A 54,581-nucleotide genomic window follows, 5' to 3' on the forward strand; every position below is an offset into this window, starting at 1 on the left:
TGCGCGGCGATGTCGCCAACGTGCTCATCGATCTCCTCACCTACCGGATGCCCGAGCCGCCGAACCGCCTCACGCATGCGTGCCACGCCGACATCGTGCGGCGCGTGCACGACTACGTGATCGAGCACCCGGAGGCGCCCGTCGACATCCTGAGCCTGTGCACGCAGCTGCGCGTGAGCCGGCGCACGATGCAGAACAGCTTCCAGTCGGTCGCGCAGACCGGTCCGCTGAACTACACACGCTCGCTGCGCCTCGCGCAGGTGCGACGCCTCCTGCTCGACACGCGGCAGTCCGACCTGCCGATCAGCGAGGCGGCCGCGCGCTGGGGCTTCATCCATCTCGGGCATTTCGCGAACGCGTACAAGGCCCAGTTCGGCGAACTGCCTTCGACGACGGCGCGCCGGACGGTGCGCGGCGCAAAAACGCGCTGAGCGCCGGCAAAACCCGCCATAATCCGTTGTTGAACGTTCGGCTCCCGCGAGCCGGACGCGGTGTGCGCGTGCCGGCCCGCTCGCCGCGCCGCGTCGCTCAGTACGTGACGACCACCCGATTCCACCTCACGCCCCGATGCCAGAGGATTTCCACTTCCTGTTGCTGCCCGGCTTCTCCGCACTCGGCTTCATGTCGGCGGTCGAACCGTTGCGCGTCGCGAACCGCTTTCGCACCGAGCTGTACCGCTGGCACGTGATCAGCGCGGACGGCGCGCCCGTCGCCGCGAGCAACGGCATCCCGGTCGCGGCCGAAGCCGCGTGCGCGGACGTCGCGCAGGTCGAGACCGTGTTCGTCGTCGCCGGCTTCGACCCGCTCGTGTGCTACGACCGCGCGCTCGGCGACTGGCTTCGCCGCCAGAACCGGCACGGCGCGACGCTCGGCGGCATCGACACAGGCAGCTTCGTGCTCGCGGAAGCCGGGCTGTTCGACGCGTCGCAAACGCTCACGTTGCACTGGGAAGCGCTCGCCGCGTTCCGCGAACGCTACCCGGGCCTGAACGCGACGCAGGAACTGTTCGAGATCGATGACCGGCGCATCACCTGCGCGGGCGGCACCGCATCGATCGACATGATGCTCGACCTGATCGGCCGGCGGCACGGCGCCGATCTCGCGGCGGCGATCTCCGAGCAGTTCGTCGTCAGCCGCATCCGGCAGCGTTCGGACAGCCAGCGGCTCGAGATCGCCGCGCGCTACGGCGTGCACAACCGCAAGCTGATCCAGGTGATCGGCACGATGCAGCGGCACATGGAGACCCCGCTCGGCTCCGACGCACTCGCGCAGGAGGTATCGATCACGCGGCGTCAGCTCGAACGTCTGTTCAGCGCGACGCTGAACGACACGCCGACGCGCTTCTACCTGAACCTGCGTCTCGATCGCGCACGCGAGCTGCTGCAGCAGACCGACATGAGCATCACGGCAGTGTGCGTCGCGTGCGGCTTCGAATCGCCGTCGCATTTCTCGCGCACGTATCGCTCGCGTTTCGGCGTGAGCCCGCGCAGCGACCGCCGCGCGACGCACTGAACGGCGCCGCTTTTGCGTACAATCCGGCGCGCTATTGCGCGCTCCGGCAGCGTTTCCCGCCATTCGTTCAACAATGACGACCATTGATCGACGGACCGAAGCGGCCGTCGAAAATAAATTGCAAAGTTTCCGAAAATGTTCTGTAACATACCTCGCAATTAGATAGGCAGCCCTAAGGAGATGAGAGCCCGGGCCCGACGCACGTCGCGCCACGCAGGCTGCCAACCGATATCAATGCCGATCCGAGGGGTATGACATGACGATGCTCGCTTCGCCGTCGCCGCACCTGCCTGCCGTTCGCTTCCCCGCCGCCTTTCCTTTCCGATTCGTTTCGACCTGACGCTTAGTCGTCCTCAGTCAGTCGAATCTCCCAGCACCGCTTCGCCGCACCGGTTCCATCGAGCCGGCGCGCGGGCCGTGTCGTGCCTGCTCGCCACAAGCGCGCGGGCGTGTCCAACCGTTGAGATGAGGATCACGTATGCAGACATCACGCAAAGCATTGCCGCTCGCCCTGGGTCTCGCGCTCGGTTTCGGCATCGTCGGCGGCAGCGCGGCCGATACCAAGGTCGCGAACCCGCAGGCGTCGAGCCTGCGCGAAAGCCTGACGCGCGGTGTGGCACCGGCCGCGGCCAAGGCCGATACCGCCGCGGGTCAATTCCGCGCCGACGGCGTCGCCGTCACGCTGTACAACCCTGCGTATCGCGCGAAGAAGGCGGCCGCCACACCCGCCGCCACCGCGCGCGATTTCGTCGCGTCGCAGGCCACGCAGCTCGGGCTCGACCCGGCCGCGCTGGCGAGCCTCGCGGTGACGTCGGAGCGCAACGACGCCGACTTCACCGTCGTGCGCTTCCAGCAGCAGGCGGCCGGGCTGCCCGTGTACGGCAGCGACATCGCGGTGACGGTCGCGAAGGACGGTCGCATCCTGTACGTCGCGAGCAACACGATCAACGGCGTGGTCGCCACCACGCGCAAGTCGCAGGCCGTCGACCAGCAACAGGCACTCGATCGCGCGCGCGCGTATCTCGGCGTCAGCGGCTTCACGAACCTCGGCGCACAGCTCGTCGCGTTCGTCGACAAGGCCGGCACGCATACCGCCTGGAAGGTGCGCGGCCGCCCGCAGGACGGCCCGAAGGGCGACTGGGAACTGCTGATCGACACGGGCAGCGGCGAAGTGCTGCGCGCCGAGGACAAGGCGTTCTATGCGACCGACGGCACCGGCTTCGTGTTCCGTCCGGATCCGCTGTCGCCGACGAAAAGCAGCTACGGCAGCACGGGCTACAAGGACAACAACGACGCCGATTCCACGCAGCTCTCGGCCGCGCGCGTGCGCGTGACGCTGAAGGAGCTCGCGCAGTCGGGTTCGCGCTACGTGCTGTCGGGACCGTATGCGTCGTGCGTCGATTTCGATGCGCCGCGCGACAACGCATGCCCGTTGCAGGCGACGCCGGCGTTCGAGTTCGCGCGCGGCAATCTGTACTTCGAGGCGGTGAACGTGTACTACCACATCGACACGTTCCTCCGTTACGTGAACCAGACGCTCGGCATCAAGGCGCTGCCGTACCAGTACACGGGCGGCGTGCAGTACGACCCGCACGGCGAATCGGGCGACGACAACTCGTCGTACTCGTCGAGCAGCGGCCGGCTGACCTTCGGTCAGGGCGGCGTCGACGATGCGGAAGATGCCGACGTCGTGATCCACGAACTCGGTCACGGCATCCACGACTGGGTCACCAACGGCGGCCTGTCGCAACAGGAAGGCCTGTCGGAAGGCACGGGCGATTATCTCGCCGCCGCGTACAGCCGCGACTTCAACCAGTGGAGCCCGTCGGACGCGCAGTATCACTGGGTCTACAACTGGGACGGCCACAACGAATACTGGGGCGGCCGCGTGACGAACTGGAACGTCGGGCGCACGTATGCGCAGGCACGCGGCGCGGAGATCCACACCGCCGGCCAGTACTGGGCGTCGTGCAACCTCGTCGCACGCGACGCGATCGGCGCGCAGGCTATGGACAAGGCATTCCTGAAGGGGCTGTCGATGACCAACGGCTCGACGAACCAGAAGGCCGCCGCGCAAGCGGTGCTGACGGCCGCCGCCGCGCTCGGCTACAGCAGCGCGCAGCTCACGGCGATCGGCGATGCGTACAACAAGAGCTGCACCTACGGCGTGACCGTGCCACAGAAGTCCTGATTCCGCAGCAGGCGAAGGGGCGTCGCACGACCTGCGGCGCGCCCGCTTCCTCGACATCGCTACCCTCACGAGATCGAACATGCCTACTCTGACATTGACCCGCCTGAGCGCCGCGCTGGGCGGCATGCTGCTGACCGCCGCCGCGCAGGCAACACCCGTGTGGATCACGCTCGGCGATACCGCGTTCAAGCAGCTTCAACGCATCGATGCAAGCACAACCGCGCAATACAGCACGACAGTCGACGCCGGCAAGACGGCCGACGGCGCCGTGCGCCGCGAGACCGTGCATGTCGTCGAGATCGACGATTCCCGGCTCGGCGAGCTGGCCCGCGCGGTGCACCATGCGCGCGGTCACGGGCCCGGCTACATCGTGCACGAGTCGTTCGACGACGCGCGCCAGGCGTTGCAGCCCGTACCCGCGACGGTCGCGAAACAGGCGGCCGCGCCGGTCTACACGGTGTCGAACGCGCCGCGGATCAAGACCTGGATCCAGCAACTTCAGGCCAGCAACATCGTCGGCACGATCACGTCGCTGTCCGGCTTCACGAACCGCTACTACACGACGTCGCACGGCGTCGCCGCGTCGGACTGGCTTGCCCTGCAATGGAAGCAGCTCGCCGGCTCGCGCACCGACATCGCGGTCGAGCAGTTCACGCATACGGGCTTTCCGCAGAAATCCGTGATCCTGACGATCCGCGGCGGCGATCCGACCGCGGGCACGGTCGTGCTCGGCGGCCACCTCGATTCGACGGTCGGCCGCACGACGGAAAACACGCGCTCGCCCGGCGCCGACGACGATGCGTCCGGCATCGCGAGCCTGACCGAAGCGCTGCGCGTGCTGCTCGCGAACGACTATCGACCGAAGCGGACGATCAAGTTCGTCGGCTACGCAGCCGAGGAAGCCGGCTTGCTCGGCTCGAAGGCGATCGCGAAGCAGTTCCGCGCGCAGAATGCGAACGTGGTCGGCGTGCTGCAGCTCGACATGACGAACTACAAGGGCGATCCGAAAGACATCTACCTGATCACCGACTACACGAACGCCGCGCAGAACACCTATCTGACGAACCTGGCGACGACCTACCTGCCGGAACTCGCGATCGGCACGTCGCAGTGCGGGTATGCGTGCTCGGATCACGCGTCGTGGAATGCGCAGGGTTATCCGGCATCGTTCCCGTTCGAGGCCGATCAGAACGACAGTCCGACTATCCATACCGTGAACGACACGCTGGAGAATTCGGATCGGCAGGCGAACCACGCGCTGAAGTTCGGCAAACTGGCGCTCGCCTATGCGGTCGATCTCGGCGGCGACGGCAGCGCGACCGTCAAGCACTGACCCGGCCTCGGCCGGTTCGAGCCGCACCGGGCGCGCGCGTCATGCGCGCCCGATACCGTTCGAGCGCGTTTCCGGTTCCGGATAGAATCGTCGCTCGATCACTTCCGCACCCCGGTGCACCGCCATGACCGAACTCTCCCGCTCAATCAGCGATCTCACGCCCGAGCGTGTCACGACCGCCTTCGACCTGGCCGGCCATACGACGGTCCGCTCGCTCGGCGTCGCACAGGGCATCATCGTGCGTTCGCGCTCGATCGTCGGCTCGTTCGGCGCGGCGCTGCAGACCCTCTTCGGCGGCAACATCACGCTCTATACGTCGCTGTGCGAAAAGGCACGCCAGCAGGCGTTCGACAAGATGCTCGCCGATGCGCGCAAGCTCGGCGCAAATGCGATCGTCGCGATGCACTACGACTCGACCGAGATCGGGTCGGGCGTCACGGAAGTCATCTGCTACGGCACGGCCGTGCGCGTGACGCAGGATGCCTGACGCGCATCACACGTCGCGTTCGAGCGACTTCATGCTGGTCAGCTGAGGAAACAGCTTCATCCACGTGAGCGCAACGGCGATCGTCGCCGCGCCGCCGACCACGATCGCCGCCGGCGCGCCCCACCATGCGGCCGTCACGCCCGATTCGAATTCGCCGAGCTGGTTCGACGTGCCGATGAACAGCGAATTGACCGCGCTCACGCGCCCGAGCATCTCGTCGGGCGTGCGCAGCTGTACGAGCGACAGGCGCACGACGACGCTCACCACGTCCGACGCACCTAACGCCGCCAGCGCGACGAGCGACAGCGCAAAATTCCTCGACAGCCCGAACACGATGGTCGCGATGCCGAACGCGATCACGCCGCCGAACATCGCGCGGCCCGGCCGCCCCTTCAACGGAAAACGCGTGAGCCACAGCGTGCCCGCGAGCGCGCCGACCGCCGGCGCCGCGCGCAATGCGCCGAGCCCCCACGGCCCGACCTGCAGGATGTCGCGTGCGTAGATCGGCAGCAGCGCGGTCGCGCCGCCGAACAGCACCGCGAACAGGTCGAGCGACAACGCACCGAGGATCGACGGTTCGCGCCGGATGAACGCGATGCCCGAGAACACCGAACGCAGCGTGACCGGCTCGCGTGCCGGCGGCGCGCTGCGCAGCGGAATCGTGCCGCTCAGCACCGCCGCGATCGCGAACGCGACCACGCTCGTGCCGAACGCAGCGGGCGCACCGATGCCATACAGCAGTCCGCCGAATGCGGGCCCGAGAATCTGCGCGGCCTGGTTCGCGGACGTCGACAGCGCGGTCGCGCGCGGCAGGTCGCTGCGCGGCACGACGGCCGGCAGCAGCGACGACACCGACGGCGATTCGAACGCGCGCGCGGTCCCGACGATCGCCGCGAGCGCATACACGCCCGGTGCGGTGAGCCCGCCTTTCGCCGCGCCGAACAGGAATACGCCGGCGGCCAACGCCTCGACGCCCTGGCAGATCGTCGCGATGCGCCGGCGGTCGTAGCGGTCGGCCACCTGCCCGACGACGAGCGTCAGCGCGAACATCGGCACGAACTGCGCGAGCCCGACGAGACCGAGCGCGAACGCGCTGTGCGTGAGCGCATAGACATACCAGCCGATCGCGACCGACAGGATCTGGAACGCGAGCGACGACATCACGCGCGTGCCCCAGAAGCGCTGGAACGGTGCGTGGCGAAACAGGTTGGCGGGTAACGGCGACGGCGAACTGGATTCGGGTAACGGGGTAGTCATCGGCGGGAAGGCGTCGGGGGCGGCCGATCGGCGGAGTGCGGGGCGCGCCAGATCGCGATGATATCGTCAACCGCCGGCACCCGGCACGGCGCGCAACGCTCATTCGGCCAGCCCCGAATCCCGAATCGTGCACGACAGCACTACGCGGATGCCACCGGCAACGTGGCGTCAGCAGCCGGTTTCATGTTGACGCGTATGCGCGTTCGTACGCTGCCGCGGCACGCAGCGATTCACAGCGGCAGGCTCGTCGAACGCTTGATTTCCTTCAGCGAAAACCCCGTATACATTTCCTTGATGTTGCCGAGCGTCCGAATTCGGTGCATCGCGAGCGAATGGAATGCCTCCATGTCGCGAACGACTACCTGAAGCAGGTAATCGTATTTGCCGGATACGTTGTGGCACGCCACCACATTCGGCAGCGCCATCACGCCCGCCTCGAATGCGTGCATGGCCTTCTCGGAGTGGCTGTCGAGCATGATGTTGATGAAGGCGAAGAGTCCCAGCCCCAGTTCCTGCTGATTCAAGGCCGCGTGATAGCCCTGAATGACCTGTTTCTCCAGCCGCTTCACTCGCTTCCAGCAAGCGGGGGCCGACAAGCCGATCCTCTCCGCGATTTCAGCGTTGGTCAGCCGCCCATCGACCTGCAGCAACTCCAGGATCTTTCGGTCGGTATCGTCCAGTTCCGTCATGTCCACTCTCCCCGTTGTTCTGCTTCGTCGAAGCATTCGCTCGTTCGCGCACCGAAGCGACGCGACACGCGTCACCCTGCGACTGATTCGCAGCCATCGCGCCTTGGTTAATTATATTCGTCACATACATCACAACTGTTATCAGGAAGAAATCTTCTTAACCGAATCATCGACGATCATTAACCAAACAATGACGGGCGGATCGGCATCGAGTTGCCGGCCGAGGCGGTCGATCCGCGCCTGCGATGTCTGAAAGGCGGCGTTCACGAAAGGCGCCGCCAGCCCATATACAAGAAATGGAGGAGCTGGATGAGTCTGTTCAGAACAAAGGACCTGTCGGCGATGCTTGCCGCCAGTCACGCGCCGCACGGCTTGAAGAAGGTGCTTGGGCCCTTCGATCTCATCCTGATGGGGATCAGGGCGATCGTCGGCACCGGCATTTTCGTGCTGACCGGTACCGGTGCGCTGACTGCCGGACCGGCGCTGACCGTATCGTTCGTCATTGCCGCGCTGGCGTGCGGATTGGCAGCGCTGTGCTATGCGGAATTCGCTTCGTCGGTGCCGGTCGCCGGCTCGATCTATACGTACAGCTATGCCACGCTGGGCGAGTTGGTCGCATGGATGATCGGATGGGACCTGATGCTCGAGTACGGTCTGGCAAGCTCCGCCGTATCGGTGGGCTGGTCGGGCTACTTCCAGTCGCTGATCGGCGGATTCGGCCTGCACCTGCCAGCCGTGCTGTCGGCCGCGCCGGGCGCGATTCCGGGCGTGCATACGTGGTTCAACCTCCCGGCATTCCTCGTCATGCTGGTGCTGACCGCCCTGTTGTCTCTCGGCGTGCGCGAATCGGCGCGACTCAACAACGTGATGGTCGGACTGAAGATCTGCGTCGTGCTGCTGTTCATCCTGGTCGGCGCGCGCCACGTTCAACCGGAGAACTGGCATCCGTTCACGCCCTTCGGCTACTCCGGCGTGTTCAGCGCGGCCGCGCTCGTGTTCTTCGCGTTCATCGGCTTCGATGCGGTCACGTCCGCCGCCGAGGAGGTGAAACGGCCGGCGCGCGACCTGCCGATCGGCATCATCGGATCGCTGGCCGTCTGTGCGGTGTTGTACGTCGCGGTGTCGGCCATCATGACCGGCATCGTCCCGTACCGGAAGTTCCTCGGCATCGACCACCCGGTATCCCTCGCACTGCAATACGCGGGCGAGAACTGGGTCGCCGGCTTCGTCGATCTCGGCGCGATTCTCGGCATGACCACCGTCATTCTCGTGATGACCTACGGGCAAACACGCATCGTCTTCGCGATGTCGCGCGACGGACTTTTGCCGAAGAAGCTGTCGAGCGTTCATGCGCGTCTCGGTACGCCGTTCTTCGCGACCTGGATCGTCGGGATCCTGTTCGGTCTGGTCGCGGCCGTGGTTCCGCTCGACGTGCTGACCGAACTGATCAACATCGGAACGCTGGCGGCATTCAGCCTGATTTCGGTCGCCGTCATCATCCTGCGGAAAACCCGTCCCGATCTTCCGCGTGCGTTCCGATGCCCAGCCGTGCCGCTGCTGCCACTGCTCGCGATCGCGTTCTGCATCACGCTCACCGTGTTCCTTCAAGCCACGACCTGGATCGCGTTTCTGGTCTGGCTCGCGATCGGGCTCGTCGTGTACTTCACGTACGCGCGCCGGCGCTCGCTCCTCAACTGATTCCCGGACATCGCGCCGGAGATCGGTCAGACCGACTTTTCAATGAATGACGGACCACACATGGGTTACGACTTTGATCGCCTGATTTCCCGCCGCGGCACCAATGCGCTCGCGGAGGACGGCTTCGAAAACTATCTGTTCGGCGCCGACGCGGCTGCACCCGCGCTCGATGTACCGAGAGAGGAATTGATTTCGATGTGGGTGGCGGACATGCAGTTCGCTGCGCCCGATGCGGCCATCGACGCGATCTCCGAGCGCCTGAAGCATCCGGTCCTCGGCTATACGATGAACTTCGACGATCAACTCTACGATGCTTTCCATGCGTGGTGCGCCGAGCGATACGACTGGCGCTTCGCGCGCGAGGAGATGCAGGTCTCGCTTGGCGTCATCCCGGCGCTCTTCGGGCTGGTCGAATACATCTGCGGCGCCGGCGACAAGGTGCTTACGCTGTCGCCGGCCTATGGCTACTTCAAGCATGCGGCGACCTTGCGCGATCGCGAACTGGTGACGTCGCGCCTGCTTGCCTGCGACGACGGCAGCTACACGATCGACTTCGACGACTTCGAGGCGAAGGTCAGCGATCCGGCGGTGAAGCTCTTTTTCCTCTGCCATCCACACAACCCGACCGGCCGGGTATGGACGGACGACGAACTCCGCCGCATGGGCGAGCTCTGCTTCGCAAACGGCGTCAGGATCGTCTCCGACGAGATCCACTGCGATCTGCTCAGAACCGGCGGCCGGCATACGCCGCTGGCCAGACTGTTCCCGGGCAGCCGGAACATCGTCACCTGCATGGCCGTCAGCAAGACCTTCAACCTGGCGGGGATGATGATCGCGACCGTGATCATTCCCGACCCGGCACTGCGCGCGGAATGGAAGCGACGGCACTACCCATTCGTGAATCCCCTCAGCCTCGCCGCCGCCACGGGTGCATATCGGAACGGCGCGCCGTGGCTGGATGCGTTGCGCGCCTATCTGGACGGCAACTTCGCATGGACCGGCCAGTTTCTGAACGAACACTTGCCCAAGGCCGTATTCCGAATTCCGGATGCAACCTATCTGGCATGGATCGACCTCCATGCCTATTTCGACGAGCCGGTCAACCTCACCCGGCTCTTCCTCGAAAAGGCGGGCGTGATCCTCGAGGGCGGGGAAATGTTCGTCGAAAACGGCGGTTGCCGCGTGCGGCTCAATCTCGCGTGCCCGCGCACGCAGGTACGGCGGTCGCTGGAAAGGATCCGCGACGTGATCGTCGGCTACCGCGATAGCCATCAGCCGGCGTGACCGTCATACAACCCTGCAACAAAGGAAAACCATGAACGACTGGAACGAATATCGCGAGCAGCTCACATTGCGATTCCGTGAAATGGGCAAGCTGTCGCCCGAGACCATGAAGGGCGTCGTGGCGCTCGGGCAGGCTGGCGCGAAGACGAATCATCTCGATGCGAAGACGCGAGAACTGATCTCCCTGGCGGTCGCCGTGACCACGCGTTGCGACGGCTGCATCGCGTTTCACGCGAGCGAGGCCAGGCAGGCGGGCGCGACCAAGGACGAGCTTGCCGAAGCGCTGAGTGTCGCGATCAACCTGAATGCGGGTGCCGCCCTCGTATATTCCGCGCGCACGCTCGATGCATTCGACAATGCGTGAATCCGGTTGACGGATCGGCGGGGGCACCCTTCGGTGCTTTCGCGATTCCGCGAATCGGAAAAAAAAAGCGCGAACCACGGTTCGCGCCAAAGAGAGACCTCGCTGAAGACGTCGAAAGATCTATCCCACCCCGCTCAGAAAGAATGCCGCATCCCGATCCGCACGTCGGCCTGCGTCTGCGTGGTCGACGGCGTGAAGCTGTAGCCGATCACCGCATCGACGCCCTGCGAAGCACGCAGGTAATCGCCGGAGATGTACACGTCGGTGCGCTTCGACAGCAGGTAGTGCAGGCCGGCCGTGCCCTGGTTCCAGTGGTGGCCTTCGAAGCGCGTGTGCTGGTAGCCCGCGATGAGGCTCAGCGCCGGCGTGAACTGGTACAGGCCGCCGCCTTCATACACCTGCATGTGCGACGACTGGCCGAAGCCCTTGATCGTCGTGTACGAGAAGTTCGCGTCGAGCGACAGCTTGCCGATCGTGTAGCTCGTGCCGATGCCGAACGTGCCCTGGCTGTCGACGTCCATCGCCGTGTTCGCGAACAGGTCGGTGCGCGCGCCGGTCGCCGGATCGACGGTGACGGTCTGCTGGCCGAGGAACGTATGCGTGCCGATCATCGCGTACGGGTCGAACGCATAGATGCCGTTCGGGTTGTTCAGGCGCGTGTACGCCGCACCGATCGAGAAGTCGCCCTTCGTGAAGCTCGCGCCCGCGCTCCATGCGCTGTTGCGATGGAAGTTGCCGGCGACGTTGCCGAACGAATACATCGCGCCGAACTTGAAGCCGTTCAGGTCGTTCGACAGGAACTTCACCGAGTTCGGCAGGCGGTCGCCGTTGAAGCGGTCGAAGTCGCCCTGGTGGATCGCATAGCCGCTGCCCCATGCCGAGATGTTGTAGATCGACACGAGCTCGTTGGTGATGTCCAGCTGGTTACCGAACGACAGCGTGCCCCAGTCGTTCTGCAGACCGACATAAGCCTGGCGGCCGAACTCCGCCCCGCCGAAGCCGAGCTGCCCGTTGCCGAGGTGGAAACCGCTCTCGAGCGTGAACACGGCCTTCAGGCCGCCGCCGAGATCTTCAGTGCCCTTCAGGCCGAAGCGGTTGCCGTACGCGATGCCGTCGTCGAACTTGACCACGTGCGAACCGCCCGTGTTGTTCACGTACGTGATGCCCGCGTCGATGATCCCGTACAGCGTCACGCTGCTCTGCGCGTGGCCGATGGCGGGAATACAGGCCGCGCATACCAGCGCGGCGGCTACGGCAACTTTCTTTTGCTTCATTGTCGACCACCCTCCCTGAACCGTTCGATGGAAAGAACCGTGGCCTGGCGCGTGCCGCAATACGCCGGCTGATTCGAATTCGCTACGTCTACTGGCTTCGGCATTTCGTTTTTCGCAATAACGCAGCCATTGGCGAAAAATACAAACCCATATTTCCGGCCACCCGTCTGAAGGCGACACCAAATGGTCTCGATGCGACTGTTCGGGAAAACACGGAGACGGGCGGCCGGGCAAAAACCGGCCGCCCGGAGGCAGGTCAGCGGGCGTCGAGCGCCGCGCGCACGGCCGGCAGGGCCGGCGTGCCGGATGCGGTCGTCACGCCGTCCAGCCAGCCCTGGACGAGCGCCGGGTCGGCCTTCAGCACGTGCTGCGCCGCGAGCGCGGGCGACGTCTTGTTGTCGAGCATGTCGGCGATCATCCGGTTCTCGACGTCGACGGAGAACGTCATCTGCCGGAACAGCCGCGCCAGGTTCGCGCACTGGCCGGCAAAGCCCGGGCGCGTCACCGTGTTGACCGTCGCGCCGCCATAGTTCGGGCCGAAATACGCGTCGCCGCCCGACAGGTAGGTCAGGTGGAACTTGGTGTTCATCAGGTGCGGCTCCCACGCGAGAAAGACGATCCAGCGCTTGTCCCGCACCGCGCGCTCGACCTGCGTGAGCATCCCCGTCTCGCTCGATTCGACGAGCGACCAGTTCGCCGCGCCCAGCGCATGGTCGGACAGCATCCGCTTGATGTTCTGGTTCGCGGGTGCGCCGGGCTCGATCCCGTAGATCTTGCCGTCGAAGCGGTCCGCGTAGCGCGCAAGATCGGCGAACGTGTGCACGCCGGCCGCCGCGACGTAGTCGGGCACGGCCAGCGTGAACTTCGCGCCGCTCAGGTTCGCGTGCAGCACGTCGATCGACTTCTCGTCGACGAACGGCTTCACGAGCGGCGCCTGCGCAGGCATCCAGTTGCCGAGGAACACGTCGACCTGCCCTTTCTTCAAGCCCTGGTACGTGATCGGCACCGACAGGTTCGCGACCTCCTGCCGGTAGCCGAGCGCCTTCAGCACGACGCCGGCCATCGCGTTCGTCGCGTCGATGTCGGTCCAGCCGGGCGCCGCCATCTTCACGTCGCGGCACGTCTGCGGGTCGGCGGCGTGCGCGGGCTGCACCGCCGCCGCGCATGCGGCCGCGGCGAGCGCCGTGCCGAGCCTCCGGATTGCTGCATGGGATTGCCGTTTCATGGTTTGCTTCCTCCGTCGTTCGTCAATGACCGCGATGCGGACCGTTCAGCGCCCGACGCGCGGAAAGCGCGCCATCGCTTCGAGCGTGTCGAGTTCGATGTGATTGCGCATGTAGCGCTGGCTCGCGTCGGTGAACGGTTGCCAGTCCCACGCCTGGATGCGGCCCTGCGTCGTCGCCGCGTAATGAAACCGGCGCCGCCGCTGGCTCGCGCGCACCTGCACGTCGAGTTCCGGCAGGTTCCAGCGCCGCGCGGCTTCCGCGCGGAAAGCGGCGAGCACGTCGGCGGCTTCGGGCAGGCCGGCCAGGTTCGTGCGCTCGCGCGGATCGTCGGCGAGGTTGTAGAGCTGGTCGGGGTCGGCCGGGCAATGCACGTACTTCCAGTCGCCGCGGCGGATCATCACGACCGGCGCGACCGCCCCTTCCGCGAGGTACTCGCCCAGCGCGACGTCGTGCGCGGGTGCGCCTTGCAGATGCGGCACGAGGCTCGCGCCGTCGACAGCGTCGGGCCAGCCGCCGGCGGGCGCCGCGCCGGCCAGGTCGACGAGCGTCGGCAGCAGGTCGACGTGCGACACGGGCCCGCGCACGCGCGCGGCGTCGAAGCGGCCCGGCGCGTGGACGATCAGCGGCACGCGGCAGCCGCCTTCGAAGAACGTCATCTTGTACCAGAGCCCTCGCTCGCCGAGCATGTCGCCGTGGTCGGACGTGACGATCACGATCGTGTCGTCGGCGAACCCGCATTGCTCGAGCGCGGCGAGCACGCTGCCGAACTGCGCGTCGACGTAGGACGTTGCGCCGTAGTACGCGCGGCGCGCGGCGCGGATCTGCGCGTCGGTCGGCGGCGTGCGGTCGTTTTCGCAGACGAAGCGCAGCCGCCGCGAATGCGGATCGCTCTCGTCCGCGTCGAGCCGCACGGCCGGCATGTCGATCTCGTCGTCGCTGTACAGATCCCAGTAATCGCGCGTGATCGCGTACGGATCGTGCGGATGCGTGAGCGACACGACCATGCAGAACGGCCGCGCGTCGTGCCCGGCCGCCCGCTCGCGCGCGACGTCGTACAGCTTCTGCTTCGCCGCGAACGTGACCTCGTCGTCGAAATCGAGCTGGTTCGTGCGCACGCACGGGCCGGCCTCGAGCACCGAGCTCATGTTGTGATACCAGCTCGGCCGCTCGGTCGGGGCGTCCCAGTCGGGCACCCAGCCGAAGTCGGCCGGATAGATGTCGGTCGTGAGCCGCTCCTCGAAGCCGTGCAGCTGGTCGGGGCCGCAGAAATGCATCTTGCCGGACAGCATCGTGCGGTAGCCGCCCGCGCGCAGGTAGTGCGCGAAGGTCAGCGTTTGCGCCGGCAATTCGGCGGCGTTATCGTAGGCGCCGATACCCGACGGCAGCTTGCCGGTCAGCAGCGAGAAACGCGACGGCGCGCACAGCGGGCTCGCGCAATACGCGGCATCGAACACCACGCCTTGCGCGGCGAGGCGGTCGAGCGTCGGCGTGCGGGCGACGCGGTTGCCGTAGGCCGGCAACGCGAACGGCGTCAGCTGGTCGGCCATCAGGATCAGGATGTTGGGAGTCGGGTTCGTCATCGCGGTCGTGGGGAAATCGGTGTTCGAACGGAACGGCGCGGCGCTCGTGCGGCGACGCAGCCGGCGTGACGGACGCGGCCTGCAGAAAGTGCCGCACGCACCGGCCGCGACTGGCAGAATCGCGGAAGGCCTGGCGCGGCGCCGTGCCGTCCGAAGCACTATCCCCCGCCCGAATTCGCGCGGGAAGGCGTCCGGCTCTTATGGGCCCATTAGAGAGACTTATGTCGAAACCCGAACCGTTACCGTCGATGCAGGCGCTGCGCGCGTTCGAATCGGCCGCCCGTCTCCAGAGCTTCACCGCCGCCGCGCGCGAGCTCGGCTCGACGCAGCCGGCCGTGAGCCAGCAGGTGTTCCAGCTCGAGGCGGAGCTCGGCGTGCCGCTGTTCGAGCGCAGCCCGCGCGGCGTCACGCTGACGCGCGACGGCCAGTGCCTGTACGAAGCCGTGCGGGTGAGCCTCGACACGCTGCGCGGCGCCACCGCGACGCTGCGCGCGCGCCGCGAGCACGGCGCGCTCACGATCGTCACGGATTTCGGTTTCGCGACCTACTGGCTGATGCCGCGCCTCGCGGGGCTGAAGCGCGTGATGCCGGACGTCGACGTGCGGGTCGTCACGTCACAGGATTACGACGCGCAGCGCGACCACGCCGACATCGCGATCCTGTTCGGCGACGGCCACTGGCCGTCGTGCACGGCCGCGCGGCTCTTTCCGGAATCCGTCACGCCCGTGTGCTCGCCCGCGTTCCGCGCCGCGCACCCGCAAGTCGCGCGGCCCGAGCACCTGCACACGCTGCCGCTGCTGCACGTGCAGCCGACGCGCCCCGAGCGCTGGCTGTCGTGGGCCGGCTGGTTCGACGCGCACGGCCTCGACGCGCCGGCCGACGCACGCGGCGTGACCTTCAACAGCTATGCGCTGGTGATCCATGCGGCGCTGCTCGGCGAGGGCGTCGCGCTCGGCTGGTCGCCGCTCGTCGACGAGCTGGTCGCGTCCGGGCAGCTCGTGAAGCTCGTCGATGCGCCCGTCGTCACGTCGCGCGGCTACTTCCTCGTGCGGCCGCCGCAGCGGCCCGAGCCGGACGCGACCCACGTGTTCCGGCGCTGGCTGCTCGACGCATGCGCACCGGCCTGAACGCCGCCTGGCGGGCGGCCTGACGGGCCGCCGAATGCCGGCTGATTGGCCGCCCGACGTCCTTCGGGCCAGCCGTCCGGCGCCCAGCCCCCGCCCGGCCGCGCTGGCGCGCCGATACCAGCCACACGGCGGGTTGGTTCTATCCGCGCCAAAATCGTCCTGATTTACTTGAGCCTTACGCTACCCGCGTAACCTGGCGCCCCGGTGCGCCGCCGCGCGGGTTCGCGCCCCATGACATCCGAGGAATCTCATGACCGCCGACTCACGCCCTGATCAATTCGTCCTGACGCTGTCGTGCCCGAGCGCGGCCGGCCAGGTCGCCGCCGTCGTCGGCTTTCTCGAACGCCATCGCTGCTATGTCGATGCGCTGAACGTGTTCGACGACGATCTCAGCAACCACTTCTTTGTGCGCTGCGTGTTTCATCCGACGGATGAGACGCTGCAGATCGATGCGCTGCGCGAGGAGTTCGGGCCGATCGCGGCCGCGCTCGGCGGCGGCGGTGAAGGTGACACGCAATGGGCGATCCACGACGTGAACGCGCGCCCGAAGGTGCTGATCATGGTGTCGAAGCTCGAGCACTGCCTCGCGGACCTGCTGTTCCGCTGGCGGATGGGCGAGCTGAAGATGGACATCGTCGGCATCGTGTCGAACCATCCGGACTTCGAGCCGCTGGCCGCGCAGCACGGGCTGCCGTTCCGCCACTTCCCGATCACGGCCGACACCAAGGCGCAGCAGGAAGCGCAGTGGCTCGACTTCTTCGAGTCGAGCGGCGCCGAACTCGTGATCCTCGCGCGCTACATGCAGGTGCTGTCGCAGGAAACCAGCGCGAAGCTCGCGCACCGCGCGATCAACATCCATCACTCGTTCCTGCCCGGCTTCAAGGGCGCGAAGCCGTATCACCAGGCGCATGCGCGCGGCGTGAAGCTGATCGGCGCGACCGCGCACTTCGTGACCGACGATCTCGACGAAGGCCCGATCATCGAGCAGGTGGTCGAACGCGTCGATCATGCGCTGCGTCCCGAGCAACTGCTCGCGGTCGGCCGCGACGTCGAGTGCATCACGCTCGCGCGTGCGGTCAAGGCGTTCATCGAGCGCCGCGTGTTCCTGAACGGCGACCGGACGGTGGTGTTTCCGTAAGCGCATACGTTCGGCGAGCAGCCAACAAAAAACCGACCGGCAGATGCCGGTCGGTTTTTTTTGCTTGCCGTTCGACGCTTCGCGCGACGGCCCCGGGTGCGGTGTCCGGATTCGTCGCGCGTCGCGCGTGCCGCGGTCAGGCGCCTACTTCACCCACGCGAAGTAGTACGACAGCCAGATCGTGAGCGCTGCGCCGACCAGCGCCGCATACGGCATCAGGTTCAGCCACATCGCGCGCTTCGGCACTTCGAGTTCCATGTCGCGCTGCATCTGTGCGGGGAAACGGCCACGATCCTGCCAGTAGTGACGATAGAGAAACACCGGCACGATCAGCAGCATCGCGATCAGCCCGTTGCGCAGCGTACCTTCGCCCTGCAGGTTCGCGCCCGCGCCGACATAGACGAGGTTCGCGTAGCCGCAGATCGAACCGGCGACGAGCAGCCAGGTCGGGCAGCGGAACGGACGGTCCCAGTTGCCGCGATCCATCCGGTGGATCCAGCCCGACTGAAGGTTCAGGAATACGAACAGCATGTAGCAGACGTTCGAGATCGAGAGCACCGTCATGTAGTCCGACATCATCAGCAACACGAGGTTGAAGCCGAGATCGGTCCACATCGCGCGCGTGGGCGAGCCGTGCTCGTTCACGTGCGACAGGTACTTCGGCAGCCAGCCGTCGACCGATGCCTGGTACAGCGTGCGCGACGAGCCCATCATCGACGTCATCACGATCAGCAGGATCGACAGCATCAGCATCACGACGACCGCATTCGCGACCCACGCGCCGCCGCCGACGATCTTCGCCATCGCGGCCGCGACGCCGGTGCCGTCGCCGATCGCCGGATCGAGCATCGCCTGCGTGCCGAGCGCGCCCTGGAACGCCATCGGCACGAGCGTCATCACGACGAGGCACAGCGCGCCCGACCAGAAGATCGCCTTCGCCGTGTCGCGGCGCGGATCGCGGAATTCGCGCGTGTAGCAGACGGCCGTCTCGAAGCCGTACGACGCCCAGCCGGCCATGAACATCGCACCGAGCGCCATCGTCACGCCCTGCCCGTTCCACGAGCCGAATGTCGCGGTCGTGAGGTTGCCGTGCGCGTCGTGGCCGAGCGGCAGCAGCGGCAACAGGTTCGACATCGGCACGTCGCCGGTGATGAACGGCACGATCCCGACGATCAGCAGCGGCGTGAGCGATGCGATGCCGAGAATGCGCTGCGTTCGCGCAGCCTTCGATGCGCCGCTGTGCTGAAGCTTGAACGTGATGAGAAGCAGAATCGTCGCGATGATGAATGTCGCGTTGATTCGCAGGGACAGACCTGGCTTGATGAAACCGAGATCCGCGATCTTGAGCTGCCACTGCAGCACCGCCGCATCGGCGGGAAAGAGGCTCGTGAGCGCATAGCTCGCCGCGAGGCCGCAGCCGAGCGCGAGCATCGGCGACCACGCGAGCCAGTTGCACCACACGGAAACCGGGGCAATCAGCTTGCTGTAACGGACCCAGCCGATCGCGCCATACACCGACGCGCCGCCCGATTTATGGGGAAATAGCCCTGATATTTCCGCATAAGTCGCGCTCTGAATCAGCCCCATCGTGATCGCGGCGATCCAGATCGCCCACGCGGGCTGGCCGATCGTCGCGCATACGCCGCCGATCGTGAACAGCACGCCTGCCGGCACGCCGCTCGTTACCCAGAATGCGTCTTTCCAAGTCAGGCCACGGTGCAGCGTGTGGCCCGTCGAATCATGTGAGATGGTTGCCTCAACATCACTGGTGCGGTTCGCACGCAGTCCTGCCTGACTCATCCAATTCCTCCTCTCGATCAGAGTTAGCGCTTTAGCGCTTACTCTGGTCCGATGCAAAGCAGATGACTCCGCACAAGGGCCGTAGTGTAACAACTTACGGGCTTTTTTGCAGAATCAAAAAAATAATTCCGGGAGAAGGCTGTGTCGCAGTGCGATTATTTCGCATTACTACCGACCTTTCCCGGACTGTCTCTTCATCTATTTATTGCGGTGAATCGCCGCAGTCTTACTGTGCGCCTTCAGTCCACGAATTCACGCGGTCCGCATGCGCCGCAATCCATGCATCGGCCGCTGCTTCCGGCTTCGAGCCGTTCTGGATCGCGAGCATCACGCTGTCGATCTCGCCCGGCTTCCACTGGAATTTCTTCAGGAACGCGACGACCGGCTTGGCCTTCGTTTCGAGCTGCGGATTCACGACGCTGTCGACGTGCTCCGCGCCGCCGAACACCTTCTTCGGATCCTCGAGGAAGCGCAGCTTCCACTTCGCGAACATCCAGTGCGGCGCCCAGCCGGTCACGATCACCGGCTTGTTCGCACCGACGGAGCGCGACAGTTCGGCCGTCATCGCGCTGCCCGAACTCGGCATCAGCGTGTAGCTGAGGCCATAGCTCTTGATCGCTTCGTCGGTCTTGCGCATCACGCCCGCGCCCGCGTCGATGCCGACGATCCGGCCGCCGAAGCTGCTCTTCTCGGCATTCAGATCATCGATGCTCTTCGCCTTCACGAAGTCGGGCACGATCAGGCCGATCTTCGCGTCGGGAAAGTTCGCGCCGAGGTCGACGACCTTCGCCTTGTATTCGCCCCAATAGGAGCCGTGCGTGACCGGCAGCCAGGCGGACAGCGTCGCGTCGAGGTCGCCGCGCGCCACGCCTTGCCACATGATCCCGGCGGCCACCGGTACGAGCTGGACCTGGTAACCGAGTTTCTTCTCGATCACGCGGGCCGCGACGTTCGACGTCGCGACGCTGTCGTCCCAGCCTTCGACGTAGCCGATCTTCAGCGTCGGCTTCGTATCGGCAAGCGCCGATGCGCTCAGTGCCACCATTGCCGACAGTGCGCCGGTCCAAAACAGTTTTCCGAACAGCTTCATGGTCGATCTCCTTGATATGCGCACCGTGCGCGTTGCCTCTCTAGGTTCTTCAACCACAAATCCGCGGTATCGTTGTTTTCCGACGGATGCTTGTCCGGCCGCGACGCGCCCGGACAACCGATGGCTGCTTTCGACTACTTCCGACTACTTGTCGATCACGAGATCCGACAGCGGCTTGCTGCAGCACAGCAGCACCATCCCCTGATCGATCTCGCGCTGGCGGATACCGCCGTTGTGCTTCATCTCCACCTGCCCCGACACGAGCTTCACCTTGCAGGTGCCGCACATGCCCTGCGTGCACGACGCCGGCAGCCGCACGCCCGACTGGCGCGCCGCGTCGAGCACGTGCTGCTCCGAGCCGCACGTGATCTCGCGGTTGCTCTTTGCGAAGCTGACCGTGTACTGCTTCGTCTCGACGTCACCGTCGTTGGCCGCCGGCACGAGTTCGGCCAGCACGTCGTCGCTCGCGGTCTGCGCGAGCGTTTCGAACGAGAAGCTTTCCTCGTGATACTGCTTGCGGTCGAAGCCGGCTTCGTCGAGCAGGTCGCGCACGGCCTTCATGTACGGCGCGGGGCCGCACGTGAAGATCTCGCGCTCCATGAAGTCCGGTGCGATCAGCTTCAGCAGCGGCAGCGTCAGGAAGCCGGTGACGCCCGGCCAGTTGGTGCGCGCACCGACGCGCTCGACGACGAACGACGTGCGGAAGTTCGTATGGTTCGACGCGATCAGGTCGAGCTCGCGCGCGAAGATGATGTCGTCCGGCGTGCGTGCGCTGTGCACGAACAGGATGTCGCGATCCTCGGCGAGATCATGGTGCGCGCGGCTCATCGACATCAGCGGCGTGACACCCGAACCGGCCGACAGGAACAGGTACTTGCGCGCGGGATGCCGCGCACACGTGAACTCGCCGGCCGGGCCGAGCACGCGAACCGACGCGCCCGGTTGCAGGTTGTCGTGCAGCCAGTTCGACACCTTGCCGCCCGGTACGCGCTTCACCGTGATCGAGATCGTGTGCGGCCGCGCCGGCGACGACGAGATCGTGTAGCACCGGTTGATCGTCTCGCCTTCGATGTCGAGCTCGAGCGTGATGAACTGCCCGGGCTCGAACGAGAACGCACGGCCTTGCGGCGAACGGAAGAAGAAACTCTTCACGTCGTGGGTTTCCTGCCGAACGTGGCAGCACACCAGCGTTTCCTCGACGTCGCTCGTCCAGCGCTCCGGCAGCGCGCTCCAGAACGCCGGGTGTGTAACCCGGCTGTCCGCCGGCTCGAAATGGGCCGCATCTCGCATCATGTCTTGCTCCGCTTGTTCACTGCTAAGTACTACGCGCCGATTTTTTCGGCGAGCCGGCCGATGTACCAGGCCGAGAATTTTTCGACGAGACCTTCGGTGTACGGCGAGTACGGGCCCGGCTCGTACGCGCTGCTGGTCGCGCCGCGCTGCGAGAACTCGACGAGCGCGCGATCCTGGTCGTTGGTCGCGTTCCACACGGCCGTCAGGTTCTTCACGTCGTAGTCGACGCCTTCCTTCGCGTCCTTGTGCACGAGCCACTTGGTGCGCACGAGCGTCTTGCCGGCCGACAGCGGAATCACCGAGAACGTCACGATGTGATCGCTCATGAAGTGGTGCCACGAGTTCGGCTGCGTCCAGAACGACAGGCCGCCGAGGTCGGCCTGGTCGAACTGGCCGAGCAGCTTCTTCGATGCGACCTTCGCGTCGAGGGTCTGCGATTCGCCGTGGCGGTCGAGCGGCAGGCGCTGCGTGCGGAAACCCGTCACGTCGAGCAGCTTCTCGATTTCGGCGGACGGCAGGCCCATCTCGGCCCACTCCTTGCCGCGGCGCACGCAGGTTTCCGCGAATGCATCCATGCCTTCGGCGTTCGCGTCGGAGCGCTGGTAGCCGAAGCCGTATTCGTACAGCGAGATCGTCAGCTCAGGATGGTTCGCGACGCAGTGATAGCACTCGCGGTTGTTCTCCATCGTGAGCTTCCAGTTGCCTTCCTCGATGATGTCGATCTGTGCGGCGATCTTCGTGTTCGGCAGATCGTGCGGCAGCAGGTACGGCTCCATCTGGGCGCGCAGCTGCGCGAAATCGACCGGCGGCTCCTCGGCGAGGCAGATGAAGATCAGGCCCGCGAGGTTCTGCACGTGCACCGACTTCAGGCTGTGCTTGCAGCGGTCGAATTTCTCGCCCATGTGCTCGGCGAACATCAGCTGGCCCGTCAGGTTGTAGGTCCAGCTGTGGTACGGGCACACGATGTTGCCGACCGAGCCCTTGTCCTCGTTGCACAGGCGCGCGCCGCGGTGACGGCACACGTTGTGGAACGCGCGAATTTCCATGTCGTCGTCGCGCACGATCAGGATCGAGTCGCTGCCCAGTTCCACGGTCACGTAGTCGCCCGGCTCGGGAATGTCCGGTTCGATCCCGACCTGGATCCAGTGCTGGCGGAAAATCGCCTCCATGTCGAGGGCGAAGATGTCCTCGCTCGTGTAGAACGGCGCCTCGAGGCTGTAACCTTCCTTGCGTCGCTCGATCAGTGCACGAATGTCTGCCGATACTTTCATCGTTTGCTCCGGATTCCTTGCGTCCCAGTGTGGTTGCCGACAGGCATCAAAATCAGTAGTCGATGAGCTGATGCTCGCGCAAATACGCGAGGATCACTTGTGCTTTTTCGACTGAACTCCCTTCATTTACGACGTTGCCGCCGCGGCTTTCGGTCGTCGTCGCGGACAGCATCCGGGCATGCCCGGAGCGCTTCTCGGCAGCGACCAGCTTTACGGGTTTACGCTCGATCGTGCCGACCTTCCAGGCGGCTGCATCGGCGTCCGCGCCGGTCGACGTGAGCGCCGGGCGGATCGCACCGGCCCGCAGCCGCGCGTACGCGTAGCGCGGCGCCACGTTGGCGAGCGGATGGACCGCGACGACGGCCGGCAGCGCCGCGTCGACGCGCCGCCGCAACCCTTTCGGCAAGAATTGCCGGATCGCCGCGCGGCCGCCGTCGACCGTCACGTCGACGGCCGAGCCGACGAGCGGATAGCCGAGCGTCGCGGCGACGCGATACGGCAGCATGCCGGTGTCGTACGCGCCTTCGGCGCGGGTGCCGGTCAGCACGAGGTCGTAGCCTTCGACGCGCGCGGCGAGTGCGCGCACGGCATCGTCGTCGTCTCGGCAGGCCAGCACCTCGACCTGCCGTGCGCCGAGCGCGAGGTATTCGGCAAGCGCTTCATTCGCGGGATCGCCCGCATGGATCACGTCGAGCTGCGCGCGATGCTGCTCCGCGAGCTGGCGGCCGACCTCGAGCGCGGCCGCGTCATTGCGGCTGTAGCGCGCGGTGCCGCTGACGGGGTGCCGGCCCACGGACACGAGCACCGCGATGCGTTGCAACTGGCGGGGGGCGTTCATGCTGCGACTCCTTCGGTTTCACGCGAGCCGACCGCGCTCGACGATTGTCCGCGCGACGCGCGCGCGGCCTGCACCTGTTCGATCAGCGCGGCGATCGTCGCCTGCGCGTCACCCACCACCGTCAGGTTCGCCCGCTTCGCGATCGGCGCGCTGCCGTCGAGGTTCACCGCGATCACGTGGCGGCAGTCCTTGATCCCCTGCAGGTGCTGCACCGCGCCCGAGATGCCGAACGCGATGTACACGCTGGCCTCGACCGTCTTGCCGGTCGCGCCCACCTGCTTGTCGCGCGTGAAGTGACCGTTGTCGACCGCGACGCGGCTCGCGCCGATCGCCGCGCCGAATGCGCCGGCCAGCTGCTCGAACGCGCCGATGTCGGACACGCCGTTGCCGGCCGACACGATGAAGTCGGCTTCCTCCAGCGCGACCTGCGCCGCATCGATTTCCTCGAGGCCGAGATCGCGGTACGGCTGCGCCGCGTCGCCGGCCGGGCGGATGAAGTCGGCGGCCAGGCGCTCGCCCGCACCGACGAACGGCAGTTTCGCCTCGACCGCGTTCTGCTCGAGCAGGATCACGTCGGGCAAGCCGCGCGTCGCGAACGCACGGCCGGCCTGCGCATACGCGCCGACATGCTTCGCGTCGATCTCGACCACGTGGGTCGCGACGCTCGCGCCGGCGGCCGCCGCGTAACGCCGGCCGAGATCGCCGTCGCCGGTCGCGTTGTCGGGCACGAACACGTGCTTCGGCGCGAGCGCCGCGGCACATGCCTGCAATGCTTGCAATTCGCTTTCGGGCGCGAAGGCGCGACGGTCGAAGTCGGCCAGCTCGATCAGCTTGTCGACGCCGAGTTCGGCGGCGTCATCCTTCAGTTCGCCGAATGCCAGCAGTGCGACTTCCGTCTGCGCGTCGGCCAGCACCGCGGCGGCGGCAATCGCCTGCCGCGAATGGTCGTCGAGCGCGCCGCGCTCGGTATGCGCCACCACCAGCATCACGTGCTTCGGGTCCTGCACCGCGCGGCGCGGCTTCGTGGCCGCGGCGCCATGACCGTGCGCGGACCATTGCGCGGCGCTCGCATCGGCGCTGCCTTCCTCGCCGAGCGTGATGCGCTTCAGGCCCGCGGCCGTGATGATGAACGGCCGGCGCGGATCGATTCGTTTGATCGTGTTCATCGATTCACTCCAGCGAGGCGGCAACGAGTTCGGCCACGTCGAGCACGTCGGGGCGCGGGCCCACGACGCCTTCGAGCATCGCCGTGCAGTTCGGGCATCCGACCGCGACCACGTCCGCGCCGATCGCGCGCGCGTCTGCGATGCGGATGTCGGGAATACGCTGCTTGCCCGGGATGTCGGTCAGCGGCGCACCGCCGCCACCGCCGCAGCAGCGGCCGCGCATGCCGTTGCGCTCCATCTCGACGACCTGGATGCCGATCGTCTTCAGCAGCTTGCGCGGCGATTCCGTCTCGCCGTTGTAGCGGCCGAGGTAGCACGGGTCGTGATACGTGGTGCGCTTCTCGCGCAGCGCTTCGACGGCCTTCGGTGCGATCTTGCCGCTATCGGCCAGCTCCGCCAGGTAGGTCGTGTGGTGTTTGACCGTCACGCGCAGCCCGAGCGCGCGGTATTCGTTGCGCAGGCTGTGCATCACGTGCGGGTCGGCCGTCACGATCTGCTTGTACGACAGCGAGCCGAGCGTGCCGATCAGGCGCTTCGCCATCTGCTGGAACGTCGCTTCGTCGCCGAGGCGGCGTGCGACGTCGCCGGTGTCGGTCTCGGTTCCACCGAGCACCGCATAGTCGACGCCCGCCTTGTTCAGCACCTTCACGAACGCGCGCAGCGTGCGCTGGTAACGCATGTCGAATGCGCCTTCACCCGCGACGAACAGCACGTCGACCGGCTTGCCGGGTTGCGCGACGGGTGCGTTCAAGTCGACCGACCAGTCGTAGCGCGCAGCCGTGTCGTAGCCGCCCATCGTTCCGGTCTCGCGCAGGTTCGCGAGCACTTCCTGGCCCTTGCCCGGCACCGAGCCGTGCACCAGCGTGCGGTTGCGGCGCATGTCGACGATCGCGTCGACGTGCTCGATCAGCATCGGGCACTCCTGCACGCACGCGCGGCAGGTGGTGCACGACCACAGCGTCTGCTCCTCGATCAGGCCGGCCACGATCGGGCCGTTCGGCTCGCCGCGATGCTGGCCGACCGCGAGGCCCGGCGTCGGGCTGCCGGCGTACGCGGCATCGGTGCCGCCCGCCATCCCGACGACGAGATCCTGGATCAGTTTCTTCGGGTTCAGCGGCTGGCCCGATGCGAACGCGGGGCACGCGGCTTCGCACTTGCCGCACTGCACGCACGCGTCGAAGCTCAGCAACTGGTTCCAGCGGAACTCGACCGGCTTCGCGACGCCGTACTCCTCGTGCTCGATGTCCGGCAGCTTCAGCGCGGTCGGCGGCGTGGCCGTGCCGTTACCCGTGAACGCATCGCGGGTGGCCGCGAAACGCTCCTGGCGCGGGTGGAACGCGAGGTGCAGCAGGCCGGCGATCGCATGCTTCATCGGGCCGCCCTTCGCGGCGCCGACGGTCATCGTGAATGCACCGGCACCGATCAGCAGCGCGCAGAGCACCGCGAACGCACCCGACATCGCGCCGGCCGGCACGACCATGAACAGCACGAGGCCGAGCGCGAACGAGCCGAGCAGCCAGGGCATCGCATTCCACGGGCCGCGCGACAGGCGGGCCGGCACGTCCTTGGCCGCGCGGCGGCGCCAGACGAACACCACGCCGACGAGCATCGCGAGCGCCGCGAGGAAGATCAGCTTGTCGAGCCACGGCGAGTAGATCGCGAGGCCGTAGTTGACGAACACCAGCGCGAGCGCGGCGATCGCGCCGCCGGCGGTCGCGACGTGGGTCTTCGCGATGTACGGATCGCGGGCGACTACATGGTGCAGGTCGACGAAGTAGCGCTTCGGGATCGTGAACAGGTTCGCGACGCCGAACGAGCCGGGCGCCGTCGCGCGCCCGAGACGCCAGTAGGACGAGCGCTTCGCGACCGCGAACGCGAGCCCCGCCACCGACAGCCACAGCAGTGCGGTAATGAGGAAGGCCGGATTCATCTTTAGAAATCCTTGACGAGACGCAGCGAGTCGTAGATCGCACCGTGGACGTTGTGCATCGAGATGCAGTCGCCGACACGGAACAGCAGGAAGCGGCCGTTGCCCAGTTCTTCCGACAGGCATGGTTGCGGCTCGGCCGCGAACAGCGTGTGCGGATCGATCTGGCCGCGGTTCACCGACTCCGGCTTGAGCTTCCAGTACAGTTCGTCGTTCGGCGACGAACCGTTCTCGATCACCACCTGGTCGACCGCGCGCTCTTCCAGTTCTTCCGTGTATTCGTTGCGCAGCACGGCGATCTTCTTGCCGTCCTCTTCGTACACGCGATCGAGCATCGTGTTCGGCGTCGGGATCACGCCGAGCGCATACAGGCGGCGATAGAAGATCGGGAACGTCGTGCCGCCGCAATCGTCGGCCACCTTCACGTCAGGCGTGACGACCTCGACCTTCGAGCCGCGGCTCGCCATGAAGTCGGCGACGCCCGCGCCCGCATGGGTGCTCACGCCGTCGAACAGCAGCACGTTCTGCTTCGGCTCGACCTTGCCGGTCAGGATGTCCCACGAGCTGACGGCGAGGCCTTCGGCCACGCCCCAGGCCGGCACCTGCCACGTGAAGCTCGAACCGCCGGTCGCGAGCACGACGATGTCCGGCTTCTCGGCCATGATCATCTTCTCGTCGGCGGCGACACCGAGGCGGCGGTCGACGCCGAGGCGCTTGGTTTCCATGTCGAACCAGCGGATGATCCCCGACATCTGTTCGCGCTGCGGCGCCTTCGCGGCGATCATCACCTGGCCGCCCACTTCGGTGTTCTTCTCGAACAGCACCACGTCGTGACCACGCAGCTTCGCGACGCGTGCGGCCTCGAGCCCTGCAGGGCCCGCGCCGACCACCACCACCTTGCGCTTCGGGCCACGCGATTTCTCGATGATGTGCGGCATCGTCGCTTCGCGCGACGTCGCGGCGTTCTGGATACAGAGCACGTCGAGGCCGTTGTACTGGCGGTCGATGCAGTAGTTCGCGCCGACGCACTGCTTGATTTCGTCTTCGCGGCCGTCACGGATCTTGATCACCATGTGCGGATCGGCGATCTGCGCGCGCGTCATGCCGACCAGGTCGATCATGCCGTTCGCGAGCAGGCGCTCGGCCTGGCCCGCGTCGCGGATGCTCTGCGCGTGCATCACGGGGATCTTCACCACCGACTTGATGCCGGCCGCGAGGTGCACGAACGGCTCCGGCGGCAGCGCCATCGGCGGCATGCAGTTGGCGATCGTGTTGTGCGTGTCGCCGCCCGACCCGACCACGCTCAGGTAGTCGATCAGGCCCGTCTCCGACATCGCCTGCGCGATTTCCTTCAGCGCTTCGTGATCGAGGCCGTCTTCGTGGAATTCGTCGCCGCACATCCGCAGGCCGACGCAGAAGTCCTTGCCCACCGCTTCACGCACGGCCGTCAGCACCTCGATACCGAAGCGCAGACGGTTCTCGAGGCTGCCGCCCCATTCGTCGGTGCGATGGTTCGAACGCTTGCTCCAGAACTGGTCGATCAGGTGCTGGTGCGCGGCGGAGATTTCGATGCCGTCCATGCCGGCCGCCTTCACGCGCTTCGCGGCGGCCGCGAAGTCGCCGATGATGCGGCGGATTTCCTCGATCTCGATGATCTTCGCGTTACCGCGGTGCACCGGCTCGCGCACGCCCGACGGCGACATCAGGTGCGGCCAGTGCTCGCCGTGGAACGACGAGCGGCGGCCCATGTGCGTCGCCTGGATCATGATCTTCGCGCCGTGCTTGTGCATCGTGTCGGCGAGACGCGTGAGCGGGTCGATGATCTTGTCGTTCGACAGGTTCACCGACTTCCACCAGCCCTGCGGGCTGTCGATCGACACGGGGCTCGAGCCGCCGCAGATCGCGAGGCCGACGCCACCCTTTGCCTTCTCTTCGTAATAGCGGATGTAGCGGTCGCCCGGCAGGCCGCCCGGCTCGGCATACACCTCCGCGTGCGCGGTGCTGACGATCCGGTTGCGCAGCGTCAGCTGGTTCAGCTGCATGGGTTTGAACAGGTGGGGATAACGCATCGCAGGCGACCTCTGGCGTTCGAATGTCTCGTGTTGCGGGTGTTGTAGTGTTGCTGTGTCGTTACGTCAGCACATCAGTGCGCGATCGGCGACACTTCGAAGACGCAGTGGTCGTGGTGCTCGGCCGCACACTGCACTTCCTTCGACTGCGCGCGCGGCGCGCCCTTGCCTTCCGGCGTCGTATCGTTGACCCAGTCCATCGCGCCGGCGAACCAGCCCGCGAACATGTAGCAGAGCTTGCCTTCCTTGCCCGGCTGCTGGAGCACGAACGACGAGTGGCGCAGCTCGATCTTCGCGCGCGCGCTGGCCGGATCGGCCTCGATGATCGAGAACAGGCCCCAGCCGCGTTGCGACAGGCGCTTCAGGTAGTGCTCGAACACGGCCATGCCGGTCAGCCCGTGCAGCTTCGCTTCCTTGTCGCACCAGTGGTATGCGGACTTGTAGCCGGCCTTGTAGAGGATCTCGGCATACGCTTCGACGCCGAGCGCTTCCTCGACGGCGACGTGGTTGTTCGTGAAGAAGTGGCGCGGCACGTACAGCATCGGCAGCGCGTCGGTGGTCCAGACGCCGGTATCGGGATCGACGTTGATCGGCAGTTGCGGTTGCATCGTGGTGACTCCGTGAGGAAAATTGGCCGCGCGGTTCGGGCGCTGGCACGACATCGTCCGCGTGCCCGCGCGGCTTGCGTGGGCACGTCCCGATTTTTCTAGTGTTGAATCGCGGGTAGCGGTTCGGTTCGGCGGGCGCTTACGCGCCCCACACGTCCTTGAACACGCGCACCCAGTTCTCGCCCATGATCTTGCGGATGCGCGACTCCTTCCAGCCGTGACGTTCCATCGCCGCGGTCAGGTTCGGGAATTCGCCGATCGTGCGGATGCCGTCCGGGTTGATCACCTTGCCGAAGTTCGTCAGCTGGCGATAGCGGCCCTTGTCATGCGTCAGCATGTCGAAGAATTCCTTCGCGAAATCCTGCGTGAAGTCCGTGCCGATGCCGACCGCGTCCTCGCCGATCAGGTTCACGACATAGTCGATCGCCTCGATGTAGTCGTCGATGTTCGCCTCGATCCCGCGCTTCAGGAACGGCGCGAACATCGTCACGCCGACGAAGCCGCCGGCATCGGCGATTTCCTTCAGCTGCGCGTCGCTCTTGTTGCGCGGATGTTCCTTCAGGCCCGACGGCAGGCAGTGCGAGTAGCACACCGGCTTCTTCGAGAACGCGATCGCTTCCGACGACGTGTTGCCGCCCACGTGCGACAGGTCGACCATGATGCCGACGCGGTTCATCTCGGTGATCACTTCGCGGCCGAAGTCCGACAGGCCGCCGTCACGCTCGTAGCAGCCGGTGCCGACCAGGTTCTGCGTGTTGTAGCAAAGCTGCACGACGCGCACGCCCATGTCGGCGAACGCCTCGATGTAGCCGAGGTTGTCCTCGAACGCGTGCGCGTTCTGGAAGCCGAGGATGATCCCCGTCTTGCCTTCCTTCTTCGCGCGGAAGATGTCGTCCGTCGTGCGCACCAGCGTCAGCAGCTCGCCGTTGTCGCGGATCTTCTGCTTCATCACGCCGATGTTGTCGACGGTCTTGGTGAAGTTCTCCCACACCGATACCGTGCAGTTCGCGGCCGTGATGCCGCCCTTGCGCATGTCCTCGAACACCGGCTTCTCGAACTTCGAGATGTTCAGTCCGTCGATGATGATGCTGTCCTGATGCAGCGTGCTCATATCTGCCTCTCGCTCCAGTCTCTGCTTTTTGTGGGGGTCGTCGATCAATAAATCGGGAAGCGTTCGCAAAGCGCGAAGATCTCGCGGCGCACGCGCTGTTCGGTCGCGTGATCGCCTTCGGGGTTCGCGCGCAGCGCGTCGAACACTTCGAGAATCAGGCGGCCGATCTCGCGGAACTCCGCGACGCCGAAGCCGCGCGTCGTGCCCGCCGGCGTGCCGAGGCGGATGCCCGACGTGACGGTCGGCTTCTCGGTGTCGAACGGAATGCCGTTCTTGTTGCAGGTGATGCCCGCGCGTTCCAGCGCCTGCTCGACCGGCGCGCCCTTCAGGCCCTTCGGGCGCAGGTCGACCAGCAGCAGGTGGTTGTCGGTGCCGCCGGTGACGAGATCCACGCCGCCCGCCTTCAGCACTTCGCCGAGCGCCTGCGCGTTCGCGAGCACGTTGTCGATGTAGGTCTTGAAGTCCGCGTGCAGCACTTCGCCGAACGCGACGGCCTTGCCGGCGATGACGTGCATCAGCGGGCCGCCCTGCAGGCCGGGGAACACCGCCGAGTTGATCTTCTTCGCGATCTCTTCGTCGTTGGTCAGCACGAAGCCGCCGCGCGGGCCGCGCAGGGTCTTGTGCGTGGTCGACGTGACGACGTGCGCATGCTCGACCGGGTTCGCATGGCGGCCGGCGGCGATCACGCCCGCGATGTGCGCCATGTCGACCATCAGCTTCGCGCCGACGCCGTCGGCGATCGCACGGAAGCGAGCGAAGTCCAGCGCGCGCGGGTAGGCCGAAAAGCCGGCGATGATCAGGCTCGGCTTGTGCTGCTGCGCCAGTTCCTCGACCTGGTCGTAGTCGATCCGCATCGTGTCACGGTTCACGCCGTACTGCACCGCGTTGAACCACTTGCCCGACAGCGCCGGCTTCGCGCCGTGCGTCAGGTGGCCGCCGGCGTCCAGCGACATGCCGAGCACCGTGTCGCCCGGCTTCGCCAGCGCGAGCATCACCGAGCCGTTCGCCTGCGCGCCCGAGTGCGGCTGCACGTTCGCATAGCCGGCGTTGAAGATCTGCTTCACGCGCTCGATCGCCAGCGCCTCCACCTCGTCCGCGAATTCGCAGCCGCCGTAGTAGCGCTTGCCCGGATAGCCTTCCGCATACTTGTTGGTCAGCACCGAACCCTGGGCCTCCAGCACGGCGCGCGACACGATGTTTTCCGACGCGATCAGCTCGACCTGCGACTGCTGGCGCTCGAGTTCCTTCAGGATGGCGCTGCGTACCGGCGCGTCGCGCTCGGCAAGGGGCTGCGAGAAGAAAGGCTGGGTGTTCGACATAGTGCGTCCGTGACGAAGAATAAAGGGCGTGAAACCGAAGCTCGAGGCCCGCCCTACCTGGGTTTCCAGCGCATCCAGTGCAAGGCTGCCGACGGCTCTATTCTTGTCGTTCGGATTTTCGGCGGATTGATGAATTTAGACGCGTTCTTTGCCTTTTCCGCCATGCGCGTCCGTTTTGCACAAGTGACCGGTCGTGCTTTTTTTGATGACCAAGCAAGCCGGCGCAGGCGGTTCACCTATGGACAGGCACTTCGCCGGTGCCCGCGCTGCGCGTCCGGGGTGCAGCGCAGCCCGCTTACGGTGCAGTGCAGCATCCGCCTGACGCCCATACAACGCGTGGTGCTAGGGTTTAGCCGTATGGCACGCTTGTTGCGCTCGCTCACACAATACGGCAGCCCGATCCGTGCCACTCGGGCGAAAAGCTATTAGAGATTCAAGGAACGCTCCCCATGTCGCCCGACCGCACAGCGTCGCTGTCCCACTTCGCGTTCATGCCCTTGCCGAACTTCACGATGATCGCGTTCACGAATGCGATCGAGGTGCTTCGGATGGCGAACTACCTGAGCGGCCAGCCGCTCTACCGCTGGTCGATCATCAGCCCGGAAGGCGGCCCGGTCACGGCGAGCAACGGTCTCACGGTCGACACGGGCCCGGCCGAATGCGTGGGGCAGCCGGATATCGTATTCGTGTGCGGCGGCGTCGACGTGCAGCGCGCGACCACACCCGACCATCTGTCGACGCTGCGCCGATTCGCGCGCATGGGGCTGCCGCTCGGCAGCCTGTGCACGGGCACCTATGCACTCGCGAAGTCGGGGCTGCTCGCGGGCTACGCGTGCGCGATCCACTGGGAAAACATGTCGGCGCTGAAGGAAGAGTTTCCGGACACGCGCTTCCTGAAGGAACTGTTCGTGATCGATCGCGACCGCATCACGTGCACGGGCGGCGTCGCGCCGCTCGACATGATGCTGAACCTGATCGCCGCGCGCGTGGGCACCGCGCGCGTCACGCAGATCGCCGAGCAGTTCATCGTCGAACACGTGCGCGATACGAGCGCGCAGCAGCGCATGCCGCTCGTCGCACGGCTCGGGTCCGCGAACAAGTCGCTGTTCGAAGTGATCTCCCTGATGGAGAACAACATCGAGGAGCCGCTGTCGCGCGAAGAGCTCGCGCGGCTCGCGAACATGTCGCAGCGCCAGCTGCAGCGCCTGTTCCGCGAGCATCTCGGGATGACACCCACGCACTATTACCTGACGCTTCGGCTGCGCCGCGCGCGCGAGCTGCTGCTGCAGACCGACATGTCGATCATGCACATCACGATGGCGTGCGGTTTCCAGTCGGCGTGCCACTTCAGCAAGAGCTATCGCGACGCATTCGGCGTCGCGCCGACGCGCGAACGCCGCAAGCAGGTCGCGCCGCTCTCGCAGGGTGCGGCGGCTACCGGGTCGGCGTTTCCCGCCCACGTGATTCATGCGTGACGCGCGCACGGCACGATGAAAAAAGCGGCCTTGAAGGCCGCTTTTCATTTGCGCTTACGATCCCCACACCTGCATTTCGTCGAGCGAGTAACCCCACTGCGTCGCGCGCTTCGTGCCGAGCATCCGCACGTAGCGCCCCTGCGCGTTCAGGTTGGGCAGCGTGACGTGACCGTACGACACGCCGTTGTTCGTCGAGTAGACCGTTGTCCAGTTCGCATTGTCGCTCGACGTCTGGATCTGGTAGACGAGCGCGCCCGCGTCCCAGTAGAGATCGACGCTGCTGATCTTCTTGATCGCGCCGAGATCGACGGAGATCCATTGCGGATCGACGCCCGCGCCTTCCGGTGAATCCCAGCGCGTGCTGGTCGTGTTGCCGTCGAACGCCTTGTCCGGCGTCAGCGACGCGTTGTAGCTCGCCGAGGCCGCGGCCGGACGCCCTTGCGACAGCAGCGTCGGCTGCGCGGCAGCCGGGCCGCCGTAGTAGCTCGAGCCGAGCTTCGCCTTGGTCGTGTCCGCGTTCACGCCGAACTGCGACAGGCTCCAGCGCTGGCCGGTCGTCACGTCGCCCACGTAAAGCTGGTAGCCGCCCGCCGTCGTCGACGAGAAGAACACGTAGTTCGTGCCGCTCACCGGCGCAGGGTCCGAGTTGTTGCTCACGCAGTCGTTGATCGGCAGCGCGTTCGGCGTCGACGCCGGGTCCGCGGTCTTCGTATAGATCTGGTCGGCGCCGCCCGTGTCCTTCCAGCGCGCATAGAACACCATGCCGTCGCCGCGCACGATCGGATAGTAGGTCTGCAGACCGGCCGGATGATCGAACGTGACGGTCGTACCGGTCGCGATCGTGCGCTTCATCAGCCCCATGTTCGAGCCGGTGCCCGTCGCGTAGTAGACGGCGCTCGCGTCCGGCGCGAGGAACGGCATCGAGTATTCAGCGCCGGCCGGGGCGTTCGTCAGGCTCACGACCGACGTGAACACCGGGCCCGCGCTCGTGTACGACAGCGTGCCCTGCTTCACGTCGCCGTTCTGCTTGAACACGAGCGTCTTGCCGTCCGCGCTGAACTTCGGATCCTCGTTGCGCGTCGCACCCGTGCTGTTCGTCAGGTTGACCGGCGGCGTACCGGCACCGAGCTGCAGCATGAACACGTTCCAGGCGCCGTTGCTGATGCCCATGAACGCGAGCCACTTGCCGTCGGGGCTGAACACGCCGTTCATCGGATCGGTGATGCCCCAGCTGCTCTTGCTCAATTGCGTGAGCGTATGGGCGGAAAAATCGTACAGGAACAGCTGGCTCGTACCGTCGCCGTAATTGACGTAGCTGTGATAGACGAGCTTGCCGGTCAGTGCGGCTGGAAACGACGCGTTGGATTGAGTCGGGGGATTGCTGATGCAGGCTGCTTCGGCGGCGCCGCCGAACAGGTTGAGGGCGATGCCGGCCACGAGGCTCGCGGCAAGGAACTTCGATTTCACGCTCGTTGCTTCCGGATAAAGGTCAGGACGTTGTAGACAAGGCCCCGCGCACGGTGCGCGAGGTCACGGATCCGCCGTCGGGCAGTGTGAATTCCGTATCGATCGAGCATCGGGGAATAAAACTTGTGAAGAATGCCGGTTCGTAGGTCTGAAGAAAAGGATCAGAGTCGATCGAAAACATGCGGATCAGCGACATGCGGATCAGCAATTGGGGGGCGGGATTGAACGCGGCGGATGCCGTGCTACTCTTTTCTCAGCGACGGCCGCGATCGGCCGGAGGGCAGGCATGAAGCGATATGCGGCGCTCGCACAGACGATTGCCGACGCGATCCGGCGTGGCGACCTCGGGGCCGGCGCGCGCATCCCGACCGTGCGCGCGGCGTGCCGCGCTTACCGTGTAAGTCCTTCCACCGTGTTTCGTGCGTACTACACGCTCGAAAGCGAGGGCCTGATCACCGCGCGTGCGCGTTCCGGATATTTCGTTGCGAACGTCGATGACAAACGCGTGCGCACGGGTCACGACACACCGTGCAAACCGGCCGCGGCGCAGACCGGCGACGACGATACGCTGTTCCGCTTGCTCGACTCGCTCAAGTGCGACGACATCGTGCCGCTGGGCTCCGCGTTCGCCAGCTATTCGCTGTTTCCGATGAGCAGCCTGTGGCGGTATGCGGCGGCCGCGGCCCGCAACATGGACCGCGCGAAACTGCTGGCCGGACTGCCGCCGGGCCACGAAGCGCTGCGCCGCCAGATCGCACTGCGCTACCTGAACGCGGGCGCATCGCTGCCGATGGAAGAGATCGTCATCACGACCGGCGCGGCCGAAGCGCTGACGCTGAGCCTGCAGGCGCTCACGCGCCCCGGCGACATCGTCGCGATCGAGCGTCCGGCCTACCACGCGGTGCTGCAGACCGTGCAGCGGCTGCACCTGAAGGCCATCGAGATTCCAGTGGATCCCCGCACCGGCCTCGATCTCGATGCGCTCGCCGACGCGCTCGACACGCATCCGGTGCGCGCATGCTGGTTCATGACCTCGTTCCACAACCCGACCGGCGCGACGCTGCCCGACGAGCGCAAGCGCGCGCTGATCGACCTGCTCGCGTCGCACCGCGTGCCGCTGATCGAGGACGACGTGTTCGGCGAACTGCACTTCGGCCCGACGCCCACGCGGCCTGCGAAGCTGTACGACGAAAGCGGGCTGGTGCTGCATTGCGGTTCGTTCTCGAAGTGCCTCGCCCCCGGCTTCCGGGTCGGCTGGGTCGCGGCCGGACGCTATGTGAAGCAGATCAGGCAGGTGAAGAATGCGAGCGCGCCGGCGGCCGACGTGCCCGCGCAGATGGCCGTCTCCAGGTACCTGCGCAACGGTGCATACGACCGCTTCCTGCGCAGGCTCCGACGCAACCTGGCGGCCCACCAGGCGCAGATGCTGGCGGCCGTTCGCGCGTACTTTCCGCCCGACACGGCGGTGCATGTCCCGCGCGGCGGGTATTTCCTGTGGATCGAATTGCCGCCGCACGTGGATGCGATGCAGTTGTTCGGCGACGCGATGGAGAACGGCGTCAGCCTCGCGCCCGGGCCGATCTTTTCCATGACGGGCGCCTTCCACCGCTATGTCCGGCTAAACTATGGCCGGCCGTGGACCCCTGCAGTCGAGGACGCGATGCAGACCATCGGGACACTCGCGGGGCGGCAACGACAGACGAGGTAGCAACGACCATGCAAGTCCTGCCCACCCGGAAAGTCCGCACGCGCGACACGCTGCGCGGCGCATTGAACCTGCGCGCCGAGCCGCGCGATGCCGTCAGCCAGCGCTGCCGGCAATGCGGCTTCATGGCGTTCCGCGCCGTCGAACAGTGCCCCGTCTGCGGACTGGGGGACTGGCCATTCGCGCCGCTGCGCGAACGGAACGACCGGAGCGCCGATGCGCATGCCGCGCAGGTCGCTCCTCCGCACGACGCGCCGCCCGTTCCGACGTGGCCGTCGCGCGTCGCGGCCGCGGTGCGCAGCGCGGCGGTCCGGCGCCCGAGCGCATCGAGCGCGCCGATCCTGAGCATCCTGACCCTCGTGCTCCTGGTCGGTGGCTATGTGACGTTCGATCGGACGTGCAAGGCCAATCCGGTCTGTCGAGGCGAGAGTACGCCGGGCCCGGTGGCGGCCGAGGCCAGTCTGCAGCCGGCTGACGCGCCGACGTTGCCGGTCGTGCCCGCGCCCGTCTATGCGTTTCATCCGGCCGACGCGACGCAGGCCGGCGCCAAGCACGCCGATGCCAAGCAGGCCGACATCACACAGGACGACGTCGACCTGCCGCGCGCCGCCGCCGACACGAGCCCGCCCGCAACCCGACGAGCGACGGCGATGGTCGCGCGGCAAGCACCGCCGCTGCACGAGCCGCCCCAGGCGCGAGGCGGCATGCGCGTCGCCGACTGGAAAGGCGGTGCCGCCGCGCGGCGCACGCACGCGATCCGCCGCGTGAGCCAGCATATGCGCCATGGACACCGAGCCGTGGCGACCGATGCCAGACTGGCGATGGTCTATCGCGGACACTGAGCGCCGGGCGCGGCACTGATTTCTCCAAACCGGCATGCGCAACATCGGCGTTTGCGCCGCGAAACGAAGTCGGTCGATGCATGCACGGCAACGCACGACGCCCACCGCGATCCGGGGCGCGTCCTTGCCGTTCGTGCGCATGGGTTCGCCCGCCCACAGCGAAAACGGGCGGCACCGTCTCCGGTGCCGCCCGCTTCATGCCCGTCGTTCGTGCGTCAGGCCGCCAGCAAACCGTGCGGATCGATCACGAATTTGCGCGGCGCGCCGCCGTCGAACTTCTTGTAGCCTTCCGGCGCCTGGTCGAGCGAGATCACCTCGACGTTGACGATCTTCGCGATCGGAAGACGGTCGAACAGGATCGCCTGCATCAGGTTGCGGTTGTACTTCAGCACCGGCGTCTGACCCGTGAAGAACGAGTGCGACTTCGCCCAGCCGAGGCCGAAGCGGATGCTCAGGCTGCCGTGCTGCGCGGCCTTGTCTTTCGCGCCCGGATCGTCCGTCACGTACAGGCCCGGGATGCCGATCGCACCGGCCGGCCGCGTGATTTCCATCAGCGAGTTCAGCACCGTCGCGGGCGCTTCCTCGGAATGGCCCGACGAACCGTGGCCGTGCGCCTCGAAGCCCACGCAGTCGACTGCGCAGTCGATCTCCGGCACGCCGAGGATCTGCTCGATCTGCTCGCCGAGCGACGCGTCCAGCGACAGGTCGACCGTCTCGAAGCCCATCGCCCGCGCATGCGCGAGGCGTTCCGGGTTCATGTCGCCGACGATCGTCACCGCCGCGCCGAGCAGGCGCGCCGATGCGGCCGCCGCCATCCCGACCGGGCCCGCGCCCGCGATATAGACCGTCGAACCGGGCTTCACGCCCGCGGTCACCGCGCCGTGATAACCGGTCGGCAGAATGTCGGACAGGCAAGTCAGGTCGCGGATCTTCGCCATCGCCTGATCGCGGTCCGGGAATTTCAGCAGGTTGAAGTCGGCGTACGGCACCAGCACGTATTCGGCCTGGCCGCCGATCCAGCCACCCATGTCGACGTAGCCATATGCACCGCCGGCACGCGCCGGGTTGACGTTCAGGCACACGCCCGTATGCGTGTCCTTGCACATCGCGCAACGGCCGCACGCGACGTTGAACGGCACCGACACGAGATCGCCGATCTTCAGCGTCTCGACGTCGGGGCCCGCTTCGACCACCTCGCCCGTGATCTCGTGACCGAGCACGAGGCCGACCGGCGCGGTCGTGCGGCCGCGCACCATGTGCTGGTCGGAGCCGCAGATGTTCGTGCTCACCACTTTCAGGATCACGCCGTGGCCGATCGCGCGGCCGGTCGGATCGACCATCTTCGGATAATCGATCTTCTGCACTTCGACCTTGCCCGGCCCAAGATAGACGACACCTCGATTGCTGCTCATCGTATTGTCTCCATGTCTCGTTGGATGGCGCTGCTGTGCGCCGGACGGATGCGGCGCACATGCAACGTGCTGTTCGAGAGTAGTCCCGGAGGCGGGGGCGCCGATGTCTCAAACGCGACATGCGTTTGATCGGTGCCGACATCGATGGCGGAAACGCGAAAGTCGGGTCAGGAAAACGGCCGGAAGGCGGGAACGCGGAAGACCTGAACGCACGGCCAGGGGCCCGGCCGATCGTCACGATCGGCCCGCCCCGCCGGTCGGGCACGCCGGTCGGGCACGCCGGTCGGTCTCGCCTTACCCGCCCTGATTCTCGCGGACGATCGCAGCGGCGGCCGCTTCCGCGTCGCGCGCGACGCCGTCGTGCATGCGCGTGCTGACCGCCGGCGTCGGCGGCTCGCTGTCGAGCGCATGGCCATCGCGGTTGCGCGTATCCACCGTCGCGCGCATCGACAGCCCGACCCTGAGCGGATGCGCGGCCAGGTCGCGGGGATCGATCGCGATCACGACCGGCACGCGCTGCACGACCTTGATCCAGTTGCCGGCCGCGTTCTGCGACGGCAGCATCGAGAACGCGCTGCCGGTGCCGGCCGAGAAGCCCTGCACGCGGCCGCGATAGACGACGCGCGACCCATACAGGTCCGACACCACGTCGACCGGCTGGCCGACGCGCATGTGGCGGATCTGCCCTTCCTTGAAATTCGCCTCGACCCACAGCCGGTTCAGCTGCACGATCGACATCAGCGGCACGCCGGGCCCGACCTGCTGGCCGACCTGCACCGAACGCTGGCCGACCGTGCCGTCGACCGGCGCGACGATCGTCGTGCGCTTCAGGTTCCGGTACGCGAGCTTGAATTGCGCGGTCGCCTGCACGACGGCCGGGCTCTCGTCGACCGGCAGCTTGCTGCCGAGCGCGCGCGCCGCTTCGAGCTGCGCCTGCGCGGCCGCGAGGTTCGCCTGTGCGCCGGCGACCGCCGCGCGGGCGCGTGCCAGTTCCTCCGGCGCGACGATCTCCACCGATGCGCCCGAACGCGCGGCGAGCGCGCGCTGCGCGAGCGACAGGTCGGCCTGGCGCGCATTCACGGCTTCCACGTACATCGTGTTCGAGATCTTCGCGTTCGCGACCTGCCGCACGGCCTGCACGAGCTGCGCCTTCGCCTGCGCGAACGCGACGGACGCTTCGGTATCGTCGAGCCGCACGAGCGTCTGCCCGGCGCGCACGGCCTGTGTATCGGCGACCAGCACGTCGGTCACGGCGCCCGGGATCTGTGCGGCGACCTGCACGATGGTGCCCGCGACGTACGCGTCGTCGGTGTCCTCGTCATAGCGGTCGCGCAACAGCCAGAACGCGATCCAGACGAGCGCGGCGAACACCACGACCGCGAAGAACAGCATGAAGCGCTTGCGGCGCGTCGCGCGGCGCGCGTCGAGTGCCGGATCGTCGAGGGCGGCCGGCTGCGCGGCGGTATGAAGGTTGTCGTGGTGCATCAGTCGCTTTGCGTAACGATCAGGCGATCGTGCTGGAAGACAGGTATCGCCGGCATGGCCGACGGGCCCGGCGACGGGCTCGCCGATGCCGTGCGCGCGAGAACGGGGGTGGCGCGAGACGTCGCGCCGATCGTCGACGGGCGCGCCGCGTCGTCACGCGTTGCGATACCGGCATTCGGCGTACCGTCGACCTGCGGACTTGCGCTGCTCGCCGGACGCGTCCCGGTCGGCCCACCCGCTGCCGCACGCCCCGGGGCCGCCGCAACCGCCGCCCCACGCCGTGCCGCCCCGCTGCGCGCCTGATGCGCAGCCGGCGCCTGCGCCACCGTTGCGCCCGCATCGAACCCTCCACCCAGCGCGCCAATCAGCCCGACACGCAGCGTCCGCTGCCGGCCGAGCAATGCGATCATCTGCGCGCGCTCGTCGATCAGCGTGAGGTCCGCGACATCGACGTCCTTCTGCATCAACACGCCGCGCCGGTGGCGGTCGGCCGCGATCTGCACGATCTTCTGCGCGGCCGCGACCGCGTCCTGCTGCTGCGCGACGAGCGTCCGCGACGTTTGCAGCGACGTGACGAGCTGCGCGACCTGCCCGAGCGCGTCGTCGACGGTCTTGTTGTACAGCCCGATCGCGACGTCGGCCTGCGCGACGTCCGCGCCGAGCTTGGCCTTCAGCCTGCCGCGGTCGAAGATCGGCAGCGAGATCGCGGGGCCGACGGAGCCGGCGAGCGCGTCGCGCGAGAACAACGACGCGGGCGTCAGCGCGAACACGCCGCCGAGCGCGACGAGGTTCACGTCCGGATAGAACTGCGCGCGCGTCGAATCGGCGTTCGCGAATGCCGCTTCGACGCGCAGCCGCGCGGCGACGATGTCGGGCCGGCGGCCGAGCAGGTCGGCCGGCAGCCGCGCCGGTACGGCACCGCCCGCGAACGCGCCGACGCGCGGCCGCTGCAGCGCGAGCCCGCGCTCGGGGCCACGGCCCGACAGCACGCCGAGCTGCAGTTGCGCGAGCTTGATCTGTTCGTCGTTCATCGCGATCTGCGCGAGCAGCTTGCTGCGCTTGATCGACGCGTCGCTCGCGTCGTACGCGTTGTCGAGCCCGCGCGCGGTGCGCTCGCGCAGCACGGTCGTCACGCGCTGGCTGACCTTCAGTTTCTGCTGCAGCAGATCCTGCGTCGCATACGCCTCGTCGAGCTGGCAATACACGGTGACGATCGCGACCGCGAGCGTGAGCCGCACCTGCTCGGCCTCGACGCGCGCCGCTTCGCGCAACGACATCAGGCTCTTCGTCGCGGCGCGGTTCCTGCCCCACAGATCGAGCTGGTAGTTCAGCCCGACGAACACTGACGACGGCGATGTGTTCGGATCGCCGAAGATCTCGACCGGCACGCGATAGCCGCCGGCCGACACGTTCGCGACGTTGTCGCCCGGCTTCGGCATCCGCGCCCGGCTGATCGTCGCGCCGGCCGTGCCGGTCAGTCCCGTCAACGAATCGAACTGCTGAAGCTGCGCCTGCGCGATCCGCAGCCGCGCCTGCGCGACCTGCAGGTCGGGGTTGTTCTGCGCTGCCTCCGCCACCAGTGCATCGAGCTGCGGATCCTGCATTTGCTTGACCCAGTCGGGCGCGGGCCACGCGCCGTTCGTGCCGGGGCCGGCCGTGTGCGCGAGCGCATCGTCGGCCGGCGCGCGCAGCGACAGCGACGGCAGGAAGCCCGACGGCACGCAGCCACCCAACGCCAGCAGCACGGCTGCCGCCCCGATCATCGATCCGCCCTTCACGGCACGCGCCATCCCCACCGCTCTCTTCACACGCCGCATCGCGCCCTCACCCCTGCTGAATGCGCTGCGCACGCGCGGCCAAACGCGGCCGCGTGCGTTCGAGCGGGCCGAGCCGGCCGAACAGGCCGTCCGCGATGCCGAGCAGGATGCCGGCGAGCTTCGCGCGCTTGTCGCGTTCGACGAGCGCGATCTGCACGACCTGCCACATGGTCAGCAGGTTCGGCACGATCGCCACCGGAAAGCGCAGCCCGTACTGCATCCCGAGCTGCACCGCGTTACGCGCGCTGTAATAGCGCCGTTGCCACGAGTGATTCATCGACGTCATTTCGAAAGGACCGATCGCGTGCCGCTGCTTCGTGCCGATCCGGTGCGGCAGCACCAGCGACGGCACGACGTAGAGCGGCACGTTGCGCGCAAGCGCGCGAAAACTGTACTCGGTGTCGACGTGATCGATGAACAGCGTCTCGTCGAACCGGCCAAGTACGTCGAACGCGGCGCGCGACACGACGCAGCCCGACGAGATCAGGAATGCGCAGCGCTGCAGCGGCGTGCCCGGCTCGATGCGCAGGCGGCGCAACCCGATTCCGTTGGTCGCGAGCTCGGGCAGGAAGCTGCGCGCGTTCTCATCGAAGATGCGCGGACCGGCCAGGAATGCACGCCCCGCGAGCCCCGCGCAGACGTCGCGCATCGCCGGGAAATACGCGGCCGGCACCGACGAATCCTGATCGAACAGCGCAACGGCATCGACGTTGTCACGAAACAGCGCCGCGAGCCCCGCGTTGTACGCGCCCGCGATCCCGCCGCAATTGCCGTGATGCAGCAGCGCGATGCCTTCGCGATCGCACAGCTCATGCGCCCGCGCATCGGGCTGCGGCGTGTTGTCGACGACGAGCAGCGCGTCGCACGCGTGGCGCCACGCACCGAGCGCCGCGAGCTGCGCGTCGGTCGGGTGATACAGGATCACGAGTGCACCGAGTGTCGTCATGCCGCTCTCCTCAATGTCCGAACGAAGCCGCCGCGCCGCGCTTCGGCCGCGTCAGCCACATCATCGCGGCGAGCACGAGGCAGGTCATGCTCGCCATCCAGAACATGTCGCCCGTCGCCATCATGTATGCCTGCTGCATCACGACCTGGTGCAGCGTGGCGAGCTCGCGCACGCCGTCCACGCCCATCGCGTTCAGCGTATGCACGAAGCGATGCGTGTTCGCCGACGCGTGCGTGACCGATTGCGACACGACATCGTAGTGATAGGTCGCGCGGTTGTCCCACAGCGTCACGCTCATCGCGGTGCCGAATGCGGCGGACAGCGTGCGCAGGAAATTCGACAGGCTCGACGCGGCCGCGAGCCGGTCGTCCGGGATGCGCGACAGCGTCGCGGCCGTCAGCGGAATGAAGAAACACGGCAGCCCGATCCCCTGGATCAGCCCGGGCGCGGCGATCTGCGCGAACGTCATCTTCAGCGTGAAATGCGCGTCCCAAGCGAGCACGGCCGCGAACACGAGAAAGCCGAAGGTCGCGAGCACGCGTGCGTCGAAGCGATGCGCATGCAGGCCGACGAGAATCGAGAACACGAGCGCGAGCACGCCGAGCGACGCGGTGGCAAGCCCCGCGTGGAACGCGTTGTAGCCCATCACCGCCTGCATCCACAGCGGAAACACGACGCCCACCACCGAGAAGCTCATCATCCCGAGCGAGATGATCAGTACACAGAACGAGAACGTGCGGTCGCGAAACAGGCTCAGGTCGACGACCGGATGCGCCTCGCCCGCCTCCCAGATCAGCAACGACACGATCGCAAGCCCGGCGACCACCGCGAGCGTGACGATCAGCGGCGAATCGAACCAGCCCTTGTCGTGACCGAGATCGAGCATCGCCTGCAGCGAGCCAACGCCGATCACGAGCAGCACGATGCCCGGCACGTCGATCGGGCCGGCCGAGCCGCGCTGCGCGTCGGGGCGCAGCATCGCGGTGCAGACCGCGAATGAGAACAGCCCGATCGGCAGGTTGATCAGGAAGATCCATGGCCACGAGAAGCTGTCGACGATCCAGCCGCCGACCACCGGCCCGAAGATCGGCGCGAGCAGCACGGTCATCGCCCACAGCGCGAGCGCGACGGTGCGCTTGTCCGGTGGGAACGTGCGCAGCAGAATCGTCTGCGACAGCGGCACCATCGGCCCCGAGCACAGCCCCTGCAGCGCGCGGCAGACCACCAGCACGTGCAGGTCGCGTGCGAGCCCGCACAGCAGCGACGTCAGCGTGAACAGCAGCACCGCGCCGACGAACAGCCGCAGCTCGCCGACGCGTCGCGCGAGCCAGCCGGTCAGCGGCACCGCGATCGCGGCCGCGACCGAATACGAGCTGATCACCCACGTGCCCTGGCTGTTCGACACGCCGAGACTGCCGGAGATCGCCGGCACCGCGACGTTCGTTACCGTCGAGTCGAGCACTTCGATGAAAGTCGCGAGCGACAGCGCGAACGTCAGGAGCGCGAGCCGGGCGCCGCGCACCGGCGGCGCGGCGGGGGCGGGTTCGCTCGCATCGAAGGCGGCGGGCGTGTCCTGAAGCGACGATGCCGTGCTCATGCACCCGCCGTCGCGACGTCGGCCGGCGAGCTCGCGCGGCCGTGTTTCGGTGCAAGGCGCTCGATGAAATCGGCGGCCGCCTCGCAGCCGTCCGACGCAGCTTTGATCAGTGCGCGCGTGCGCTCCGCATACACGGCGAATTCGGGTTCGCCCAATACGCGCATGAGCGCCCCACCGAGACGCGCGCCGTCCACCGGACCATCGACGCGTACGCCCGCACCGCTCGCCGCGACGCGCTGCGCATTGTCGAACTGGTCGTGCGCGAACGGCGTCACGACCTGCGGGATCCCGGCCTCGAACGCGAGCGCCGCGGTGCCGATCCCACCGTGATGCACGAGCGCGCGGCAACGCGGCAGCAGCGCGCGCATCGGCACGAAGCGGCGCACCAGCAGCCGGTCGCCGTCCGGTGCCGCATCGTGCGGGCTCAGCAGGATGCCGCGCGCGCCGGTGGCGCGCAGCGCGTGCGCGACCGCACGCGCATACGCGACGTGATCGACGCGCGTCGACCCGGCCGTGAACACCACGGGCGGCTCACCGGCCGCGAGAAACGCGTCGAGCGCGGGATCGTCGTCGGGCACCGCGATATCGTTGAACAGCGGAAAGCCGCTTTGCAGAAGACGGGCCGGCCAGTCGCGCTGCGCCGGCGCGAACCAGTCCGGAAACAGGCACAGCACGCCGTCGGTCGAATGCAGCCAGCGCCCCAGCACGCGCCGCGCGGGCGCGAGCCCGAGGTCGCGTCGCACCGCATTGAGCGCCGGCCCGCAGACGCGGTCGAGCACCTGCCGCTCGATCAGCGTCATCAGCGCAGTCTTCACCGGCAACGGCCAGCGCGCCGGAATCGTCAGGCGCGGGTGCGTCGGCGGCACGTGCGCGGACAGCAGCGTCGACGGCGACACCTGCACCGACACGTACGGCGTGCCATGCAGCTCCTGCATGAAGCGTGCGGAAAACGCCCATAGCGTGCCGACCAGCACGGTATCGCGATCGGTCAGCGCGCGCAGCGCGTCGTAGTGCGGGCGCAGCACGGGCGCGATCACCTGCCACAGCGTGCGGAACGACGTGCGCGGATCCCACAGCGCCGGGTTCGCCATCGCGGCCTCGTACTCGGCCGCGGTGCCGACCGGCACGAACGCGAAGCCGCAGCGTCGCACGGCCGCCTCGAACGGCGGATGCGTGCAGAACACGACATCGTGGCCGCGCATCGCGAGCACGCGCGCGACGCCGAGCAGCGGATGCACGTCGCCCGCCGAGCCGATCGCGGTCACGATCACCTTCGCCATCGCGCGCCTCGCGGGGATCAGTAGAAGCCGGGGATCAGCGCCGCGACCTCGCGGCGGTACTGCGCGTATGCAGGCCCGAAATAACCGGTCAACCAGGTCTCCTCGACGCGCACCTTGTACGCGAGCGACGCGAACACGAGCGCGACGCCAAGCGCACCGCGCCACTCGCCGCCGATCAGCGCGGCGCCGACCAGCGCGATCAGGCAGCCGGTGTAGATCGGATGACGCACGAGACCGTACGGGCCGGTGCGAACGAGTTCGTGGTTCTCCTTCAGCGTGACGGACACGCTCCAGTTCGTGCCGAGATGCAGCCGCGCCCACACGGAGAACAGCAGCCCCGCGACGAGCACCGCAAGCCCGCATTGGGCCTGCATGCCGAAGCGCTGCCAGTCGGGCACGAGTGCCTGCCACGACGGATCGGGCAGGATGATCAGCGCGCCGCCGACGATCAGCGGAATCGACTGCAGCGTGCGCGAGCGCGACGCCTCCTTGCGCACGGTCGTCTTCACGGCCTGCGACGTCGCGATCCAGTAGGCGAGCCACGCGGCCCAAGGAACGACGATGGCGATGGTCTGAACGATATTCACGGCTGGCCTGCCTCGGGTGGAGAAGAATTCGGATGCGCCCGGTGTGCACGGTGCGCGACGTGCTGCGTCACGACGACATCGCCGGCATTGGCGCGGACACGCACGCGTGTGCGGCGCCGAGCGCGATGCCCGCGGCAACGGGCGGCGCGTCGCAGAAGAAGTCGAGCAGCGCCGCACGCGTGGTCTCGCGCTGCGCGCGGCCTTCGATGTCGAGGAAATGGCCGGCGTCGGGGATCGTCGCGAAGCGTGCGCGCGGCACGTGCACGCCCAGCTGGCGAACGTCGGCCGGCGTCGTGTATTCATCGCGCTCGCCGTTCAGAAACAGCAGCTCGCAGCCGATGTTCGAGAACTCGCTCAGGTAGCGCTCCGGCTGCAGCGACAGGATCTGGTCGACGTGGAACGCGACCTGGTCCTGCTCGTCGCGCGGCAGGCGCGTCAGGTAGCGGTAGTTGTACAGCTTCATGATGCGCGGCAGGTAGCGGCCGACCGTATCGTTCAGCAGCTGCGCGGCCTTCAGGTTCTCGCCGGCCGCGATGTGGTCGCGGGCGCGCGTCACGTAGTCGACCATCGCGTCGTTCAGGAACGGCGAGAACGAACAGATCGCCGCGCGCCGCACGCTCGGGCAGCCGCGCGCGAGCGCGAACAGCGACGCCACGCCGCCCCACGACACCGACACGAGAAACGCCGGCGCGAAACGCTCGACCAGATGCTGGAGGATCGCGGCCTCGTCGTCCTTGGTCAGGATGAAGCAGCCGGGATTGTGCTGGCGCGACTGCCCCGCATACGGCAGGTCGAAGCAGATCGTGTTCATCCGCTCGCCGAGATACTGGACCGTCTGCCCGAACGAGGCGGTCGTCGCGAGCGCGCCGTTGACGAGCATCGCCGTGTCGAACGACGGATCGAACACGTTCCGTTCGACGTAGACCTTCAGACCATTCGGTAGCGGCACCACGTGTTTTTCGGTCGGCATCGTCGTTCTCCGGTGGATGCGGCGTCTCGGCGTCGCGGCATGCTGCAGGTGCGCAATGGCTGGCGCCGGCCGTGTCGCGGTCGGTGGCCGCGCCCATTGCCGACGCACCGCGGCAAATATCCGCGGCGCCGATTCATTCCTCGTAATGCGGCGCCATACTAATACGGGCAATATTACTTACTCAAGTCATTCCAACGATCCCCTCTACTCCACCCGGAAATACGACCGATTCAAATTTTTCTCGTAATTTTTATGGTATGCAGAATCGGATGCAACGCCATCGCAATCGTTTGCGAGCGAGCCGCCAAATACGCACAATCATGCGTAATTTTATTTATAATCAATGAGATAAGACATTTCAATCACCCGATTGAAACGGATTTCCATAAATTACCCATCTCGGTGCCGAGCATTCGGATTTTCATATTTCGGCAATTCTCACACAACTCGACATTCTTTCGACGTGTAATAAATCGAATCCGGAAACTTTCGCAATCATTGCATCATCTTTTCCGGAACCGTTTTAAACAAACTTCAAATTATTTAACATCCTTTCGATTCTTTTTTCCGCATCTGCACACGCGCGGCGGAACATCGCCAACGTCCTCCGGCGCACCGATTCACCGTCGGACCCCGATTTTTTATTGATTGAACGATCAATAAAAAATCGCTAAGCTCTCGACTTCCAGGAACGGCCCGTCCGGGCGAAGGAGTTCGCGATGCCGAAAGTCGGAATGCGGGAGATTCGTCGCGCACAGTTGATCGACGCGACGCTGCGCTCGATCGACGAAGCCGGCCTGCCCGGCACGACGCTCGCATCGGTCGCGCAACGCGCGAACATCTCGACGGGCATCGTCAGCCACTACTTCGGCGACAAGGACGGCCTGCTCGAAGCCACGATGCGGCACGTGCTGCGCGATCTGTGGACAGCCACCACACAACGCCGCGTCGCCGCACGCAAGGACCCGCGCTCGAGGCTGCGCGCGATCGCCGCCGCGAACTTCGACGACACGCAGGTCAGCGCGCCCGTGATGAAGACCTGGCTCGCGTTCTGGTCGCAGAGCATGCACGACCCGATGCTCAAGCGCCTGCAGCACGTCAACACGCGGCGCCTCCATTCGAACCTGTGCGCGGAATTCGCCAAGGCACTGCCGCGCGCGAAAGCACGGGAAGCCGCCAGCGGCCTCGCCGCGCTGATCGACGGCCTGTGGCTGCGCGGCGCACTCGCCGGTGGCCCGATCGACACCCGGGCTGCACTGAAGCTCGCCCACGATTACATCGACCTGCTGCTCGCGTCCGACTGACGCGTCACGCAGTCGCCAACCAGGAGATACTCATGTCCGTATACGGTTTGCAGCGCCTCTACATCGGCGGCGGTTACGTCGACGCCACCAGCGGCAAGACTTTCGACACCTTCGATCCCGCCACCGGCGAACTGCTCGCGCAGGTGCAGCAGGCGAGCGCGGCCGACGTCGACCGCGCGATCGCATCGGCGCAGGAAGGCCAGCGCGAATGGGCCGCGATGACCGCGATGCAACGCTCGCGCATCCTCCGGCGCGCGGTCGACCTGCTGCGCGAACGCAACGACGACCTCGCGGCGATCGAAACGCGCGACACCGGCAAGCCGATCGGCGAGACGCTCGCGGTCGACATCGTCACCGGCGCGGACGTGATCGAGTACTACGCGGGCCTCGCGACCGCGATCGAAGGGCTGCAGGTGCCGCTGCGCGCCGAGTCGTTCGTCTATACGCGCCGCGAGCCGCTCGGCGTGTGCGCGGGCATCGGCGCATGGAACTACCCGATCCAGATCGCATGCTGGAAGACGGCACCGGCACTCGCGGCCGGCAACGCGATGGTGTTCAAGCCGAGCGAAGTCACGCCGCTCACCGCGCTGAAGCTCGCGGAAATCTATACGGAAGCCGGCGTGCCGGCAGGCGTGTTCAACGTCGTGCAGGGCGACGGCTCGGTCGGCGCACTGCTGACGGGCCACCCCGACATCGCGAAGGTGTCGTTCACCGGCGGCGTCGAAACCGGCAAGAAGGTGATGTCGCTGGCCGGCGCATCGTCGCTGAAGGAAGTGACGATGGAACTCGGCGGCAAGTCGCCGCTGATCGTGTTCGAGGATGCCGACCTCGACCGCGCCGCCGACATCGCGGTGACCGCCAACTTCTTCAGCTCCGGCCAGGTCTGCACCAACGGCACGCGCGTGTTCGTGCACCGCTCGGTCAAGGACGCGTTCACGCAGCGCGTGCTCGAACGCGTGAAGCGGATTCGCGTCGGCAAGCCGACCGATGCCGACACCAACTTCGGTCCGCTCGTGTCGGCCGCGCAGCTCGACAAGGTGCTCGGCTTCATCGACAGCGGCAAGGCCGAAGGCGCGAAGCTGCTCGCGGGCGGCACGCGCCTGACCGACGGTCACTTCGGCAGCGGCCAGTACGTCGCGCCGACCGTGTTCGGCGACTGCCGCGACGACATGAAGATCGTCCGCGAGGAGATTTTCGGGCCGGTGATGAGCATCCTAGATTTTGAATCGGAGGACGAAGTGATTGCCCGCGCGAACGACACGCACTATGGCCTCGCGGCCGGCGTCGTGACCGAGAACCTGTCGCGCGCACACCGCACGATCCACCGCCTCGAAGCCGGCATCTGCTGGATCAACACGTGGGGCGAATCGCCGGCCGAGATGCCGGTTGGCGGATACAAACAATCCGGTGTCGGACGCGAGAACGGCATCACGACGCTGGAACACTACACTCGAATCAAGTCGATACAGGTCGAGCTCGGCCGCTACAACCCGGTGTTTTGAGAACGATAGGAGATACCCCGTCATGACGACACGCGAATACGACTACATCATCTGCGGCGCCGGTTCCGCGGGCAACGTGCTCGCGACGCGCCTGACGGAAGATCCGAATGTCACGGTGCTGCTGCTCGAAGCGGGCGGCCCCGACTACCGCTTCGACTTCCGTACGCAGATGCCGGCGGCGCTCGCCTATCCGCTGCAGGGCCGTCGCTACAACTGGGCCTACGAGACCGACCCCGAGCCGCACATGGACAACCGCCGGATGGAATGCGGCCGCGGCAAGGGGCTCGGCGGCTCGTCGCTGATCAACGGGATGTGCTACATCCGCGGCAACGCGCTCGACTACGACAACTGGTCGACGCACAAGGGGCTCGAGAACTGGACGTATCTCGACTGCCTGCCGTACTTCAAGAAAGCCGAAACGCGCGACGTCGGCCCGAACGACTACCACGGCGGCGACGGCCCCGTGTCGGTCACGACCAGCAAGCCCGGCGTGAACCCGCTGTTCGAGGCGATGGTCGATGCGGGCGTGCAGGCCGGCTATCCGCGCACCGACGACCTGAACGGCTATCAGCAGGAAGGCTTCGGCCCGATGGACCGCACCGTCACGCCGAAGGGCCGCCGCGCGAGCACCGCGCGCGGCTACCTCGACCAGGCGAAGGTGCGGTCGAACCTCGAGATCGTCACGCACGCGCTCGCCGACCGCATCCTGTTCGACGGCAAGCGCGCATCGGGCGTCACGTACCTGCGCGGCAGCGAGCGCTCGACCGCGCATGCGCGCCGCGAAGTGCTCGTGTGCAGCGGCGCGATCGCCTCGCCGCAACTGCTGCAGCGTTCGGGCGTCGGCCCCGGCGCGTGGCTGAAGGAACTCGACATCCCGGTCGTGCTCGACCTGCCCGGCGTCGGCCAGAACCTGCAGGATCACCTGGAGATGTACATCCAGTACGAGTGCAAGGAGCCGGTGTCGCTGTATCCGGCGCTCAAGTGGTGGAACCAGCCGAAGATCGGCCTCGAATGGATGCTGAACGGCACCGGCCTCGGCGCGACCAACCACTTCGAGGCGGGCGGCTTCATCCGCACGCGCGACGACGATCTGTGGCCGAACATCCAGTATCACTTCCTGCCCGTTGCGATCAACTACAACGGCTCGAACGCGATCGAGATGCACGGCTTCCAGGCACACGTCGGGTCGATGCGTTCGCCGAGCCGCGGCCGCGTGAAGTTGCGCTCGCGCGACCCGAACGACCATCCGAGCATCCTGTTCAACTACATGGCCGAAGCGCTCGACTGGCGCGAGTTCCGCGATGCAATCCGCGCGACGCGCGAGATCATGCGGCAGCCCGCGCTCGACCGCTATCGCGGCCGCGAGCTGAACCCGGGCGCCGACTGCAAGAGCGACAAGGAACTCGACGCGTTCGTGCGGGCCCGCGCGGAAACCGCGTTCCATCCGTCGTGCTCGTGCAAGATGGGCTATGACGACATGGCCGTGGTCGACGAGGAAGGTCGCGTGCACGGGCTGGAAGGGCTGCGTGTCGTCGATGCGTCGATCATGCCGATCATCACGACCGGCAACCTGAACGCGCCGACGATCATGATCGCGGAGAAGATCGCGGACAAGATCCGTGGCCGCAAGCCGCTTGCACGTGTCGATGTGCCTTACTTCGTCGCGAATGGGGCAATGGCGCGGAATATCGCGAAGGCGGTGCGGCGGCCGGAAACGGTGTGACGGAATCTAGCGCGCTGTCCAGTTTTTGGCGTATGCGATGAAAACGCCGTCGACGGTAGAACATGTTCGCCCGTCACGGAACGCTTCATCGCGATGCAGCGCAAGCGCGACATCGGTCGTTAGGGAATGAGGGCCATCCATGACGAGAGCTGCGAGCCGCTACACCTCTGGCTCAAGATCGCCGGCCGCTGGCTGACACACGATGTCGGCTTCCACGCCGGACAGAAGCTCCTCGTTCACGTCGAACACGGCGAGCTCATCATTACCGCTGCGCAGATCGCTCCCGTAGGGACGCAATCCGAGCAGATCACCATCTCCCCGGATCGCCGCCAACCTTGCTAACTACAAGGGCCGCAACTGCGGCCCTTGTAGTTACTGAAGCCAATCCATAGCAAGCTTCAGAATTTCCTGCAAATTACCAGGACCGCCGTATCCGATGAACTCCGTTTCGGTGGCGCTTATCCTGATCCAATCCTCGTCGTCACGCTCAATGTTGATATCAGTCGGTCTCCTGACTGAAGCACCATTTATCTTGACCCTCCAGCCCGGGTTGTCGATATTGACAATTTCCACACCATAAGAGTGCTCCCAAACGTCATTGCATTGGGATGTATACCAGCGCTGCAACGCAGCTATTAAATCGCTCATTTGCACAGCCCTTTTCGCCTTGCCAGCTCCCTGGCCACTCGAACATCTTGCTTGGTCGCCGCCCTTGTAACCTCTGTCTTCTTCGACGTAGTCACCTGACCATTTGGCCCGACATTTATTTTCCGAGTCTGGACATGCGGGGTCGTAATATCGACACCAGTAGCTTTGTCGAAATGTGATGCCCCTTGCAAATCGATGTGGCCCTGTGTCGTCGGTGTAGAGAATGTCACTGAATTTTGGTTGATCTGCCCGGAAAGCTCACGAGCCATCTCCTCCTCATTTTTCGGCCCACGGGACGTATAGTCATTGCAACTTGGCAAGCACTTCGCACAATGCTTCGACAGCCCCAACGGATCAATCCAGCCAACCGGATTCGGCGCGTACTGCCATGCATTCAGCCCACCTGCCAACCCGATCGGGTCCTTGCTAATGAACCGCCCACTATTCGGATCGTAATACCGATACCGGTTGTAATGCAGCCCCGTCTCACGATCCCAATACTGCCCCGCAAACCGCAGCGGATTCGCGATCCCGGCCTTGCGCCCCGCCTCGCCGATCACCTCCCGCGCTTCACCCCACGCCCGGTAGCGTGCCGACCACGCAACCTCCCCCGCCTCGTCCGTCAACTCCTGCGGCGTGCCGATCTGATCACAATGGTAGTACGCCAGCGACCCAATATCCCGTGCCTCGTTCTCCCCATCCTCCAGCACCGCCGGCCCCGTCACCCGCAACAGCGGCGTGAAGCTCCACGGTTCGTACACGTAGTGCGTCGTCTCGCGTTTGTCCCACGACGTCTCGTACGCCAGCGTATCCCCGTCCCACCCGTACAGCGTCAGCCTTACCCGTGCTCCTGCTTCAGCCGCTGGCGCTCCGCGTCGAGCCAACCGCTACCCGCGCCCACCGCCGCCAGAAGCGACACCTGCGGCTCGGTCAGCTTGACGATCCGCCGGCCCAGCGTGTCGTACACATACGTCGCCTGCATGCGAGAGCCGCTCGCCGTCACCATCCGGTCAAACGTGTTCCAGCCGAACGTCATGTGCTCGCCGTTACGCTTGCGCTCCGTCAGGTTCCCGCGCTCGTCGTACATGTAGTGCGTGCCCGCGTACTCCTTCAGCAGGTTGTCCAGCAGCGGCGTCGCCTCTTTGCCGCCCAGCACACCGATGCCGTGCTCGTCGCGCTCCGTCGCCGTCACGATGTTGCTCGCCGGATCGAACGCGAACGTCTCCACATCCACCGACGACTGCGCGCGCGTGAGCCGGCCGATCGGATCGTACGTGTACTGCAGCTCACTGCGCTGCAGGTAACAAGGGGCCGCGACCCTTGTTTGAAAGGCGTTTAAATTCGGCTTGCGAACCGATTAAGTATCGCTGCTATTTCCATAGCCTCCGACTCCGAAAGCTCAACAGGATCGTTTTCAACTGTCGCTGCTTTGATATGGATAGACGTCCCCTGCTCAATCCATATTCGGACAGTTCCGTCGCTTGTTTCGAAATAATCTTTCTCATATTTACCTTGCATTGCTATTCACCTGTAGTAGGGAAGTGTGGGTTTCCATCATTCGGCGAAACCACCTTGACCTTGCCAGTCGGATCATATGCATGCACATGATCCACTGCCGCTTTAGGATCATCATACGGTAGCCCAGTTGACGGATCAGTGTGACCTCGGTCCAACCGCAAACGCTCTTTCCCAGTGCACGGGCATTTCCATTTTATTGGCGCACCCGTCGCATCCGATTTGGCGAGAACGAGATCCTTGCTCTTCGCGAGAGCACGAATTTCGGTACGAGTCTTATTCGTAATATCTGCTGCCGTTATCGTTGGTGGAGTTGTACTCGTTAGCCCCAACGGATCAATCCAGCCAACCGGATTCGGCGCGTACTGCCATGCATTCAGCCCACCTGCCAACCCGATCGGATCCTTGCTAATGAACCGCCCACTATTCGGATCGTAATACCGATACCGGTTGTAATGCAGCCCCGTCTCACGATCCCAATACTGCCCCGCAAACCGCAGCGGATTCGCGATCCCGGCCTTGCACCCCGCCTCGCCGATCACCTCCTGGGCTTCACCCCACGCCCGGTAGCGTGCCGACCACGCAACCTCCCCCGCCTCGTCCGTCAACTCCTGCGGCGTGCCGATCTGATCACAATGGTAGTACGCCAGCGAC

General features: G+C 66.2%; 47 protein-coding genes and 1 pseudogene (1 of these 48 only partly in view). 18 read left to right on the forward strand and 30 right to left on the reverse strand.

Annotated elements, in window-relative coordinates; translation table 11 throughout:
• From DIE23_RS20460 to DIE23_RS20480, 5 genes are all read left to right on the forward strand, one after another.
• Positions 1-431, forward strand: the final stretch of a protein-coding gene (locus DIE23_RS20460; protein WP_124613791.1) for a helix-turn-helix domain-containing protein. The gene continues 532 nt to the left of window position 1, outside the view; the window shows 431 of its 963 coding nt (coding positions 533-963); its start codon lies beyond the left edge, outside the window; the stop codon is at positions 429-431.
• A gap of 136 nt (positions 432-567) precedes the next feature.
• On the forward strand, positions 568-1,512 hold the full coding sequence (locus DIE23_RS20465) for a GlxA family transcriptional regulator (RefSeq protein ID WP_124613792.1): 945 nt from the start codon (positions 568-570) through the stop codon (positions 1,510-1,512).
• 478 nt (positions 1,513-1,990) lie between these two features.
• Positions 1,991-3,703, forward strand: coding sequence for a M36 family metallopeptidase (locus DIE23_RS20470; RefSeq protein WP_124613793.1), 1,713 nt, complete (start codon positions 1,991-1,993; stop codon positions 3,701-3,703).
• A 79-nt stretch (positions 3,704-3,782) separates the two neighbouring features.
• Entirely contained in the window at positions 3,783-5,036 is a 1,254-nt protein-coding gene (locus DIE23_RS20475) for a M20/M25/M40 family metallo-hydrolase (RefSeq protein WP_124613794.1), read from the forward strand.
• A gap of 124 nt (positions 5,037-5,160) precedes the next feature.
• Positions 5,161-5,523, forward strand: a complete 363-nt coding sequence (locus tag DIE23_RS20480) for a YbjQ family protein (RefSeq protein ID WP_124613795.1) — start codon at positions 5,161-5,163, stop codon at positions 5,521-5,523.
• Positions 5,524-5,529: 6 nt separating this feature from the next.
• Here DIE23_RS20480 and DIE23_RS20485 read toward each other — a convergent pair whose 3' ends face one another.
• The 3 genes from DIE23_RS20485 to DIE23_RS40245 all read right to left on the reverse strand — a co-directional run bounded on the left by DIE23_RS20485 (position 5,530) and on the right by DIE23_RS40245 (position 7,736).
• Positions 5,530-6,780, reverse strand: a complete 1,251-nt coding sequence (locus DIE23_RS20485; RefSeq protein ID WP_124613796.1) for an MFS transporter — start codon at positions 6,778-6,780, stop codon at positions 5,530-5,532.
• A gap of 230 nt (positions 6,781-7,010) precedes the next feature.
• Positions 7,011-7,469, reverse strand: coding sequence for an Lrp/AsnC family transcriptional regulator (locus DIE23_RS20490; RefSeq protein ID WP_124613797.1), 459 nt, complete (start codon positions 7,467-7,469; stop codon positions 7,011-7,013).
• Positions 7,470-7,610: 141 nt separating this feature from the next.
• Positions 7,611-7,736 carry a hypothetical protein gene (locus tag DIE23_RS40245; protein WP_260436121.1) on the reverse strand — a complete coding sequence of 42 codons (126 nt, stop codon included), beginning with the start codon at positions 7,734-7,736 and terminating at the stop codon, positions 7,611-7,613.
• A gap of 42 nt (positions 7,737-7,778) precedes the next feature.
• On the opposite strand from DIE23_RS40245, the gene DIE23_RS20495 reads away from it, so the two are divergent.
• The 3 genes from DIE23_RS20495 to DIE23_RS20505 are packed head-to-tail and all read left to right on the forward strand — an operon-like array spanning position 7,779 to position 10,815.
• Positions 7,779-9,167, forward strand: a complete 1,389-nt coding sequence (locus DIE23_RS20495; RefSeq protein ID WP_124613798.1) for an amino acid permease — start codon at positions 7,779-7,781, stop codon at positions 9,165-9,167.
• A 60-nt stretch (positions 9,168-9,227) separates the two neighbouring features.
• Positions 9,228-10,451, forward strand: coding sequence for a MalY/PatB family protein (locus DIE23_RS20500; RefSeq protein WP_124613799.1), 1,224 nt, complete (start codon positions 9,228-9,230; stop codon positions 10,449-10,451).
• A 31-nt stretch (positions 10,452-10,482) separates the two neighbouring features.
• Positions 10,483-10,815 (forward strand): carboxymuconolactone decarboxylase family protein, encoded by a 333-nt coding sequence (locus DIE23_RS20505; RefSeq protein WP_124613800.1) that lies wholly within the window; start codon positions 10,483-10,485, stop codon positions 10,813-10,815.
• A gap of 134 nt (positions 10,816-10,949) precedes the next feature.
• On the opposite strand, the gene DIE23_RS20510 is transcribed toward DIE23_RS20505, so the two are convergent.
• The 3 genes from DIE23_RS20510 to betC all read right to left on the reverse strand — a co-directional run bounded on the left by DIE23_RS20510 (position 10,950) and on the right by betC (position 14,895).
• The gene (locus DIE23_RS20510; RefSeq protein WP_124613801.1) at positions 10,950-12,089 is read right to left on the reverse strand and encodes a porin; all 1,140 of its coding nucleotides are present in this window, start codon (positions 12,087-12,089) and stop codon (positions 10,950-10,952) included.
• Positions 12,090-12,345: 256 nt separating this feature from the next.
• Positions 12,346-13,314 (reverse strand): choline ABC transporter substrate-binding protein, encoded by a 969-nt coding sequence (gene choX, locus DIE23_RS20515; protein WP_124613802.1) that lies wholly within the window; start codon positions 13,312-13,314, stop codon positions 12,346-12,348.
• A 45-nt stretch (positions 13,315-13,359) separates the two neighbouring features.
• On the reverse strand, positions 13,360-14,895 hold the full coding sequence (gene betC, locus DIE23_RS20520; protein WP_124613803.1) for a choline-sulfatase: 1,536 nt from the start codon (positions 14,893-14,895) through the stop codon (positions 13,360-13,362).
• Positions 14,896-15,095: 200 nt separating this feature from the next.
• Here betC and DIE23_RS20530 point away from each other — a divergent pair, with 200 nt between their 5' ends.
• Positions 15,096-16,022 (forward strand): choline sulfate utilization transcriptional regulator, encoded by a 927-nt coding sequence (locus DIE23_RS20530; RefSeq protein WP_124613804.1) that lies wholly within the window; start codon positions 15,096-15,098, stop codon positions 16,020-16,022.
• Positions 16,023-16,272: 250 nt separating this feature from the next.
• A complete protein-coding gene (locus DIE23_RS20535; protein WP_124613805.1) occupies positions 16,273-17,160 on the forward strand; it encodes a formyltetrahydrofolate deformylase in 888 nt (295 codons plus the stop codon).
• 144 nt (positions 17,161-17,304) lie between these two features.
• On the opposite strand, the gene DIE23_RS20540 is transcribed toward DIE23_RS20535, so the two are convergent.
• From DIE23_RS20540 to DIE23_RS20590, 11 genes are all read right to left on the reverse strand, one after another.
• Positions 17,305-18,960, reverse strand: a complete 1,656-nt coding sequence (locus DIE23_RS20540; protein ID WP_124613806.1) for an APC family permease — start codon at positions 18,958-18,960, stop codon at positions 17,305-17,307.
• 226 nt (positions 18,961-19,186) lie between these two features.
• Complete coding sequence (locus tag DIE23_RS20545) at positions 19,187-20,050, reverse strand: glycine betaine ABC transporter substrate-binding protein (RefSeq protein ID WP_124613807.1); 864 nt, start codon at positions 20,048-20,050, stop codon at positions 19,187-19,189.
• A gap of 144 nt (positions 20,051-20,194) precedes the next feature.
• The gene (locus DIE23_RS20550) at positions 20,195-21,343 is read right to left on the reverse strand and encodes a hybrid-cluster NAD(P)-dependent oxidoreductase (RefSeq protein WP_124613808.1); all 1,149 of its coding nucleotides are present in this window, start codon (positions 21,341-21,343) and stop codon (positions 20,195-20,197) included.
• A 29-nt stretch (positions 21,344-21,372) separates the two neighbouring features.
• A complete protein-coding gene (locus tag DIE23_RS20555) occupies positions 21,373-22,614 on the reverse strand; it encodes an SRPBCC family protein (RefSeq protein ID WP_124613809.1) in 1,242 nt (413 codons plus the stop codon).
• 52 nt (positions 22,615-22,666) lie between these two features.
• On the reverse strand, positions 22,667-23,452 hold the full coding sequence (locus DIE23_RS20560; RefSeq protein WP_124613810.1) for an electron transfer flavoprotein subunit beta/FixA family protein: 786 nt from the start codon (positions 23,450-23,452) through the stop codon (positions 22,667-22,669).
• Complete coding sequence (locus tag DIE23_RS20565; protein ID WP_124613811.1) at positions 23,449-24,618, reverse strand: electron transfer flavoprotein subunit alpha/FixB family protein; 1,170 nt, start codon at positions 24,616-24,618, stop codon at positions 23,449-23,451. The genes DIE23_RS20560 and DIE23_RS20565 overlap by 4 nt, the downstream gene beginning before the upstream one ends.
• Positions 24,619-24,622: 4 nt before the next feature.
• Positions 24,623-26,548, reverse strand: coding sequence for a (Fe-S)-binding protein (locus tag DIE23_RS20570; protein ID WP_124613812.1), 1,926 nt, complete (start codon positions 26,546-26,548; stop codon positions 24,623-24,625).
• Positions 26,549-26,550: 2 nt separating this feature from the next.
• Positions 26,551-28,614 carry an NADH:flavin oxidoreductase gene (locus DIE23_RS20575; RefSeq protein WP_124495125.1) on the reverse strand — a complete coding sequence of 688 codons (2,064 nt, stop codon included), beginning with the start codon at positions 28,612-28,614 and terminating at the stop codon, positions 26,551-26,553.
• Between the two features lie 74 nt (positions 28,615-28,688).
• Positions 28,689-29,222: a DUF5943 domain-containing protein gene (locus tag DIE23_RS20580; RefSeq protein WP_006488993.1), complete on the reverse strand. Its 534-nt coding sequence runs from the start codon at positions 29,220-29,222 to the stop codon at positions 28,689-28,691.
• Between the two features lie 139 nt (positions 29,223-29,361).
• Positions 29,362-30,333 carry a dipeptidase gene (locus tag DIE23_RS20585; protein WP_124613813.1) on the reverse strand — a complete coding sequence of 324 codons (972 nt, stop codon included), beginning with the start codon at positions 30,331-30,333 and terminating at the stop codon, positions 29,362-29,364.
• Between the two features lie 44 nt (positions 30,334-30,377).
• Complete coding sequence (locus tag DIE23_RS20590) at positions 30,378-31,652, reverse strand: serine hydroxymethyltransferase (RefSeq protein WP_124613814.1); 1,275 nt, start codon at positions 31,650-31,652, stop codon at positions 30,378-30,380.
• A gap of 9 nt (positions 31,653-31,661) precedes the next feature.
• Between DIE23_RS20590 and DIE23_RS40250 the strand changes: the two genes are divergently transcribed.
• The gene (locus tag DIE23_RS40250; protein WP_260436122.1) at positions 31,662-32,081 is read left to right on the forward strand and encodes a hypothetical protein; all 420 of its coding nucleotides are present in this window, start codon (positions 31,662-31,664) and stop codon (positions 32,079-32,081) included.
• Between the two features lie 20 nt (positions 32,082-32,101).
• Positions 32,102-33,127, forward strand: a complete 1,026-nt coding sequence (locus DIE23_RS20600) for a GlxA family transcriptional regulator (RefSeq protein ID WP_124613815.1) — start codon at positions 32,102-32,104, stop codon at positions 33,125-33,127.
• 54 nt (positions 33,128-33,181) lie between these two features.
• On the opposite strand, the gene DIE23_RS20605 is transcribed toward DIE23_RS20600, so the two are convergent.
• Both DIE23_RS20605 and DIE23_RS39610 read right to left on the reverse strand, forming a co-directional pair.
• Positions 33,182-34,594: a discoidin domain-containing protein gene (locus tag DIE23_RS20605; protein ID WP_124613816.1), complete on the reverse strand. Its 1,413-nt coding sequence runs from the start codon at positions 34,592-34,594 to the stop codon at positions 33,182-33,184.
• A gap of 22 nt (positions 34,595-34,616) precedes the next feature.
• Entirely contained in the window at positions 34,617-34,790 is a 174-nt protein-coding gene (locus DIE23_RS39610) for a hypothetical protein (protein ID WP_185646501.1), read from the reverse strand.
• A gap of 90 nt (positions 34,791-34,880) precedes the next feature.
• Between DIE23_RS39610 and DIE23_RS20610 the strand changes: the two genes are divergently transcribed.
• Positions 34,881-36,302, forward strand: a complete 1,422-nt coding sequence (locus DIE23_RS20610; protein WP_124613817.1) for a PLP-dependent aminotransferase family protein — start codon at positions 34,881-34,883, stop codon at positions 36,300-36,302.
• 8 nt (positions 36,303-36,310) lie between these two features.
• Positions 36,311-37,141: an ATP-dependent serine protease gene (locus DIE23_RS39615; protein ID WP_185646502.1), complete on the forward strand. Its 831-nt coding sequence runs from the start codon at positions 36,311-36,313 to the stop codon at positions 37,139-37,141.
• A gap of 215 nt (positions 37,142-37,356) precedes the next feature.
• On the opposite strand, the gene fdhA is transcribed toward DIE23_RS39615, so the two are convergent.
• The 8 genes from fdhA to DIE23_RS20655 all read right to left on the reverse strand — a co-directional run bounded on the left by fdhA (position 37,357) and on the right by DIE23_RS20655 (position 47,235).
• Positions 37,357-38,553 carry a formaldehyde dehydrogenase, glutathione-independent gene (gene fdhA, locus DIE23_RS20620; RefSeq protein WP_124613819.1) on the reverse strand — a complete coding sequence of 399 codons (1,197 nt, stop codon included), beginning with the start codon at positions 38,551-38,553 and terminating at the stop codon, positions 37,357-37,359.
• A gap of 294 nt (positions 38,554-38,847) precedes the next feature.
• Positions 38,848-40,038, reverse strand: coding sequence for an efflux RND transporter periplasmic adaptor subunit (locus DIE23_RS20625; RefSeq protein ID WP_124613820.1), 1,191 nt, complete (start codon positions 40,036-40,038; stop codon positions 38,848-38,850).
• Positions 40,038-41,855, reverse strand: a complete 1,818-nt coding sequence (locus DIE23_RS20630; protein ID WP_124613821.1) for an efflux transporter outer membrane subunit — start codon at positions 41,853-41,855, stop codon at positions 40,038-40,040. The genes DIE23_RS20625 and DIE23_RS20630 overlap by 1 nt, the downstream gene beginning before the upstream one ends.
• A gap of 7 nt (positions 41,856-41,862) precedes the next feature.
• Positions 41,863-42,801: a glycosyltransferase family 2 protein gene (locus DIE23_RS20635; RefSeq protein WP_124613822.1), complete on the reverse strand. Its 939-nt coding sequence runs from the start codon at positions 42,799-42,801 to the stop codon at positions 41,863-41,865.
• 10 nt (positions 42,802-42,811) lie between these two features.
• Positions 42,812-44,398: a DHA2 family efflux MFS transporter permease subunit gene (locus DIE23_RS20640; protein ID WP_124613823.1), complete on the reverse strand. Its 1,587-nt coding sequence runs from the start codon at positions 44,396-44,398 to the stop codon at positions 42,812-42,814.
• Entirely contained in the window at positions 44,395-45,678 is a 1,284-nt protein-coding gene (locus DIE23_RS20645; protein WP_124613824.1) for a glycosyltransferase, read from the reverse strand. Before DIE23_RS20645 ends, DIE23_RS20640 begins: the two co-directional genes overlap by 4 nt.
• 17 nt (positions 45,679-45,695) lie before the next feature.
• On the reverse strand, positions 45,696-46,265 hold the full coding sequence (locus DIE23_RS20650) for an isoprenylcysteine carboxylmethyltransferase family protein (RefSeq protein ID WP_124613825.1): 570 nt from the start codon (positions 46,263-46,265) through the stop codon (positions 45,696-45,698).
• A gap of 67 nt (positions 46,266-46,332) precedes the next feature.
• The gene (locus tag DIE23_RS20655) at positions 46,333-47,235 is read right to left on the reverse strand and encodes an alpha/beta fold hydrolase (protein WP_124613826.1); all 903 of its coding nucleotides are present in this window, start codon (positions 47,233-47,235) and stop codon (positions 46,333-46,335) included.
• 719 nt (positions 47,236-47,954) lie between these two features.
• Here DIE23_RS20655 and betI point away from each other — a divergent pair.
• From betI to DIE23_RS20675, 4 genes are all read left to right on the forward strand, one after another.
• Positions 47,955-48,539: a transcriptional regulator BetI gene (gene betI / locus DIE23_RS20660; RefSeq protein ID WP_124613827.1), complete on the forward strand. Its 585-nt coding sequence runs from the start codon at positions 47,955-47,957 to the stop codon at positions 48,537-48,539.
• A gap of 32 nt (positions 48,540-48,571) precedes the next feature.
• Positions 48,572-50,041: a betaine-aldehyde dehydrogenase gene (gene betB / locus DIE23_RS20665; RefSeq protein WP_124613828.1), complete on the forward strand. Its 1,470-nt coding sequence runs from the start codon at positions 48,572-48,574 to the stop codon at positions 50,039-50,041.
• Positions 50,042-50,063: 22 nt separating this feature from the next.
• Positions 50,064-51,764: a choline dehydrogenase gene (gene betA / locus DIE23_RS20670; RefSeq protein WP_124613829.1), complete on the forward strand. Its 1,701-nt coding sequence runs from the start codon at positions 50,064-50,066 to the stop codon at positions 51,762-51,764.
• A 126-nt stretch (positions 51,765-51,890) separates the two neighbouring features.
• Entirely contained in the window at positions 51,891-52,106 is a 216-nt protein-coding gene (locus tag DIE23_RS20675) for a SymE family type I addiction module toxin (protein ID WP_124613830.1), read from the forward strand.
• Positions 52,107-52,136: 30 nt separating this feature from the next.
• Here the strand turns inward: DIE23_RS20675 and DIE23_RS20680 are convergent, their stop codons facing one another.
• The 3 genes and pseudogenes from DIE23_RS20680 to DIE23_RS40260 all read right to left on the reverse strand — a co-directional run.
• Positions 52,137-52,412 (reverse strand): immunity 53 family protein, encoded by a 276-nt coding sequence (locus DIE23_RS20680; RefSeq protein ID WP_124613831.1) that lies wholly within the window; start codon positions 52,410-52,412, stop codon positions 52,137-52,139.
• A 335-nt stretch (positions 52,413-52,747) separates the two neighbouring features.
• Positions 52,748-53,691: pseudogene (locus DIE23_RS40845) on the reverse strand (RHS repeat-associated core domain-containing protein); the annotation flags it as partial.
• 241 nt (positions 53,692-53,932) lie between these two features.
• Positions 53,933-54,581 (reverse strand): RHS repeat-associated core domain-containing protein (locus DIE23_RS40260; RefSeq protein WP_260436123.1); only part of this gene is annotated, 649 nt, incomplete at its 5' end.

Origin of the sequence: Burkholderia sp. Bp9143 (genome assembly GCF_003853645.1) — a bacterium.
In the GTDB taxonomy this organism is placed as follows: domain Bacteria; phylum Pseudomonadota; class Gammaproteobacteria; order Burkholderiales; family Burkholderiaceae; genus Burkholderia.

Coding starts and splice junctions, on each gene's coding strand:
- DIE23_RS20465 (WP_124613792.1), top strand. CDS start 568: ATGCCAGAGGATTTCCACTTCCTGTTGCTGCCCGGCTTCTCCGCACTC.
- DIE23_RS20530 (WP_124613804.1), top strand. CDS start 15,096: ATGGGCCCATTAGAGAGACTTATGTCGAAACCCGAACCGTTACCGTCG.
- DIE23_RS20500 (WP_124613799.1), top strand. CDS start 9,228: ATGGGTTACGACTTTGATCGCCTGATTTCCCGCCGCGGCACCAATGCG.
- DIE23_RS20630 (WP_124613821.1), bottom strand. CDS start 41,855: ATGCGGCGTGTGAAGAGAGCGGTGGGGATGGCGCGTGCCGTGAAGGGC.
- DIE23_RS20535 (WP_124613805.1), top strand. CDS start 16,273: ATGACCGCCGACTCACGCCCTGATCAATTCGTCCTGACGCTGTCGTGC.
- DIE23_RS20655 (WP_124613826.1), bottom strand. CDS start 47,235: ATGCCGACCGAAAAACACGTGGTGCCGCTACCGAATGGTCTGAAGGTC.
- betB (WP_124613828.1), top strand. CDS start 48,572: ATGTCCGTATACGGTTTGCAGCGCCTCTACATCGGCGGCGGTTACGTC.
- DIE23_RS20485 (WP_124613796.1), bottom strand. CDS start 6,780: ATGACTACCCCGTTACCCGAATCCAGTTCGCCGTCGCCGTTACCCGCC.
- DIE23_RS20590 (WP_124613814.1), bottom strand. CDS start 31,652: ATGTCGAACACCCAGCCTTTCTTCTCGCAGCCCCTTGCCGAGCGCGAC.
- DIE23_RS20645 (WP_124613824.1), bottom strand. CDS start 45,678: ATGGCGAAGGTGATCGTGACCGCGATCGGCTCGGCGGGCGACGTGCAT.
- DIE23_RS20510 (WP_124613801.1), bottom strand. CDS start 12,089: ATGAAGCAAAAGAAAGTTGCCGTAGCCGCCGCGCTGGTATGCGCGGCC.
- DIE23_RS20540 (WP_124613806.1), bottom strand. CDS start 18,960: ATGAGTCAGGCAGGACTGCGTGCGAACCGCACCAGTGATGTTGAGGCA.
- DIE23_RS20565 (WP_124613811.1), bottom strand. CDS start 24,618: ATGAACACGATCAAACGAATCGATCCGCGCCGGCCGTTCATCATCACG.
- DIE23_RS20490 (WP_124613797.1), bottom strand. CDS start 7,469: ATGACGGAACTGGACGATACCGACCGAAAGATCCTGGAGTTGCTGCAG.
- DIE23_RS20555 (WP_124613809.1), bottom strand. CDS start 22,614: ATGAAAGTATCGGCAGACATTCGTGCACTGATCGAGCGACGCAAGGAA.
- DIE23_RS39610 (WP_185646501.1), bottom strand. CDS start 34,790: ATGTCGCTGATCCGCATGTTTTCGATCGACTCTGATCCTTTTCTTCAG.
- DIE23_RS20570 (WP_124613812.1), bottom strand. CDS start 26,548: ATGAATCCGGCCTTCCTCATTACCGCACTGCTGTGGCTGTCGGTGGCG.
- DIE23_RS20550 (WP_124613808.1), bottom strand. CDS start 21,343: ATGATGCGAGATGCGGCCCATTTCGAGCCGGCGGACAGCCGGGTTACA.
- DIE23_RS20495 (WP_124613798.1), top strand. CDS start 7,779: ATGAGTCTGTTCAGAACAAAGGACCTGTCGGCGATGCTTGCCGCCAGT.
- betA (WP_124613829.1), top strand. CDS start 50,064: ATGACGACACGCGAATACGACTACATCATCTGCGGCGCCGGTTCCGCG.
- DIE23_RS20475 (WP_124613794.1), top strand. CDS start 3,783: ATGCCTACTCTGACATTGACCCGCCTGAGCGCCGCGCTGGGCGGCATG.
- DIE23_RS20545 (WP_124613807.1), bottom strand. CDS start 20,050: ATGAAGCTGTTCGGAAAACTGTTTTGGACCGGCGCACTGTCGGCAATG.
- DIE23_RS20560 (WP_124613810.1), bottom strand. CDS start 23,452: ATGAACGCCCCCCGCCAGTTGCAACGCATCGCGGTGCTCGTGTCCGTG.
- DIE23_RS20640 (WP_124613823.1), bottom strand. CDS start 44,398: ATGAGCACGGCATCGTCGCTTCAGGACACGCCCGCCGCCTTCGATGCG.
- DIE23_RS39615 (WP_185646502.1), top strand. CDS start 36,311: ATGCAAGTCCTGCCCACCCGGAAAGTCCGCACGCGCGACACGCTGCGC.
- DIE23_RS20580 (WP_006488993.1), bottom strand. CDS start 29,222: ATGCAACCGCAACTGCCGATCAACGTCGATCCCGATACCGGCGTCTGG.
- DIE23_RS20625 (WP_124613820.1), bottom strand. CDS start 40,038: ATGCACCACGACAACCTTCATACCGCCGCGCAGCCGGCCGCCCTCGAC.
- DIE23_RS20585 (WP_124613813.1), bottom strand. CDS start 30,333: ATGAGCACGCTGCATCAGGACAGCATCATCATCGACGGACTGAACATC.
- DIE23_RS20575 (WP_124495125.1), bottom strand. CDS start 28,614: ATGCGTTATCCCCACCTGTTCAAACCCATGCAGCTGAACCAGCTGACG.
- DIE23_RS20610 (WP_124613817.1), top strand. CDS start 34,881: ATGAAGCGATATGCGGCGCTCGCACAGACGATTGCCGACGCGATCCGG.
- DIE23_RS20675 (WP_124613830.1), top strand. CDS start 51,891: ATGAGGGCCATCCATGACGAGAGCTGCGAGCCGCTACACCTCTGGCTC.
- DIE23_RS20480 (WP_124613795.1), top strand. CDS start 5,161: ATGACCGAACTCTCCCGCTCAATCAGCGATCTCACGCCCGAGCGTGTC.
- betI (WP_124613827.1), top strand. CDS start 47,955: ATGCCGAAAGTCGGAATGCGGGAGATTCGTCGCGCACAGTTGATCGAC.
- fdhA (WP_124613819.1), bottom strand. CDS start 38,553: ATGAGCAGCAATCGAGGTGTCGTCTATCTTGGGCCGGGCAAGGTCGAA.
- choX (WP_124613802.1), bottom strand. CDS start 13,314: ATGAAACGGCAATCCCATGCAGCAATCCGGAGGCTCGGCACGGCGCTC.
- betC (WP_124613803.1), bottom strand. CDS start 14,895: ATGACGAACCCGACTCCCAACATCCTGATCCTGATGGCCGACCAGCTG.
- DIE23_RS20680 (WP_124613831.1), bottom strand. CDS start 52,412: ATGAGCGATTTAATAGCTGCGTTGCAGCGCTGGTATACATCCCAATGC.
- DIE23_RS20505 (WP_124613800.1), top strand. CDS start 10,483: ATGAACGACTGGAACGAATATCGCGAGCAGCTCACATTGCGATTCCGT.
- DIE23_RS20470 (WP_124613793.1), top strand. CDS start 1,991: ATGCAGACATCACGCAAAGCATTGCCGCTCGCCCTGGGTCTCGCGCTC.
- DIE23_RS20600 (WP_124613815.1), top strand. CDS start 32,102: ATGTCGCCCGACCGCACAGCGTCGCTGTCCCACTTCGCGTTCATGCCC.
- DIE23_RS20635 (WP_124613822.1), bottom strand. CDS start 42,801: ATGACGACACTCGGTGCACTCGTGATCCTGTATCACCCGACCGACGCG.